General features: G+C 56.1%; 59 protein-coding genes, 1 tRNA gene and 2 pseudogenes (1 of these 62 only partly in view). 27 read left to right on the top strand and 35 right to left on the bottom strand.

Annotation, left to right across the window (positions count from 1 at the left end; translation table 11 throughout):
• The 5 genes from AABO57_02090 to AABO57_02070 all read right to left on the bottom strand — a co-directional run.
• A protein-coding gene (locus AABO57_02090) for a type ISP restriction/modification enzyme (protein ID MEK6284513.1) crosses the window boundary here: on the bottom strand, positions 1-3054 show its 5' portion. The gene continues 351 nt to the left of window position 1, outside the view; only the first 3054 of its 3405 coding nucleotides appear in the window; the start codon lies at positions 3052-3054; its stop codon lies beyond the left edge, outside the window.
• A 35-nt stretch (positions 3055-3089) separates the two neighbouring features.
• Positions 3090-3317 carry a type II toxin-antitoxin system HicA family toxin gene (locus tag AABO57_02085; protein ID MEK6284512.1) on the bottom strand — a complete coding sequence of 76 codons (228 nt, stop codon included), beginning with the start codon at positions 3315-3317 and terminating at the stop codon, positions 3090-3092.
• Positions 3310-3537: a type II toxin-antitoxin system HicB family antitoxin gene (locus tag AABO57_02080; protein ID MEK6284511.1), complete on the bottom strand. Its 228-nt coding sequence runs from the start codon at positions 3535-3537 to the stop codon at positions 3310-3312. The genes AABO57_02085 and AABO57_02080 overlap by 8 nt, the downstream gene beginning before the upstream one ends.
• An 87-nt stretch (positions 3538-3624) precedes the next feature.
• Complete coding sequence (locus AABO57_02075; protein MEK6284510.1) at positions 3625-3822, bottom strand: CopG family transcriptional regulator; 198 nt, start codon at positions 3820-3822, stop codon at positions 3625-3627.
• A gap of 52 nt (positions 3823-3874) precedes the next feature.
• Positions 3875-7051 carry a helicase-related protein gene (locus AABO57_02070; protein ID MEK6284509.1) on the bottom strand — a complete coding sequence of 1059 codons (3177 nt, stop codon included), beginning with the start codon at positions 7049-7051 and terminating at the stop codon, positions 3875-3877.
• Between the two features lie 239 nt (positions 7052-7290).
• On the opposite strand from AABO57_02070, the gene AABO57_02065 reads away from it, so the two are divergent.
• From AABO57_02065 to AABO57_02030, 8 genes are all read left to right on the top strand, one after another.
• The gene (locus AABO57_02065) at positions 7291-7542 is read left to right on the top strand and encodes an ankyrin repeat domain-containing protein (GenBank protein MEK6284508.1); all 252 of its coding nucleotides are present in this window, start codon (positions 7291-7293) and stop codon (positions 7540-7542) included.
• A 213-nt stretch (positions 7543-7755) separates the two neighbouring features.
• The gene (locus AABO57_02060; GenBank protein ID MEK6284507.1) at positions 7756-7887 is read left to right on the top strand and encodes a hypothetical protein; all 132 of its coding nucleotides are present in this window, start codon (positions 7756-7758) and stop codon (positions 7885-7887) included.
• A gap of 13 nt (positions 7888-7900) precedes the next feature.
• On the top strand, positions 7901-8143 hold the full coding sequence (locus tag AABO57_02055; GenBank protein MEK6284506.1) for a hypothetical protein: 243 nt from the start codon (positions 7901-7903) through the stop codon (positions 8141-8143).
• Entirely contained in the window at positions 8136-8477 is a 342-nt protein-coding gene (locus tag AABO57_02050) for an HNH endonuclease signature motif containing protein (protein ID MEK6284505.1), read from the top strand. The genes AABO57_02055 and AABO57_02050 overlap by 8 nt, the downstream gene beginning before the upstream one ends.
• 242 nt (positions 8478-8719) lie before the next feature.
• A complete protein-coding gene (locus tag AABO57_02045) occupies positions 8720-9238 on the top strand; it encodes an ankyrin repeat domain-containing protein (protein MEK6284504.1) in 519 nt (172 codons plus the stop codon).
• Positions 9222-9809: a nucleotidyltransferase domain-containing protein gene (locus AABO57_02040; GenBank protein MEK6284503.1), complete on the top strand. Its 588-nt coding sequence runs from the start codon at positions 9222-9224 to the stop codon at positions 9807-9809. Before AABO57_02045 ends, AABO57_02040 begins: the two co-directional genes overlap by 17 nt.
• On the top strand, positions 9784-10224 hold the full coding sequence (locus AABO57_02035; protein ID MEK6284502.1) for a hypothetical protein: 441 nt from the start codon (positions 9784-9786) through the stop codon (positions 10222-10224). The genes AABO57_02040 and AABO57_02035 overlap by 26 nt, the downstream gene beginning before the upstream one ends.
• Positions 10225-10327: 103 nt before the next feature.
• Positions 10328-10462, top strand: coding sequence for a hypothetical protein (locus AABO57_02030; GenBank protein ID MEK6284501.1), 135 nt, complete (start codon positions 10328-10330; stop codon positions 10460-10462).
• 520 nt (positions 10463-10982) lie between these two features.
• Here AABO57_02030 and AABO57_02025 read toward each other — a convergent pair.
• The 7 genes from AABO57_02025 to AABO57_01995 are packed head-to-tail and all read right to left on the bottom strand — an operon-like array spanning position 10983 to position 16493.
• Complete coding sequence (locus AABO57_02025) at positions 10983-11402, bottom strand: iron-sulfur cluster assembly scaffold protein (GenBank protein ID MEK6284500.1); 420 nt, start codon at positions 11400-11402, stop codon at positions 10983-10985.
• On the bottom strand, positions 11399-12478 hold the full coding sequence (locus AABO57_02020; GenBank protein MEK6284499.1) for an XdhC family protein: 1080 nt from the start codon (positions 12476-12478) through the stop codon (positions 11399-11401). Before AABO57_02020 ends, AABO57_02025 begins: the two co-directional genes overlap by 4 nt.
• A gap of 7 nt (positions 12479-12485) precedes the next feature.
• A complete protein-coding gene (locus AABO57_02015) occupies positions 12486-13640 on the bottom strand; it encodes a VWA domain-containing protein (protein MEK6284498.1) in 1155 nt (384 codons plus the stop codon).
• A complete protein-coding gene (locus AABO57_02010) occupies positions 13637-14524 on the bottom strand; it encodes a MoxR family ATPase (protein ID MEK6284497.1) in 888 nt (295 codons plus the stop codon). Before AABO57_02010 ends, AABO57_02015 begins: the two co-directional genes overlap by 4 nt.
• Positions 14525-14526: 2 nt before the next feature.
• On the bottom strand, positions 14527-15120 hold the full coding sequence (locus tag AABO57_02005; GenBank protein ID MEK6284496.1) for a nucleotidyltransferase family protein: 594 nt from the start codon (positions 15118-15120) through the stop codon (positions 14527-14529).
• Positions 15117-16154, bottom strand: coding sequence for an XdhC family protein (locus AABO57_02000; GenBank protein MEK6284495.1), 1038 nt, complete (start codon positions 16152-16154; stop codon positions 15117-15119). Before AABO57_02000 ends, AABO57_02005 begins: the two co-directional genes overlap by 4 nt.
• A 42-nt stretch (positions 16155-16196) precedes the next feature.
• A complete protein-coding gene (locus tag AABO57_01995) occupies positions 16197-16493 on the bottom strand; it encodes a type II toxin-antitoxin system PemK/MazF family toxin (protein MEK6284494.1) in 297 nt (98 codons plus the stop codon).
• Here AABO57_01995 and AABO57_01990 point away from each other — a divergent pair.
• From AABO57_01990 to AABO57_01980, 3 genes are all read left to right on the top strand, one after another.
• Positions 16449-17399: an IS1595 family transposase gene (locus AABO57_01990; protein MEK6284493.1), complete on the top strand. Its 951-nt coding sequence runs from the start codon at positions 16449-16451 to the stop codon at positions 17397-17399. The two genes, AABO57_01995 and AABO57_01990, sit on opposite strands and share 45 nt — an antisense overlap.
• A gap of 781 nt (positions 17400-18180) precedes the next feature.
• Positions 18181-18687 carry a hypothetical protein gene (locus tag AABO57_01985; protein ID MEK6284492.1) on the top strand — a complete coding sequence of 169 codons (507 nt, stop codon included), beginning with the start codon at positions 18181-18183 and terminating at the stop codon, positions 18685-18687.
• 30 nt (positions 18688-18717) lie between these two features.
• On the top strand, positions 18718-18906 hold the full coding sequence (locus AABO57_01980; GenBank protein ID MEK6284491.1) for a hypothetical protein: 189 nt from the start codon (positions 18718-18720) through the stop codon (positions 18904-18906).
• A gap of 15 nt (positions 18907-18921) precedes the next feature.
• On the opposite strand, the gene AABO57_01975 is transcribed toward AABO57_01980, so the two are convergent.
• The 5 genes and pseudogenes from AABO57_01975 to AABO57_01955 form a co-directional block, all read right to left on the bottom strand.
• Positions 18922-19986, bottom strand: coding sequence for a hypothetical protein (locus AABO57_01975; GenBank protein ID MEK6284490.1), 1065 nt, complete (start codon positions 19984-19986; stop codon positions 18922-18924).
• A 12-nt stretch (positions 19987-19998) separates the two neighbouring features.
• Positions 19999-20187, bottom strand: coding sequence for a type II toxin-antitoxin system PemK/MazF family toxin (locus AABO57_01970; protein ID MEK6284489.1), 189 nt, complete (start codon positions 20185-20187; stop codon positions 19999-20001).
• Positions 20184-20768, bottom strand: a complete 585-nt coding sequence (locus tag AABO57_01965) for a hypothetical protein (GenBank protein MEK6284488.1) — start codon at positions 20766-20768, stop codon at positions 20184-20186. Before AABO57_01965 ends, AABO57_01970 begins: the two co-directional genes overlap by 4 nt.
• A 48-nt stretch (positions 20769-20816) precedes the next feature.
• Positions 20817-23183 carry an aerobic carbon-monoxide dehydrogenase large subunit gene (locus tag AABO57_01960; GenBank protein MEK6284487.1) on the bottom strand — a complete coding sequence of 789 codons (2367 nt, stop codon included), beginning with the start codon at positions 23181-23183 and terminating at the stop codon, positions 20817-20819.
• Positions 23183-23482 (bottom strand): annotated as a pseudogene (locus tag AABO57_01955) (2Fe-2S iron-sulfur cluster-binding protein). The gene AABO57_01960 and the pseudogene AABO57_01955 overlap by 1 nt, the downstream one beginning before the upstream one ends.
• An 11-nt stretch (positions 23483-23493) precedes the next feature.
• Between AABO57_01955 and AABO57_01950 the strand changes: the two are divergent.
• The 3 genes from AABO57_01950 (at position 23494) to AABO57_01940 (ending at position 25721) form a co-directional block, all read left to right on the top strand.
• Entirely contained in the window at positions 23494-24000 is a 507-nt protein-coding gene (locus AABO57_01950) for an SRPBCC family protein (protein MEK6284486.1), read from the top strand.
• Between the two features lie 143 nt (positions 24001-24143).
• Positions 24144-24225: transfer RNA gene (locus AABO57_01945), tRNA-Ser, on the top strand.
• Between the two features lie 191 nt (positions 24226-24416).
• Positions 24417-25721, top strand: a complete 1305-nt coding sequence (locus AABO57_01940; protein MEK6284485.1) for a glycosyltransferase family 87 protein — start codon at positions 24417-24419, stop codon at positions 25719-25721.
• A 190-nt stretch (positions 25722-25911) separates the two neighbouring features.
• On the opposite strand, the pseudogene AABO57_01935 reads toward AABO57_01940, so the two are convergent.
• Positions 25912-26775 (bottom strand): annotated as a pseudogene (locus AABO57_01935) (O-antigen ligase family protein).
• Between the two features lie 737 nt (positions 26776-27512).
• On the opposite strand from AABO57_01935, the gene AABO57_01930 reads away from it, so the two are divergent.
• Genes AABO57_01930 through AABO57_01920 form a run of 3 tightly spaced genes read left to right on the top strand, consistent with a single transcriptional unit; the run spans position 27513 to position 29194 of the window.
• Positions 27513-27791 (top strand): hypothetical protein, encoded by a 279-nt coding sequence (locus AABO57_01930; GenBank protein ID MEK6284484.1) that lies wholly within the window; start codon positions 27513-27515, stop codon positions 27789-27791.
• A gap of 33 nt (positions 27792-27824) precedes the next feature.
• A complete protein-coding gene (locus AABO57_01925) occupies positions 27825-28160 on the top strand; it encodes a hypothetical protein (protein MEK6284483.1) in 336 nt (111 codons plus the stop codon).
• A gap of 29 nt (positions 28161-28189) precedes the next feature.
• On the top strand, positions 28190-29194 hold the full coding sequence (locus AABO57_01920) for a M28 family peptidase (GenBank protein MEK6284482.1): 1005 nt from the start codon (positions 28190-28192) through the stop codon (positions 29192-29194).
• 6 nt (positions 29195-29200) lie between these two features.
• On the opposite strand, the gene AABO57_01915 is transcribed toward AABO57_01920, so the two are convergent.
• Together AABO57_01915 and AABO57_01910 are read right to left on the bottom strand one after the other, a co-directional pair.
• Positions 29201-29890, bottom strand: coding sequence for an LON peptidase substrate-binding domain-containing protein (locus AABO57_01915; GenBank protein MEK6284481.1), 690 nt, complete (start codon positions 29888-29890; stop codon positions 29201-29203).
• 665 nt (positions 29891-30555) lie between these two features.
• On the bottom strand, positions 30556-30990 hold the full coding sequence (locus AABO57_01910) for a hypothetical protein (protein MEK6284480.1): 435 nt from the start codon (positions 30988-30990) through the stop codon (positions 30556-30558).
• 94 nt (positions 30991-31084) lie between these two features.
• On the opposite strand from AABO57_01910, the gene AABO57_01905 reads away from it, so the two are divergent.
• The 9 genes from AABO57_01905 to AABO57_01865 all read left to right on the top strand — a co-directional run bounded on the left by AABO57_01905 (position 31085) and on the right by AABO57_01865 (position 39989).
• Positions 31085-31945, top strand: coding sequence for a hypothetical protein (locus AABO57_01905; protein MEK6284479.1), 861 nt, complete (start codon positions 31085-31087; stop codon positions 31943-31945).
• Between the two features lie 23 nt (positions 31946-31968).
• Positions 31969-32187, top strand: a complete 219-nt coding sequence (thiS, locus tag AABO57_01900) for a sulfur carrier protein ThiS (GenBank protein MEK6284478.1) — start codon at positions 31969-31971, stop codon at positions 32185-32187.
• A gap of 89 nt (positions 32188-32276) precedes the next feature.
• A complete protein-coding gene (locus AABO57_01895; GenBank protein ID MEK6284477.1) occupies positions 32277-33053 on the top strand; it encodes a thiazole synthase in 777 nt (258 codons plus the stop codon).
• Between the two features lie 267 nt (positions 33054-33320).
• On the top strand, positions 33321-33995 hold the full coding sequence (locus tag AABO57_01890) for a ribonuclease HII (protein MEK6284476.1): 675 nt from the start codon (positions 33321-33323) through the stop codon (positions 33993-33995).
• A 61-nt stretch (positions 33996-34056) separates the two neighbouring features.
• Positions 34057-37170 carry a tetratricopeptide repeat protein gene (locus AABO57_01885; GenBank protein MEK6284475.1) on the top strand — a complete coding sequence of 1038 codons (3114 nt, stop codon included), beginning with the start codon at positions 34057-34059 and terminating at the stop codon, positions 37168-37170.
• A gap of 58 nt (positions 37171-37228) precedes the next feature.
• On the top strand, positions 37229-37615 hold the full coding sequence (locus AABO57_01880) for a hypothetical protein (protein MEK6284474.1): 387 nt from the start codon (positions 37229-37231) through the stop codon (positions 37613-37615).
• Entirely contained in the window at positions 37533-38168 is a 636-nt protein-coding gene (locus tag AABO57_01875) for a thiamine phosphate synthase (GenBank protein ID MEK6284473.1), read from the top strand. Before AABO57_01880 ends, AABO57_01875 begins: the two co-directional genes overlap by 83 nt.
• A gap of 88 nt (positions 38169-38256) precedes the next feature.
• Positions 38257-39072: a bifunctional hydroxymethylpyrimidine kinase/phosphomethylpyrimidine kinase gene (gene thiD, locus AABO57_01870; protein ID MEK6284472.1), complete on the top strand. Its 816-nt coding sequence runs from the start codon at positions 38257-38259 to the stop codon at positions 39070-39072.
• Between the two features lie 230 nt (positions 39073-39302).
• Complete coding sequence (locus AABO57_01865; GenBank protein ID MEK6284471.1) at positions 39303-39989, top strand: sigma-70 family RNA polymerase sigma factor; 687 nt, start codon at positions 39303-39305, stop codon at positions 39987-39989.
• 128 nt (positions 39990-40117) lie between these two features.
• Here AABO57_01865 and AABO57_01860 read toward each other — a convergent pair whose 3' ends face one another.
• From AABO57_01860 to AABO57_01800, 13 genes are all read right to left on the bottom strand, one after another.
• On the bottom strand, positions 40118-41617 hold the full coding sequence (locus tag AABO57_01860) for a hypothetical protein (protein MEK6284470.1): 1500 nt from the start codon (positions 41615-41617) through the stop codon (positions 40118-40120).
• A gap of 95 nt (positions 41618-41712) precedes the next feature.
• A complete protein-coding gene (locus AABO57_01855) occupies positions 41713-42594 on the bottom strand; it encodes an anti-sigma factor (GenBank protein MEK6284469.1) in 882 nt (293 codons plus the stop codon).
• A 118-nt stretch (positions 42595-42712) separates the two neighbouring features.
• Entirely contained in the window at positions 42713-43324 is a 612-nt protein-coding gene (locus AABO57_01850; GenBank protein MEK6284468.1) for a cupin domain-containing protein, read from the bottom strand.
• Positions 43321-43920 (bottom strand): sigma-70 family RNA polymerase sigma factor, encoded by a 600-nt coding sequence (locus tag AABO57_01845; GenBank protein MEK6284467.1) that lies wholly within the window; start codon positions 43918-43920, stop codon positions 43321-43323. Before AABO57_01845 ends, AABO57_01850 begins: the two co-directional genes overlap by 4 nt.
• Positions 43921-44130: 210 nt before the next feature.
• Positions 44131-44850, bottom strand: coding sequence for a metallophosphoesterase (locus AABO57_01840; protein ID MEK6284466.1), 720 nt, complete (start codon positions 44848-44850; stop codon positions 44131-44133).
• A gap of 67 nt (positions 44851-44917) precedes the next feature.
• Positions 44918-45124 (bottom strand): hypothetical protein, encoded by a 207-nt coding sequence (locus AABO57_01835; protein MEK6284465.1) that lies wholly within the window; start codon positions 45122-45124, stop codon positions 44918-44920.
• On the bottom strand, positions 45108-45329 hold the full coding sequence (locus AABO57_01830; GenBank protein MEK6284464.1) for a type II toxin-antitoxin system VapC family toxin: 222 nt from the start codon (positions 45327-45329) through the stop codon (positions 45108-45110). The genes AABO57_01835 and AABO57_01830 overlap by 17 nt, the downstream gene beginning before the upstream one ends.
• The gene (locus AABO57_01825; protein MEK6284463.1) at positions 45319-45537 is read right to left on the bottom strand and encodes a hypothetical protein; all 219 of its coding nucleotides are present in this window, start codon (positions 45535-45537) and stop codon (positions 45319-45321) included. Before AABO57_01825 ends, AABO57_01830 begins: the two co-directional genes overlap by 11 nt.
• A 251-nt stretch (positions 45538-45788) precedes the next feature.
• Positions 45789-47336, bottom strand: a complete 1548-nt coding sequence (locus tag AABO57_01820) for an ATP-binding protein (GenBank protein ID MEK6284462.1) — start codon at positions 47334-47336, stop codon at positions 45789-45791.
• Entirely contained in the window at positions 47333-48703 is a 1371-nt protein-coding gene (locus AABO57_01815) for a sigma-54 dependent transcriptional regulator (GenBank protein ID MEK6284461.1), read from the bottom strand. The genes AABO57_01820 and AABO57_01815 overlap by 4 nt, the downstream gene beginning before the upstream one ends.
• 303 nt (positions 48704-49006) lie before the next feature.
• Positions 49007-49747, bottom strand: a complete 741-nt coding sequence (locus AABO57_01810; GenBank protein MEK6284460.1) for an ABC transporter ATP-binding protein — start codon at positions 49745-49747, stop codon at positions 49007-49009.
• A 34-nt stretch (positions 49748-49781) separates the two neighbouring features.
• Positions 49782-51035 (bottom strand): HlyD family efflux transporter periplasmic adaptor subunit, encoded by a 1254-nt coding sequence (locus AABO57_01805; protein MEK6284459.1) that lies wholly within the window; start codon positions 51033-51035, stop codon positions 49782-49784.
• Positions 51036-51300: 265 nt separating this feature from the next.
• A complete protein-coding gene (locus tag AABO57_01800) occupies positions 51301-51966 on the bottom strand; it encodes an ABC transporter ATP-binding protein (GenBank protein MEK6284458.1) in 666 nt (221 codons plus the stop codon).
• A 431-nt stretch (positions 51967-52397) separates the two neighbouring features.
• Between AABO57_01800 and AABO57_01795 the strand changes: the two genes are divergently transcribed.
• The gene (locus AABO57_01795; GenBank protein MEK6284457.1) at positions 52398-53750 is read left to right on the top strand and encodes a phosphomannomutase/phosphoglucomutase; all 1353 of its coding nucleotides are present in this window, start codon (positions 52398-52400) and stop codon (positions 53748-53750) included.
• 89 nt (positions 53751-53839) lie between these two features.
• Here the strand turns inward: AABO57_01795 and AABO57_01790 are convergent, their stop codons facing one another.
• Both AABO57_01790 and AABO57_01785 read right to left on the bottom strand, forming a co-directional pair.
• Positions 53840-54691, bottom strand: a complete 852-nt coding sequence (locus AABO57_01790; GenBank protein MEK6284456.1) for a neutral zinc metallopeptidase — start codon at positions 54689-54691, stop codon at positions 53840-53842.
• 205 nt (positions 54692-54896) lie between these two features.
• Positions 54897-56060 carry a threonine synthase gene (locus AABO57_01785; protein MEK6284455.1) on the bottom strand — a complete coding sequence of 388 codons (1164 nt, stop codon included), beginning with the start codon at positions 56058-56060 and terminating at the stop codon, positions 54897-54899.
• Positions 56061-56359: the final 299 nt, after the last annotated feature.

Here is a 56359-nt window from a genome sequence, read left to right as displayed (position 1 = left end):
GAGTGGTCGGCCAAGCTTCGGGGACTCCAGCAGGTGCAGGGAGACGAGTTCGGCGCCGAGGCAAGCTAAAGCTCGGAACAGATCGACGCTAGTGGTCAGCGGCACGCGCGGGAATTCTATTTTCAGAAATTCAGAGTACCTCCTGCGATACGCCGGACTGTAAAGCAAAGCGTAGAAGTAACAAAAGATGTCGCGGCTTAGTGCACCCTCCTCAGCCTCTTGTTGGATCCCGAGATGCCTCGCAAAGTGTTTGACGAATGTCGGAATTAGATTTGATTCCCGGTTGAGGTGCCCCAGCATTCCATGCCGACCTCCCCCTGAGTAAAGTGGAAACAAATATGTCCGCTCGCCCGAGGCAAGGGAAACTAGGCAATCATTCGTCGGACAGCGTGCGCAGAAAACGTGCCGGAACTCGCCATTCACTTGGCGTGTTGTGCAAAGCCCAAGATTGTCCGGCTCCAGCATCTGTTTCATCACTTCAAGTCGCGGTCTGCCTACGATTGACGAGTCCAGATACAAGACGCGGACATCAAACGGTCTGTAGGCAAATGCCTGGCAACCGCGCTTCGAAAAACCAGCAGATCTAATCGCGCGTCGGGCCTTTGCGATGTTCCATCCGGACTTGTTAGACAGACCATAGCGGTTAGCTAGTTCAATCTCTGGTAAGTCGGAAGTAAAGTCAGCCAGCTTTTCCAGTGACTCCTGCGACGTGAAGCTTATGCAAAGCTGGTCTCTGCCGGTCGTTACTCCCATTGTACTGGCTCTAAAGACGTCTACCAGGCTAGTGCCTCTCGCAAACTCCTCACGAATCGTCTTTTCCTGAGGTACGAACACGTAAAAGGGGGCGCTTGGCTCGACCTTTGAATACTGGTTCAACAGTACCGTGCGGTCCTGAAGCCACTGATATTTCTCCACCCGATCTCCGGTCACCTCAGAATGGCTAACGCGATGTCCAGCCTTGGTAGCTCCCGACGTCACCCATATCCCAATCCCGACGCCCTGCTGGATGTCGAACACGTTCTGATCGACTATAGCGCGTAGTCCTTTCTTTACGTTCCCGTGAAGATCCAGAACGTAGCCAGCCGAGAACGTCGACAAGAGACTCTGCCTCATGCCACGAAACGTGGGATTATCGAAGTAGCCATGATTTGTGATGAAAGCGAGCACTCCTAGCCTTGACTGTTCAATTCGCCGCTGACCATAACGCATGAACTTGACGTAGTCGTCGTTGAGCCACTTAGGATTTCGTTCATCAAGCCGCTTGCCATCGACTTCAAAGTAGTTGCCAGTCTTCTCGCCGCTCAGCGTGTCCTTGCCCCTCAACAAGTCGTTAATCCACTGCCCGGTGTTCGTCGAGTGACCAGCATATGGAGGATTGCCTATGATAACGGTCGTAGAGTTGCGTCGCTTGATCTTGTTTGCAGCATACGCCTCATGCGCTAGCGCGGGCGCCATCTGCTCGAAGTAATCCGAGAAATCCTTCGGCTCTTCGAGCGTGTTGGTTAAGTAGACCCGGGCGCGTTCGCTGGAGAGAAAACTATAGCCCGTCTCTCTCAGCTTCAGACCAATCTTCATGTGGGCGATGGCATAAGGCGCCATCATCAACTCGAAGCCGTACAAACGCGGCAACAGATCTCTCTGAACGTAGTCATCCCACTTTAGGCGTACGTCGTACACGCCGACACCCTGCTTGCGCCACTTCTCGACCATCGTCTTGTGAATGACTTCGATAACCTCCACCAGAAAAGTTCCTGTGCCTGTCGCGGGATCGAGAATCTGGACGAACGGCGCTTCTGGCGAAACACCTTCCGGTATTAGCAATTCAGCGTTACGTTCCGCCATATCGCCCCACGTCGTGACGTCGGCGAGTCCGTCTTCGAGCCCGAACTCAGTGCGCAGTATTTCGTCCACGCTACGAACGATGAAGCTGACAACGGGACGAGGGGTATAGAAGACACCGCGCTTCATTCGCTTCACGGGATCGTACTCTTTCAGGAACAGCTCATAGAAGTGAATGACCGGGTCTTCGTTCGGGTTGCGGTCGCCGAAGTCGCGCAGCACCGCATCCATGTCTGCGTTGCGCAGAAGCTCCACGACCTCGTTGATGCCAAGCTCATCGAAATCAATCTTTCCCTTGCGTCCGCCAACACGGAGGAACGTGCCTAGCAGTTCCTTCAGGAACGGGTTGGTGTTCGGCACTATGTCAACGATGTTCTCAGCCACAAGACCGGCAGGCCGTGACACGTGAGCGGTCAAGAGCCCGTAAGCGATGGTCTGCGCGTACATGTCCGCGAAGTCGTCCTGGCTCAGATCGTGGATCAGCGCTTCCTGAAACGCCTGGTGAAGTTTTCGAAACGGTCCCGAAGCCGATTCGATCGCGAGGACTTTGTTTGCACGCTCGCGAATTACGGTGGCGAGGTCTGCGAGCTTGACCGCGAGTTCCCTGGAGGTTCTGACGACCTCGCGAGGACGCAAGGTGAAAGCGGATGCCCAGGTTGACCGCCACGACTCAACGTCGGCTGCGTTGTCGGGCCAGTGCAGTTTTGCTTTCAGGGTCTGCTCGGCGTCTTCAAGATGCAGTACTGTGTCCTGTGCATCCCACCCGAGCACGCGAAGAGTCGGCAAGTCGCCATATCGTGAGTCCTCAGAAAAGTGCGCCAACGTGATCGCTCGCTCGGATGAGTCGCCGTAAGAAGAGATGAACAACAGGTCGTTGAGCTGCCATGTCTTTTGTTGGGCTCGACTACCTGACACGCGCTTCTTGAAGACGAGAGCACGCAGAATCCGCCGCAATGCGACGATGGGCAACTGCTTCGGCTCGAAGTTGATGAAGAAGATCCCCCACGGCTGATTGCTGGCCAGCGGACGGAGTTGTTTAATCTCTTTGATCTTAACGGCGGTCTTGGCATCGAGTCCGAGTTCTTCCGGTTCGTAGTCAAAGGTCAGGTCTTCAACATCATCGGATTCGATGGGCCAATCGAGTTCATCGCGAAGATACTTTACAAGTGAAGGGAAGGTCTTAACCGCTCTCAGGTCCAATCCGTTGTCGGTCATTCGCGTCCTTGAAAGATGGAATCTCTCTTTTTCTTTTACTGCTCGGTCTCAAATAGAGAGCGTGGCAACTCTGACTGACGGATTATTGATTTCAGTGTCCCTGGTTTGAGCGAAGCGTGTCGAGGAACCGGGACGGTAATGGTTGAGTCCTCAGTCCGCCGTTGCATGACTACGTGGCTGCCTCGCTGACGTACTTCCACGAAGCCGTGACGGGTGAGAATCGCGCATACATCTCTTCCAGAAAGCGCGCGCAGCTTACCCAACGGCGACCTCCAAACGCGTGACGTATACTTCTGGGTGCAATCGCCGCTTAATCTCTGACGAGTCAGCGCTCTCCAGGAAAAGTTCGATGGCTTCAATGACATTCTCGCGTGCTTCTTCGACCGTGTCGCCCTGGCTCGCGATATCAAGTTCTGGGCACAGTGCTACGTAGGCATCATCTTCGCGTTGAATGACTGCGGTGAGTTGAAGGGTTTGTGGCATCTGTCGGCTCCCTATCGTTTGAAACTTCTAAAGCAAGTTATCCTTCGCGTGAGTCCCGTGTCGGGGACAACCACCGGCGGAGCGTCATCACTCATGGCCGCTCAAGCCCCAGGCGACATCCTGTCGGATGAACGATTCAGACAGCTCCGAAGAGTGCGATTCCAGATAACGACGGAGGGCGTCTGTCAGCAGTTCGTCGAAGTCTCCGGCCCACCCCTGATCGACCAAGGAGCGGGCTTGAGAGACTAGCTCATCCGGTAGTTCGGTTTGAATTGTGGTTTTCATAGGATCTCTTTCTTGCTCCTCGTTCCGCAATTCTAGCACGCGCAATAGCGAATCAGGACACCTCCATCCAGGCCTTCAGCACCGGCTTCACGCCAACCGGCGCTTGAACTTTTTTGAGATAGCTGTTCTTAATGTGCTTCTCGATCTTCGTTCGGATCTCAGCGAGCGTCGCGTGTTCGATGGTGCGGCGGCGCGGTGTTTCAGGAGTGCTGCGAATAACGCCAACGATTTCTGTTGGCTCTTCGACGACTGCGCCGCTCGCGAGATCGTAAAGGTACCAGGCAGTGCGCCCGGCCTCTTCGGTCCATTCGCCGACATTGGCGTTCTCGGCTTCAGTAAGGCCCGCGCGCGGAGCCGGCAGCGTGTAGCAGAAGAAGACAGCCTTCGTGCCCGGTGAGGGATGCTCCTTCCCGCTGAACACCCGGCCAGGAAGGTTATCTAACCGCGATGCCAGTTCGGGATAGTCTTGTAAGAGCTTCTGATACTCAAGGTGCATCGTCTCGATTGGCGTCGTCTCGCCTTCGTGCGCATGGATGAAATCACGGAGCGCCTCGAAGTCGTCGTCGGGCTTGAGCAGCTTCTTGCCTTCGATGCCAAAGGTTCGAGAGATTCGCAGCGTCTTGTGGCTGACTTTGCTGTAGAGGCGTAATAGGTCATCCAGTTCATCGGGCGGAAGGAAATTCCAGAAGGCGACTGTTCCGCGAATGCTCTTCTGGTCGGGATGATCCGCGAGGATGCGGCCTTCGGTTTCTTCGTTCATTCGCCGATCAACGCGCCCGATGCGCTGCATTAGTCGCACGGGATTCCAGTGCAGGTCGTAGTTGATCAAGCGTGTGGCGTCTTGAAGGTTCAAGCCTTCCGATAGAACGTCGGTGGAGATCAGGATTCGTATCTCTTCCTGTCCGCTTTCCGCCAACTCGCTGCTCGATGATTCGTTGTAGTATGGCGAGAACCGTTGAATGAGCTGGCCGCGATCTTCTTTTGTTCCGCTGTCAATCTCCTCAACGCCAGCGATGCCGTTGGCTTCGAGTTGTTCTAGCAAGTAGCGCGCGGTGTCTCGGTATTCGGTAAAGATCAGAACCTTGTGCTTCTTCAGGACCGACTCGGACTTTAGAAGTTTGATCAAGGCAAGCAGCTTATCGTCGTTCGACGGCTTGAACTTCTTGAGCTCCTCGAGAAACTCAATAATCTGGTCGAGATCGAGAAAGGTCTCACCGATCATGTCTGCGACTCTGTATTTCTCGCGAGGCAGGTCTTCCAACTCCTCCAGCATCTCTTCGGTAACGAGGTCGTCGAAGCTGTCCTGATCCGGCTGCTCGCCAAGGTCGAGCTGGTCTGTGAAGAGATCGGGCTGACCAGTGCGTATGAAGCCCATTCGATCGGAGTGCTGGGCCTTCCAGCGCTCGAGCCGCGACTTTTCGCTGGGAGTGCCATACTTCATCACGAAGGCAAGCAGCTTACCGAGCAACATCTCGCATGACTGGTTGAATGAGTAAGCGGAACTCTCGAAGCGTTTGAGAAACTGAGTGCGGATCAGCGCAACGACTTGCTTCTGGCGTCCTACCTCCAGCGGATCGAGTTCTTCATCAGACACCTTCAAGAACGCTAGGGGATCGTACATCGCAAGGGAGAACAAAGGCTTTGTTTTGGCAAAGGCCTTGTCCATCATTGAAAGCAGCCGCCCATACGTTTTCTTTACCGAGTATGCCGCAACCTGCGGGTCTTCACGGACGGGGAACATGGTCAGTGGCACGCCTTGCTGGACCTGGCTGGCCTTGACGTAGGCGCGGCTGCGCTGCACTACCAATTCTCTGAAGAGTGTGTCGTTAGATAGGATTTGCTCAGCTTCGACCTGATTCGTCTCAATGGCTTCGTCGCCGTCACGCTGCGCCAACATTCGTTCGAGCTGTTTCTCCATCGTTCGGAAGTGGCCGGGCAAAGAGTGAATGCCCAAGGGAGCGACCTTGAAATAATCAGCCTCGCGCCGCGAAAAGAGTTCCATCATGTGCTGCAGATCGACCAGGCGATTGTTGATCGGCGTAGCGGTAAGTAGATAGAGGTCTTTGCCTTCAAGGATCTCAAAGAGCTTGCGGTAGCGGGAAGGCCGCTTGGCGCCCCGGCCCTCGATGCCGGGGTTTCGGAAATGATGAGCTTCGTCTATTACTACGACATCGGCCATCTCTCTTATTCGATCAAGCCGCTCTGCGGTCTCGCCACCGCGATTGAGGTCCGTGTGATTGAAGATCACGAGGTTCGAGAAGTCGCCGCTCAAGTTTGGAAGGTAGCGGCGAAGCGCTTTTTCCCAAACCGGCTTGCGCGCGGACTTTGGCACGAACAAGGCGACGCGCTTGCGATCCTTTTCGACCAGACGCTCGATCACCATCATGCCGATGAATGTCTTTCCGAGTCCGACGCCATCGCAGAGGAAAGCGCCGCGATACTTTCGCGCGATCTTCATCAGCGACTGATAGCCTTCCTGCTGATACTGGTCGAGCTTCTTGTAGAGGCGCGACCCACCCTTGTTAGGATCGCCAATCTCCCACTCTTCGACGGACATCTCGTGACCGCGAAAGTATTCTTGCAAGGACTTTGCGTAGACTTCGAACGGCGAGTATTCGTGAATCTGCCGTTCGAGAACTCGAAGGATCTCCGCCGTCACATCTTCCGCTGCGTTCCAATGCTCGTCGTACCACTCCTGAAGCACATTCACCTGCGCACCAGTGATCTGAACATTGAGCTCGATGTTCTCAGTGAGACCGGGATACGTGAAATTCGACGAACCGACCAATGCAGATGAGCCAACGACTTCCAGGCGCGCGTGTGTGATGTAAGCCTTCGCGTGAAACTTATCTTTGCGGTAGACCTTGCATATGATCTTGCCTGAACGGATTCCTTCAACGATTGCCGGGACACCAGAGAGAAAGTCGTTCTTCTCCTTCTCGGTCTCAAGGCTCTCATCGAGCCGGGCCGTCACCCGCTGAAGACCTTGTTGAAATGTATGCCGGGTGCGAAGCGAGACTTCGTCGCCCATCAGCACGCGAATCAGATCTACCTTCTGCCATTCGTCCTTCAGTCCCAAGAGCGCGCCAATCTCGAAGTAGCCTGTCGCGATGTCGATGCGCTCGGAGAGCTGACACCAGTCGTGCAGGTAGCGCATTGCCTTCCAGTCGTGGTCGCTGTTATCCACGATGAAAAGTTCGCTGCCTGTGAGGCTGGTGCGTTTGGGCATGGCTGCTCTTAGATTCAGAGAGAACAATCTGGCACGCCGGTCTCGGCAGAAACGCTGTGGTGACGAAGGATGATACCACCCCATCCCAAAACCAACTAGCGCTTGCCTTCGCAAGGCGGAGAGAGTTTAGCCTCCTTACTCGAATGCAAGTTAAGATCGAAGCCTTGCATTCGAGTACGGGATCGGGTTTATTGATCTTCGCTTTCAGGAAAGTTCTCTAGACTTGGTTCTGGAAATTTATGACCCTGAGAAACACACGGCCAAAGCTAGCGGCTTATTACATACTCATACTCTTACTTTCGCTCCTGCCCGGTTCGTCGTGCAGTTCTCCAGCCGGTGATAACTCCGCCCTCTATCAAGCCATTCAGAAAAATGACGTTGCAGCCGTGCGCAAATTACTCGATCAAGGCGCCAACCCTAACTCGACAATCATAAGACCGGGCTCGCAGTGGCATAACGAGGTCATCCGCACTACAACCAGCGAATGGTAGACTTCTTCAAGAGCTTTATCGAGGAGGAGGCGCGCTCGATGGGCAAGACGATTGAGGGGATCAGAGAGTGGAAGCCCTGAGGCGTCAGCGGTGGTCAGTGGTCAGTTGTTTGTGCTCGGTAGTTGGTGGTAAAAAGAGGTAGTTCTTATCGAGGCTGGGCTCGGGCCGGTCCTTAGATCCCAGGGCCCGGATGTGGAGGCAGTGGGTAAATCGATGGCTGGTAGTCTTTCAAGCGAGCAGATACTTTCAGCGATGAAGCAACTAAGCCCCGCGGAGCTGGAGAAGCTTGTGCCTCACGTGATAGCGCTTTGGGGCCGCGCGAAGGGCGCCTCATCTCGAGCCTGAGGAATCGAAACTGTTGGAGCGAATTAACGAGGCTCTTCCCGCGGAATTGATGGCTCGGCTTTGCGAGTTGGAAGCGAAGCGGGATAACAGCTCGCTGTCCGAAGCAGAAGCAGAAGAACTTTTAACTCTGTCTGATCGAGCCGAGCAGTTGCACGCTGAGAGACTTGAGGCGCTGGCCGATCTAGCCAAGCTGCGTGGTACAACCTTGACGGCGCTGATGGATCAATTGGGTATCAGGTTCCCGGAGAATGCCTAGCGAGTACATTCCGGTCAGCGTGACTCGGCTGGTGGCGGATCGAGCCAGAGGGTGCTGCGAGTATTGCCGCAGTCAATCAAGGTTTTCGCCCCAATCGTTTTCGGTCGAACACATCTCGCCACGCTACACTGGTGGGCCGACCGTCGAATCGAATCTGGTATTGGCGTGCCAAGGCTGCAACAGTCACAAGGCAATCAAGACTGTCGCCCGTGATCCGGCGACGGGCTTTCCGGCTTCGTTGTTCAATCCACGAGAAGAGAGTTGGAGTGATCACTTCGCGTGGAGCGGAGACTACACAAGAGTGCAAGGCACGACTGGGAGAGAGCAACCGTAGCGGCGCTCAAGCTGAACCGAGAAGGATTGATCAACATGCGGCGCGTACTGTTCGCGACAGGCGACCATCCTCCAACCGAGCCCGAATCGGTCAGCTCGAACCGATAACGACGGGACTTAGAATCCTCTGGGCGGCAACGCCCGTGCGGGTTCGAGTCCCGCCCTCGGCATACAATGAAATCCAAGGCCCGGAGATCAGATGGTCTTACGTGGACGGCCGGAAATCGCAGTGGGGACTTTTGTTTGACACTGACAAATACACGGCCAAATCTAGCGGAGTATTCCATACTCATACTCCTTTTTTCGCTCCTGCCGGGAATGTTGTGCTGTACGACGGCCGGTGACAATTCCGCTCTCTATCAAGCTATTCACAAGGCTGATGTTGCAACCGTGCGCAGACTGCTGGATCAAGGCGCTAACCCTGACTCGAACCTCATAAGGCCGGGCATCCTGGAGCGACCTACTAGTTACAGCTCGAAAACCCCACCGGCGCCTCTGGTAGTGGCAATCGTCGAGAAACAACCAGAGATAGTAAGAGTCCTCTTAGAAAAAGGAGCGAAGGTCAACTTCAAAGATGATGCCGGGTTTACGCCTTTGGAGCACGCGATGTCGGAAGGCAATCCCGAAATCATCGGAGCCCTGCTTGAAAGCGGGGCTAGCCGCTTGAATCCGGCTACCGGCACTCAGTGGTGTGCCAATATGTTGAGTGGTATAACCACGCAGTTGCGTGGTATGAACACGCATTATGGATACGTTGGTTGAACTGCTCTCCTCGCGGGTCAAGGCCGAGATCTTTCGGTTGCTCTTCGCAACTGAAGGCCGCGAGCTTCACGTGCGCGAGATCGGACGACAGGCGGCGCTCAACGATGCAACCGTGCGGCAGGAACTCAAGAGACTCACTCGCATCGGCGTGGTCCGGGCGAGCCGAGATGGGAATCGTCTTTACTATCGTGCGAACAACGAGCACCCCCTCTATCCGGACATTCACAATCTGGTGCTCAAGACCAGCGGGCTTGTAGACGTTCTGCGCGCAGCCCTGGAAGACCGAGGAATCGTGCTCGCCTTCGTATTTGGCTCGCTTGCCGGCGGAACGGAAAAAGCACAGAGCGACGTGGATCTGATGGTCATAGGTAACGTCAGTCTCCGGCAGTTGGGCAAGCTGCTTTCGGGCGTCGCCACCAAACTCGGGCGCGAAATCAACCCTCACGTGATGACCACGCAGGAGGTTGCCCGCCGGAGAAAGGCCCGCGATCATTTCCTAACCTCGGTGCTGAGCGCACCGCGGTTGTTTGTGATTGGAAACGAAGATGAGCTTGAAGCAATGGGCCGATAACGGTTGGTTGCGGCCCCACAATCCCAGCAGGCAAGAAATCGCTGGCTTGATGGCGATCGTGGAGCGCGACCTTGCCGATGCTGAAGGCGACATTTCGGCGGACTGGCGTTTCGGCATCGCTTACAACGGCGCGCTCAAGCTGTGCATGATCTTGCTTCACGCTTCAGGTTTCCGTGCTGAGAGAACGCTGCAACACTACAGAGCGATCGCCGCCTTACCGTTGATCCTGGGTGACGAACGAAAAGATGATGCTGACTACCTGGAGACTTGCCGCAGAAAGCGGAACACCGCGGAATACGATATGGCTGGCGTGGCGACCGATCAAGATGCGCTTGAATTGATCACATTCGTCAAAGCGTTTCGTGAATACGTCACCGACTGGCTGAAGGAGAATCATCCGCAACTCGCGCCGTAGATTGAAGCTCGAGGCAACAATCCCATCGACCGCTCAACTAAGCGGGTCGCGCGCAAACAAATGCCTCGGATTCTGATTGGATAATCTAGAGCAGGAGTAAGCAATGACCGTCAGCAATCACGAACGCGTCGGCGAGGCGCTTGAACTGCCCGGCGGCGCGCCCGAGCCTGTGGTACGGACCGTTACTGAGAATAGCCGAACGCTGAGGTTCACGAGTCACGGGTTCGAGTCAGAGTAGAGCGCCCAGCCCGTCGGCTACCTCGCTGTCGTCAGGAGCTTCACGTTGGTTCTGGAAATTTATGACACTCACAAACACACGGCCAAATCTAGCGAGGTATTCCATACTCATACTCCTTCTTTCGCTCCTGCCCGGTGTGTCGTGCAGTTCTCCAGCCGGTGACAATTCCGCCCTCTATCAAGCCATTCATAAGGCTGACGTATCTGACGCGTGGGGACAGGTTCAGTCCAGGTATCCATAAGAGCGGAACAAGCAATCCAACATAGAGCGGCGAACTCAAGCGAGCTTCCACCTGGCAGGCTGCTGAAAGACTGTCAAAGCACCAACTTCATAGATCGTGTGAAAATTCCCGGAAAATACCCCCAACTTCAGTTGGGGGATCTTTAGGTTCGGCCTACGCGTTGTGGATGACGATTGTCCCGGTCCTCTCCCGCGGCGCCACTCGCGCCGCGAGTGGCGCCGCGGGAGAGGAGCTAAACATCGGCGGAGAGGAGAAGCGCCGTGCTCCCGTAGGCTGGACTTAACGATCCCCCAACTGAAGTTGGGGGTATTCCCGGCGTTGCCTGTGAATCTTGACCCCTTCCCGAAGCACTTCGAGTGGTAGCAGCGCGCACTTCATTCGGGCAGGCTTGATGTCGCTCTTTAACGATGAAAGCAGCGTGGCGTTTGAGACTACCTCCCCGGTGTCTATGTCCGCATCCACAATCAACTCAGTGAGCAGCGAAGCCGCTGCGAGGCTGATTGCACAGCCGTCCCCCTGGAACCGGACCGTTGTTATTACGCCGTCTCGCAGCTTCAATTCAATCCTGATCCGGTCGCCGCACAGTGGATTGAGACCTTCGTGAGTTATGTCCGGACACGGCAGGCTGCCGTAATTGCGAGGGTTCCGGAAGTGGTCGAGGATCACCTCGCTGTAGAGCGCGGCCATAGTTTCTCTCAATCTCTATTTCTCAAGGGCGTTCCCGGCCTGCCTGACCTAACGGCCACCGCTTCAGCCAGGATGCTCAAAGCTATCTCGCTCGCGGTCGCCGCTCCGATATCCAGACCTGTAGGCACACGCACGCGATCGAGCGCTTGCGCACCCACGCCGCTTTCCCTGAGGAACTTCAAGATAGCCTCGCCCCTTCGCTTGCTGCTCAACATTCCTATGTAGGGAGCCTCGGTGCTCAAGACAATCTTCAGCACCGGAATATCGTACTTGTAATCGTGCGCAGCAAGGACGACAAGAGTTGATGAAGTGTAGCGCAGCGCGCGAGCAATCTCGGATGGGATTCCGACCAGCAACTCATCCGCGTCGGGGAACCGTTCCCTCGTTGCAAAGCGGGGCCGGCCATCCACGACAATCGTTTTCAGCCCGAGGTTCTTTGCCAGGCTTACCAACGGCATCGAAACGTGCCCCGCGCCAAATACGATCAGCGTCGGCGACGGGCCGTGCACCTCGAAGAATACGTCAGTCGAAGCTCGAGTCGAATCGAGCGCGACGGTGCGAGAAGCGCGCCTCTGAATCAGATCGAGCGCGATCTCCCGAGCCTCCCGATCAAGCTCGGGACTCCCGAGAGTGCCGGCTGCTCGTCCGTCGTCATACACGATGAACTTGGACGCCGGCCGGTCCAGCGGCGTAGCCACCACTACGCACCTTCCCTTTTCAACCTCACCACGAACTGCCCGGTAGAGGTTGCGCAGATGGTCTTCGGGGTTCGCAAGATCCACAGGTTCGATCATTATGTCTATGGTTCCCGCGCATGTGAACCCGCCCTCCCATGCGTCCTCTTCGCCGAGGTTCATGGACAGCATCCGCGGTTCGAAGGAAGCGATGGTCTGTTCTGACGCCTCGATCACCCGCGCGTCCACGCACCCGCCCATGGTCACCGAGCCCAACAGGTGGCCCTTTTCACCAACCCACATCTTGGCTCCCTCTTTTTTGGGGCTCGTGCCGCGGGTCGCGACCAGCGTGACCATCGCAACTCGCTTATCGATCTTGGCGAGGTTCTCAATCTGATCGAACACGTCTTCCATATTCGGTTCACAAAACGAGGTGTCGCTCCAGCGCCCGCAAGCTCTGCAGGTTATGTAGCGGCGCAAACAGATCCAGATACGGAAGCGCGGCCTGCATTCCGCGAGTCAGCGGTCTGTAGTCAGGACTAGCCAGCAGCGGGTTCAGCCAGATCAGCCTTCCTGCACGTCTCTTCAAGCTTGCAAGCGACGCGGCAAGGTGTTCCGGTTCCCCAGTGTCCCACCCGTCGCTCAAGATAATTACTATGGTCCGCTTATCAACCAGTCTCGGCCAGCCGGAATCGAAGGCGGCGAGGCTCGGACCGATGAGAGTGCCACCGGACCACCCACGCGTCTTGCTCAGCGACTCAAGCGCTCGCTCGTAGTCCTTGTTCTTCAAGTGTCCGGTTATCCGTTCGAGTGACGTGCTGAACACAAACGTTTCGACCCGCGCAAGACTGTTTTGGAGCGCGTGGACGAATTGAAGAAGCAGCCGGCTGTACAAATCCATCGACCCGGACACATCGCATATCACTACCAGTTTGGTCTTCTTCTGTTTGCGTTGCTTGAACGAGAGCTCCACTAACTCCCCGCCAGTCCTCAGAGACGCCCGAAATGACCCACGCAGATTGACTCTCGATCCCTTTCGGACCGGCTTCCACCGGCGGCTCGGTTTCGAAGCGAGCTTCCTGACGATTCTCCTCGCCAGACGGGCGATCTCTTGAAGCTCGTCCGCGCCAAACAGGCTGAAGTCCTTTTCCGTGCCGGCGTCGAGGTTGCTCGCGGCAGGCATGTTGATATGCTCGGAATCATTCGACGAGGCGCCCCAGTTCTCGAGGAAGAAAGACAACCCCTTCTGCGCATACTCAAGCGAAGAAGGCCGAACTCGGCGGTCAATACTGGAATGAGTTTCGCGCTCGACGATCTTTTGCGGCTGCGCATTGTGACCAAGTCCACTCCAGAACTGTTCAAAGATCTCCGCAAAAACCTCGAACTCCTCGACACGCGATGTAAGCACGCTTCTCAAACTCAAGAAGGTTTCCTGGCGGTCGTCCAGGTCGATCAGGCTCAAGGTTTTGGCTGCGGCCACTGCTGAAGCCGGCGTTACCGCGATGCCCCGCTCCCTCAACGCGCGACAGAATAGGACGGTGTTGGTGAGAACAGACTCGCTCGCTGGTTCATTCATGACCCGGGACTCATCATTTCATCGAGGCGATGGCCGGCCTCAGTTTCAAACTTGCGCAGGTCTGCCTCGTCCTTGAGGAAGCAACCCATCGTCTCGCTGACTACTTCCCGATCGAGGTGCGTCGTGTTTAATGCAACGAGAGAGGCCGCCCAGTCGAGCGTCTCCGCGACGCCGGGAACCTTAGACAGATTGAGCGCTCTAGCGGCCTGGATCACGCGCGTCAGCTCGGAAGAAAGCGCCTCGCTGATTGCGGGCACTTTGCTGCGGACGATCTGCAACTCCTTGTCGAACGACGGGTAGTCAATCCAAAGATAAAGGCATCTGCGTTTCAACGCATCGGAAAGCTCGCGCGAGCGATTCGACGTAAGCACGACGTGCGGCCGATGCGTCGCCGCAATCGAGCCGATCTCGGGAATGGTGACCTGAAACTCCGAGAGTACCTCCAGCAAGAAGGCCTCGAATTCCTCATCGCTGCGATCTACTTCGTCAATCAACAGTACAGGAGAGCGAACCGGATCGGTTATTGCCTGGAGCAACGGACGCTTCAGAAGGAATGGCTCGCTGAAGATCGACGCTTCTTTTTCAGCCGCGGCACCCGGTGTAGACTCCTGCAGCTTGATATGAAGCATCTGCTTGGGGTAGTTCCATTCATAAAGCGCGGTGTTGGCGTCCAAGCCTTCGTAGCACTGAAGCCTTATCAATTGCGTGTCCAGCGCGCTGGCGAGCACCTTCGCGATCTCGGTCTTGCCAACGCCCGCGGGGCCTTCAATCAACAACGGCTTGCCGAGCGCCATCGCAAGGTACAACGATGTGGCGACGGCGGCGTCCGTAACGTAGGCTTGTTGCTCGAGCAACTCCTGGATCTGCCGAACCTCTTCTCTCAAAGCTACCTCGCTTCGGATAAACGCTCGAAGTCCTCGCGCGTGTTGATGTCTTCAGGGAAGGGAAGATCGAACTCCGCTGCGCCGGCCAGGCCGGGGTTCGCGTCAACGAGCTTCCACGCTGCCTTGTCCCCGTGCAACTCAACCAACTTGTCAAACAACGGCTGCGCAAAAAGCATCGGGTGACCTTTTCGTCCGCGATAAGAAGCCAGCACAATCTGATTGACGCGTTGCCTGTAGACTTCAGCCACTCGGTCTATTATTTCGGCACTAACTCCGGGTTGATCGCCGAGAAGGATCATTATGGCGTCTGACTTCGCGTCGATTGCCCCTATGCCGGCGCGGTACGAAGAAGCGCACCCTTCGCCGAACACTGGATTGTCGACGACCTTTGCGCCGCCGAAGTCCACCTGCTTGCGGACTTCCTCAGCCGCTCGGCCAAGGACAACGACAACCTCATCAAGCGCGGGGGCTCGCCGAGCCTGCCCGACAACCCATTCGAGCAAGGTTGTCCCTCGGTATGGCAGAAGCTGCTTAGGCTGCCCGAGGCGGGTTGACGCTCCAGCGCCTAGAACCAGCCCGGAAATGAATTTCCTCATAGCCCACCAACGCTTTGTGTCCGATAGGATTCGGGCGACCGGTCAAACGATTCCTTACATCGAATGCAGCAGAAGTAAACGGTCGCGTCCTCGACGTGTGACTTGTATTTCGCGCTCGCCGGATCGACGGTCATCCCACACACAGGATCGCGCGCTTCAGAGGTTGGCTCTGGCGACGCCTCAGCCGACGTTGTGCTAATCATGACCGGCAGATTCAACCCTGGCTTGCCCGGTTGAGCCGCCGGCTGCGTAACGGCCCTTCGCAACTGAACTATCTCCGCCATAACGCTGAGCGCGATCTCGGGCAGCGTCTCGCTTCCCAGACTGAGCCCGGCCGGGCACCTTACCCGGTCGAGATCTTTGGCGGGCACACCTTTGTCTTGAAGATATTGAAACAGCGCTTTTGCTTTCTTTGCGCTTGCGACGAGACCGAGGTATTTCGGAGTTGTGCCGGCGACTGCTTCAAGACCCTCCTCGTCGCCGGTTCCCATCGTCGCGACCACTACGTAGCTGGCTGAATCTAGGCGGTTCCTTGCCGCACTGAGATCCGTCAGTACGAGGTCAGCCTCCGGGAATCGCTCGTGAGTCGCGTCGGGATCAGCGACAGACACCTTGAAGTCGAGCAGCTTGCCGAGTCCGGAAAGAATCTGCGCAATTGGTGAATTGCCGACGATCAGAAGCGCGGGTTTGGGAAGCACAGGTTCCAGGTAGATCTCGAGCGAGCCGCCACCGTGACAAGTCATCTGATGTGATTCGACTCCTTTCCAGTCATCGTGCGCAGAGTCGGGGCTGATACTTACGAGCTTTGGCTCGCCTGTGTGCAGAGCCTTCAGAGCTTCGCGAATGACGATGGGCTGAACGCACCCGCCGCCGATCCAGCCGTTGATCGAGCCGTCAGGAAGTATGATGGCCTTCGATCCGGGCCTCGCCGACTGAGGGCTCTTGTAAGCTACGACGGTGGCGATGACGAACGGCTCTTCTTCAGCGCGCAACCGGGTAGCCTGATCGAGGATGTCTTTCCACATCGTCTTCATTTGCGCCAGTTTTCTACGTGAAGACCGGCGATCGACAGCCGGTCAAATTCCTAGCTGATAACGCAGCGCCTTCAGAACCTCGTCGCGCCGCGCCGTATCGTTGAGCGTGCCATACATTCGAGCCAGTCGTTGTCTATCGAGCGTCTTGATCTGATAGCACAGAACAACTGAGTCTACTGTTAAGCCACCCGCGCCGCTTGGGATCAACGATTCGTTCGGATGAATACGGCGGGCCGCCTTGCGAGGGTAATAATATACTTGACACAGTAAGCCATCTGTGAGACAATCCTGAGTATGGAAACACAGACACAGAATGCCTTCCCAAAAACGCTTCAGCAAGCAATCGTTTACTTTGCGAATCCAGACAACGCGCTGAACTTCATGATCACTCTGCGATGGCCGAACGGCATCACGTGCCCGCGTTGCGCGTGTGACGCCTACACGTTCATTTCTACCCGCCGGACGTGGCAGTGCAAAGCCTGCAAGAAAATGTTCACGGTCAAGCTCGGAACCTTGATGGAAGATTCGCCCATCGGCCTCGACAAGTGGATGGCCGCTATCTGGATGATCGGCGGCGCAAAGAACGGCATTAGCTCTTATGAAATCCATCGCGGCCTTGGCATAACTCAGAAGTCCGCTTGGTTCTTGATGCACAGAATTAGACTCGCGATGCAAACGGGAACCTTTGAGAAGTTGGGCGGCGAAGGCCAACAGGTTGAAGCTGATGAGACGTTCATCGGCGGCGCGGCCAGATTCATGCACAAGCACAAGCGAGCGGAGAAGATCGGAACCAAGACCGGATTCGTCGGTAAGGTCGCGGTCATGGGATTGCTTGAGAGACACGGCGGCGACGTGCGATGCAAGGTAATTCCAAGCCGCCGCAAGGAAACGATTCAGAAAGCAGTCAGAGACGACGTTGAACAAGGCTCCTTCCTATTCACGGACGCGCTTGGTTCCTACGAAGGAATGGACGAATACATTCATCAGGTCGTTGACCATGCCGAAAAATATGTTGATGGTCAAATTCATACAAACGGTCTTGAGAACTTCTGGTGTCTTTTGAAGCGGTGCATCAAGGGCACGTATATCAGTATCGAGCCGTTCCATTTGTTTCGCTACCTCGATGAGCAATCATTCAGATTCAACAATCGCAAGGTGACGGACCAAATTCGATTCTTAGCCATCTCTCGCTTGATTGTTGGCCGCAGACTGACCTACAAACAGTTGACCGGGAAGTTAGGGTAATAATCTATTTGGCTCTTGCGGTTTTGCCTTCCGTTTCCCAATCCAAACACTATTAGTAGCGGTTTCGCTGTGTCCAAACTTTCGAGGAATTTTCGGTTCGCTCCGAAAACAATATTGTAACCGGGCTAAGTTTGTGATAAAAATGGCCTTGTTGTAGAAAAGGGGAAGGGCCGCTAGATTCATTCTGTGATTGGTGATCGCGGGAAAGAATCTTTGCGGCCCCGGTGTTATGTTTCGATGCAACGGCATCGTAGCATAAGGCCAACCCGAACGTCCACTCCTTTCACGCGGTCCCACCAGGAGAACTCCAATGGCAGTGAAAATGAAGATCATCTACCGCCGTTCAGATAATGGACGGCTCTGCACGAAAGCGTATGCGCTGAAACACAAGAAGACCACCGAAAAGGAACGCGTAAGAATCGGCAGGTGATAACTTCTAGAGGGGCGGTAACCAATCCGCCCCACACGACCAGTCGCATCTGAATTATCTTGCACTTAACTTTCTCCGCAGCGCACCCGTTGCTTTACCATCGCGGAAAGCCTGAAATATAATCGTCGTGCCGCGACCGTCTCTTACTAGGCGAAAGTTAATGCGATGCACAAGGCCACAGTCACAGCAGCCAAGCCGGTAGCCACGGCGTTTAGGCGCAATCCATTCGCCCTCTTGATATGCTGGATACTGCGGCCTGTCCATGTCGCTTCTTTATCCTGTGTGTCCTAATTGGATTTTCGCGCGCCGGTTGTTCTCTTTGCAGACCGTCCTCTGTGGTACAATCAGACCATGAAAACCGAGTGCAAAACGCAACGCAATATGAACCGCTATCTGGTTTCCGCTGTTTGCTGCTGCATGTTTGCCGTTGCTGCAATCGCGCAAGAGAAGCCCCCAGAGCCGACTCTAGCCGAGACAACCGACTGGATTACGAAAACCTGCGACATTCACAATCCAAAGGCTAGAATCAAGTTTGACGGTCTAAATGTTTACGCAGCTTGGAATCTGATTGAGATTTCTGGCAGCGATATTACTATGTCCTCGTTTGGCACGATTCCATTAAAGGACGTTGAAACCGTGACCTTGAATCCCCCAGACAGTAAACATCCTAAGTGGAAAGTTTTATTACATACCAAACGAAAATTTACGCTTCATTTAGGCGTTAGCCGACCAAGCGTAGATGTCTACGAGACAGACGAATTCTATCTTCTATTTGTCGATAAACAGATGGGCGAGCGAATGAAAGCGGCCTTTGCACATGCGGTTGAATTGGCCAAAGCCCAAAAAGAACCCTTCTAACATTGAGTGAGGAAGTAAGGAACCATTCTAATGAAACAAAAGGCCGACGCCAGTTCAGATGGTCAATCCGAAGCCGAACGCTTCGTAGACTTCGCCCGTAAACTTGTGAACGTTCCTAAAGAAGAGATCGATCAGAAACAAGCTGAGTATCATAAGAAGCGAATTGCGGAACGGAAAGCGGCGTTAAGACCGATACGGACCAAGCCATCCAAAGGATAAGATTCTCGACCCGGCTTATTGCTTCGTCTCATCTGTCGGCGTAGCAGCATTCAATATCTCAATAGCTCGCTGCCAATGATCTCGGCTTTTTGTCATAAGACCGTCAATCTTATCTAAGGTCACGATCAGCCTACCAGCCGCTGCGTTGAGTTCTTGCGAGATGCCCTGTATTCCGATTTGTGTATTGCGAAAGGTCTTGAGCGAAGCGAGAGACGCATCCGTCCTGGTGAGCATCTCAGCATATTGATTGCGTTCAAGCGCAATTGAATCTGCGGACCGCCCCGCACCCGTGGACCACTTAACAAACTCCGCATTACTATCAATCCACAGGCTTGTAATACTTTCAAACTCTTGCGCGGTACTTTCTAGTTTATCGGCGTGTTTATGCAAGCGCGTTGCGGCTTCAGACGCGGCCCTATCCATGCCGGGAACATCTTTAGCGCGACCGAAGCTTTTAGCGGCAGCGTCTGCGGTCCTTGCTATTGACCCTATTTCGTTGCCTATCTTACCCGCGAGAATGCTATATCGCTGGCGTGCAATTTCGCGATCTCTGGCATGGTCAAGCCAGCCCTTTGCTTGTGATCCTAGCGCACTAAGTCGCCTGACTACGTTTGCTTCTTGTCGCCGCTTGCGACGTTTCCACAGTCTTACAACGCCGATTGAAAGAAATGCAATCAGGAATCCAATTAGGTATTGATATGATCGGACTGCGACCCATTCTAGATACGGCCAAACTGTCCCGATGTACTTTTCTAGCAGGCTCTCGGATTGGCCTTGCGCACGTAACGCTATCCAAGCAACCGCTAGCACAGCCGCCAGTAGTCCCGAAAGAAAACTGTTGCCCACCAGCTTTAGAGGCTTCTGCTTCCCCTCAAAGAAATCATGTCTGCAAACCGATATTGTGATCATCAGCCAAGCAAGCACCAACAAGACCACGGAGGCTTTTGGCGCAGAACCTAACTCAAAAGCGTAACCCGCTAGAGCCACAGCCACACCTCCGCCCCAAAAGAGGTTGCTGTCTGCAAGCCTTGATAGCTTTTGTGATAGGCTCTGCTGGGACTGGCGAGGTTCGACCGACATTCCCCGAGCCTATCACGGGGCGTAAACTGAGTCAAATATATTATCACCCTTGCGAGAGGTTATCGGAAGAACGTTCACCACACGCAGAAGATCATTATTCATAGTTTCGCTAATTACTAGCACTGGGCGAACTCGACCTTGCTCCGAGCCGATGACCGGATCCAGATTCGCCTTCCAGATACTCCATCGTTCGACACTCACTGCGCGTCCACCTCCGCGTCGGCATACTTGAAATCCTCCTTTACTTCCTCCAGATCAGCGACGAACATTGGGTCGTTCTCCGCCAAGGCGAGCGGAAGACGACAAACTAGAGCATGTTCCGGACTGTGACAGGTGATGACGATCCTATCTCCGGCATTCCATTCCTCACCCATCAGAGCCCTGAGATTTGGAGGAGTTGCACCCTCGTCCATGAAAACCTGCTCGTGCGCCACCACGATCCAATCGAGTCGGTGTCCGGCTAGATCAGCCTTGTCGGCCTCCCTCGCATAAAGTGCTTCTACGAGACGATCAGCCTTGTCAGTCAACTTAATCTCAGTAACAAACTCTCCTTCCTTGATCTCACGCCGAAGAAAGTCGAGTTCACAGAGGGTATCGACGTCTGGTCTTTGGTACTCGTAACGCGAGTCGCCGTTCAACCACAGCGGCTCCGCGGGCCCATTGTCTAGCAACCTCGCCGGTTCTTCTCCGCAGCGCGCAACTCGATCCTTGTCCATCCACTTGAGCAGGTTTATCGCTTTGGAAATGTTTGTCGCGTTGACAAGCGTAACAATATCAACCATACAACTTGCTCCCCTTACGCTAAGCTTCTTTGCCGTCTCTCACTGATCTTACTCCGTCACACCCTTCTCCCTCAAAAGCTTCCACACCTTTGCCGGAGTTATCGGAATATCGATGTGCCTCACACCCAGATGCCACAACGCGTCAACCACCGCATTCACGATCGCTGGGGGAGCCCCGGCGGTTGCTGACTCGCCGACGCCCTTCGCGCCGAGTGGATGATGCGGCGACGGAGTGCAGGTCTTACCCGTTTCCCAATTGGGCGTCTCAACTGCAGTCGGCACCAGATAATTCATAAAGCTGCCGTTCAAATTGTTGCCGCTCTCGTCGTACTGAATCTCTTCGTACATCGCCGGCGCCAGGCCCATCGTTAGTCCGCCGTGAATCTGCCCCTCCACGATCATCGGATTGATGATGTTGCCGCAGTCGTCCACTGCCATGAAACGGCGCACCTTCACTTCGCCGGTTCCCTTATCGATGTCCACCACACAGATGTAGCTCCCGAACGGATAGGTGAGATTCGGTGGGTCGTAGTAATCGACGGCCTCGAGTCCCGCCTCCATTCCCGGGGGATGATTCGTGTAAGCCGCAAGCGAAATCTCCTGAATCGTCTTTGCGCGATCGGGCGAGCCTTTGACAGAGAACTTGCCCGGCTCCCACTCGAGGTCATCCTCATGAGCCTCGAGCAAATACGCTGCGATCTTTTTCGCTTTGTCTCTGATTTTGCGCGCCGCCATTGCGCAAGCTGCGCCGGCAACAGGCGTGCTGCGGCTCGCATAAGTGCCAAGCCCGTAAGGCGCCGTGTCGGTGTCGCCCTCTTCGACCGCGATGTCGGCGACTGGAATGCCAAGCTCCTCAGCGACGATCTGCGCGTAGGTCGTCTCGTGTCCCTGCCCCTGCGACTTGGTGCCGAATCGCGCGATCACCTTGCCCGTAGGATGGATGCGAATCTCGGCGCTGTCGAACATCTTTATCCCGAGAATGTCGAAGTCCTTCGACGGACCTGCCCCGACGATCTCGGTGAAGCTCGAAATGCCAATTCCCATCAACTCGCCGCGCGCGCGTTTCTCGGTTTGTTCTTTTCGGAGATCGTCGTATCCAACTCTCTCCATCGCGAGCTTCAAAGCGCCGGCGTAGTTCCCGCTGTCGTACTCCCAGCCGAGCGCGGACTTGTAAGGGAACTGTTCCGGTTTGATGAAATTCTTCAAGCGGAACTCGGCGGGATCCATCCCGATCTGGTGAGCCATGATGTCGGCCATGCGCTCGATGGTGTGCACGGCTTCGGTGACCCGGAACGAGCACCGGTAAGCGATGCCACCCGGCGGCTTGTTGGTGTACACGCCATCGACTTCAACGTGCGCGGCTTTCAGGTCGTAGGAGCCGGTGCAGATGTGAAACAGCCCCGCCGGAAACTTCGAGGGGTTTGCCGCCGCGTCGGTGTAACCGTGATCGGCGATGGTTTTGATTCGAATCCCGGTCATCGTGCCGTCTTTCTTACCGGCCAGCTCGGCGGTTATATGATAGTCACGCGCGAACGAATCTGCCTGCAGATTCTCCATCCGGTCCTCGATCCATTTGACCGGCTTGCCGGTGAGCACTGACGCGGCGACGGCAATCACGTAGCCGGGGTACACCGGGACCTTGCCGCCGAACCCGCCGCCGATGTCCGGCGAGATGATTTGAATCTTGTGCTCGGCAAGTCCGACGTGCCCGGCGACCAGAGCAAACACGGTGCGAATCGCGTGTGGCGCTTGGGTCGTCATCCAGACGACCAGCTTGCCGGTCACCTTGTTGAAATGCGCGACGCAGCCGCAGGTCTCGATCGACGAGACGTGAATCCGCGGGATGTAGATATCTTCTTTTACCGTCACTTCGGCGTCTTGAAACGTCTTGTCGGTCGCAGCCCTGTCGCCCCACTCCCAATGCCAGATGTGATTATCTTTCTTGCCCTCCTTGTCGGTTCGAAGAACAGGCGCATCAGGCAGGAGCGCTTTCTTTGGATCGACGACGACCGGCAGAGGATCATAGTCAACTTCGACGGCATCAATTCCGTCGGCCGCGATGTACCGGGTCGTCGCGAGCACCGCCGCGACTTCTTGAGCCTGATACATCACCTTGTCCACAGGCAGAACCATCTGCGTATCGGACATCAGTGTTGGCATCCAGTGGAGGTTGTACTGCGCGAGATCCTTGCCCGTAATAACCGCCACCACGCCCGGGATCGCCAGCGCCTTTGACGTGTCGATGCTCTTGATGGTCGCGTGCGCGTATGGACTGCGGACGATGTCCAGGTAAAGCATATCGGGCAGCACAACATCGTCGACATAGGTCCCCTGGCCTCGAATGAATCGCGGGTCCTCCTTCCGTTTGACCGAATGGCCCATCCCGCCGATTTCTGGTGAAGTCCTTGGCTCCATTATGCACCTCCTTCTCGCATCTTCTGCGCCGCGTGTTGATATGCCTTCACGATGTTGACGTACCCGGTACATCGGCAAAGATTTCCGGAGATTGCGTGGCGAATCTCGTCTTCTGTCGGATCGGTACTGCTCTTGAGAAACGCATAGCCGGTCATCAGCATCCCGGGCGTGCAGAAGCCGCACTGCAAACCGTGCTCTTGAAAGAATCCTTCTTGAAGAGGATGGAGTTTGCCGTCCTGCTCGAGCCCCTCGACTGTGAGCAGCTCACGGCCGTCGGCTTGGATTGCGAACACGGTGCATCCCGGCGAGAGTGGCGGTCTGTTTGCCAGGAGCTGAGTTGCTGGAATCGCGCGACGATCAATCATATCTTGGCGCTGTGAAAGTGAAGGTCGGCCCCGTCGCGATGTCATACAAGGGCGTTGTGAAGTTCACCGAGCTGGACGAACAGGCTCGGGTGGTTCGTCTTGTCGGTGAGGGCCGCGAAGCAAGTGGGGGAGGTTCGGCAAAGCTCACGATGCTAAGCAAGATCACATCTCTATCAAATGGAGCTTCGCAGGTGATTGTCGAAGCCGAAGTGGACATCGTCGGAAAGATCGTTCAGTTCGGACGGGGAATGATCGAGGAGGTCTCCAGACAACTGTTCCGTCAATTCGCGGCGTGTGTCAAACAACACCTCGAGGTTACCGAGGAACCCCAAGCTGTCGAAGAACCTCGCACTGAAACCGAAGCTGTAAGCGCGGTCCCGCTCGCACTACGCGCCTTATGGGCGGTGGTCGTGCGCTCATTCATGCGTTTGTTTGGAAAACAAGCAAACTGAACAAGAGGGCGCTGGGCGCGCTTACGCAGGACCTTAACGCGGAAACAGCAGCAAAAACGGAGCCTACCCGCTCAGTATCCGCCACACTACCAGCGGCGATTGCTGAAAAGCATCATGTAACTTGTTCACGACAAAGATACGCCGGGGTGGCGGAATGGCAGGCGCCAGAGGACTTGAAATCCTCTGGCCCAAAAGGCCGTGCGGGTTCGAGTCCCGCTAGTCTCGGTCAGAGGTGATGCGCGAAAACCTGACGCGCGCAATAATACCCGGGCATCATAGGGTACTTAGACGCTGGGAGTCTGAACCTAAGACAGTACCGGGCAGATCGTGTTTCCGCATGCGAAAGCTTTGCGGTTCGGGGGAACCGGCTCAGGCAACTTTACTACTGCTGGCGCAGTAGATATCCTGACTCGGGAATGACAAAGGCCTCACGCATTCTTCTCATGCTGGCGTGCTCAGTTGTGATCGCGCTTCTAGGCTTTCTCTTTGTGCGCAACTTGATAGATTTTCCGGTCTACTACGCTGCGGGCCGCTCACTCCTTAACGGTCGTGCCGATCTTTACTCGCCCGACTTCGCGCTGGGCCGGGTGATGGACTACAGGTATCCCCCGTTTTTCCTCGTCGCGCTGGCGCCTCTGTGGGTCCTTCCATACTCAGTCGCCGCGTACATCTGGTACGTGCTTTCAGTGTTGGAGATCGCCGGGTGCGTCCTGATAATCAGCCGAACGTTTCCGGCGCTTCGCCTGTCAAAGATGTTATGGCTCGTCGTGGCGCTCGCTGTGAGTCAGCACTTTGTGATGGCGCTGCACTATGGGAATGCGCATTTGCTGGCAACGTTTTTCTTGTTCGCGTCGCTGTATTGTTTTCTTCGGAAGAAGGATGTGGCGGCCGCGGCGCTGATGGCATTGGCCATTACCATCAAGCTAACGCCGGTCCTGCTCCTGCCGTACTTCGCCGTGAAGCGGCGCTGGAAGCTGCTCGCCGCTGTTGGCGTGTTCTTAATAGCGATCAATGTAGCGCCATCCCTGTACTTTGGCTTTCGTGGCAATACTGAGTTGCTCAGGTCTTGGTACCACCATGTTGTCGCCAGCCAGGAGTTTCATGAGGACAACGGGCCGATAAACCTTTCGTTGAAGGGGCAACTGCGGCGTTATCTGTCGACAGTGGACTATTCGCAGAGAGTGGATTTCGACGCTCAGTATCCGGCTATCAACTTCGCATCACTGCCTCGAGACAAGGTAGATGTAGCCTGGGCGGTCATCGCCGCCGGATTATTCGCCGGGGTTCTTCTTCTGGTGTGGCGTGAATCGCGTATTTCAACTCCTGGCGTCCATCGTGACGATTCTGAGCCGGCTATGCAAAGCGGACTCTTATCTCAAGAATTAGCGGTGATGATTTGCTTGATGTTATTGGCAGGTCCGCTTACGTCGAAGATCTATTTCATCGGGTTGCTTTGGCCGGTTGCATGTCTGGCGAGCCTGGCCGTTGACCGCAATGCCCGCGAGGGTAGATTCGCAATGCGGACTCTGCTCGTCGTGGCGTTCATCAATTCTGTTTTGCCCTTGCTGCCCGGACGCTCGGTTCAAAGGCTGCTGCTTGTTCTCGGGTTCGACTTCTTTGTGAACTGTCTGCTAGTGACGGCGCTGGTGTATGCACTGGTGTCTCGGCATCGCGCACTTCGAGCGCAATCCGGCGAACCGCAAACGCAAGCCCTGTCATGAGCCAGAATGCCATAACAACTTCCCCGTCTCCAAAATTGAAGTGCGCCAGCGAACTTACACTGAACGCCGCCACGGCGCCTAGTCCTCCCAAGGCGATTCCGCGGAGTTGCCATCGCGAGTCCCGTTTGACCATCTTGATCAACCGCCAAAGCTCCCGAACAAAAATAGTCATGACTGCGCAATAGAGAATGAGTCCAAGCAGACCCCACCACACCGCTATTTGAACCGGTGTCGAGTGAAAGTGACCTGGCGGCAATTTGCCGTCGTCGTAGAGCCCCAGGCTCTCCTTGAGCTTAGCCTCGCTACCCTTGCCTATGCCGACCAGTGGATTGTCCTTGATAATACCAAACGCTTCGCGCCAGACTTCCAGCCTATAAGCGGTGCTTCCTTCTTCCGGATCGAACACGGATATGCCCCGCGCATGCTCGACAGCAACGAGGGCCAATGGAAGTATGATGACAACGCTCGCGATCGCCATAACGACAACACGACGGCTGCTGCTAGCCAGCGCCATAACTGCGACGCCAATCGACAATCCTGCCAGTGTCGCGCGCGTTGAGGTGAGTATCAGAGTGACCGCAAGGAGCGGGATCACAGTGCTCAGAAACAATGCCGTTCCGGATCTCTTGTTCGGAGTTGCGATCAGCAGGCCTATGGCGAGCGCCGCGATGAGCTGGAGCACTTCGGCGTAAGTCTCATAGTGGCTGTAGAATCCCGCGATGCGAAAATTTCTGCCGGGCGACGTGGTTATACCCAGCCGCTCGAAGCCCTCGCCCCTGGATTCCTTTATCGCTTGTCTCGGAATCACGGTTTGGGCTATCGCTTCCTTTCTTTGAAGCTTGATTCGCAAGCGGCCGCGCTGTGAGTCAATGATCCGGGTCAGATCCTCTTGCGAGTTGATCGCCTTGTCATCGGCCTCGAGTATTACGTCTCCGACGTTAATGGTCTCATTGGCAAACGGACTATCAGGTTGGATACTGTCGATTTGAAGCCCGCGCCCGATCCCCAGCTTCACGCCGCTGTACCCGACGTTCACCAGGCACGACACTATCATTGCCAGAGCGAGGAAACTGGCGAAGCGGATGCTCTTGACGTTGCTGCTTACGAAATAGAACGCCAGGAAGAACGCCGGGCTCTTCAAACCCTTGATGCTCACCAGTGGATCATAGGATAAGAAAGACGAGACAACGCAGCAGGCGAAGAATCCAAACAGCGCGATGTCAACGCGCGTTCTCCTATGGCTCAGGTTTCGAGTTGCGAAGAGTTGAACGCCCCACGCTGCCAGTCCGAGAAGATAAGCGCCCTGAGTGACCGCAATCGAGTGAGGAGCGAATATCGCGTACATCACCAACGAAAGCGAGATCACCCATTGAGTGATGACAAAGACCCGCCGGCCGCGCGGCGATGCGTCAGAAACCAGGTTGCTTTTCAACGCGCCGACTAAGCTTCCAAAGAGGCGTTTAGAAGGACCGGGAACTCGCTGGCTGTTTTGAAACTGCGGGCCGTCAGCGGTGTTTTCTAACAAGACTCTTGAACCTCGGCAGTGGCATTCATAGCAAACAGGCAAATCAACAGTAGGAGAAGGCCACATTTTATGACGCGGTAGAGCCACAAATCAATGCCGTCTCATGTTGAGCATCTCTATCTTGCGCGACATCAAACCTGTGATCCAACGCTTCAATCGGGGTGAGGCGTCAAGCTTGACCCGCATATTCCTTTGTTGTAGCCTGAAATCACTGCCCAACCGCATCCTTGCTGTGGCGGTGAAGCTCTTGTCGGAGGTAAACAAGCATGGCCGGATCTAAAAATGAGAGTGGAGAGAGCGTACCGGGCTCCGGAGCCAACGCGCGCAACGCGGCTGATGATATCAGGCAAGCATTCTCCGCGTTGCCTTTTGAGGAGAAGTTTTCGACGCTAATCCGAATCGAACTCGATATGCTTGGGGATGTAGTCGACAGCGTTGTCAGCGCGGCATCGAACGCAGTGGATGAGTTAGCCAGGAGTTGCGCGCGCTCTGAGCCGTCCGCTTCAGCAACGGCGGGCGCAGGTGGGAGCACCACTACGAGTTGACTTGTTCATAAACCAGCTATGTGAGGGTGTCCTATGAGTGAAAGTTTACAACTGCGTGACCCGCTCTTCAGGCTCATTGTTCGATTCACCAATGGTGAGACGCTGCAGCAAGTGATGGCCGATCCTTTAGATTCGCGGGTCATCGCTCCAGAAACAAAGTACGCGGTGATAAGTTCGTTCTCCTGCCAGAATCCCAGCGTGTGCAACGAAATAACTGTGGTGAATTTGCGGGATGTTACGTTCATCAAGTCTGAACGTGTGACCCTTGAGCAACTGGCTGCAGAGCACCGAATAGGAATTAGGTCAGCCGGACTATCAGGTTCGGACGACAGATTGCCGAAGAACCTGGCTCAACTCAAATTCATCTAGCTTCTGCCCGCGCGAATCGGAGCAAACTGATGCTCAACAGCTCACGAGTTAGTGGAATAACCGCTACCGCGATTTCTTTGGCCCTGGTTTTCACTGCTCCAATCGGTTGCCTTTCTCAATCAAGCAAGACTGCCGGGCCCGACGTTGTTCGATCGAGGCCGGATAAGGACGCTGACTTCGACGCAGGTCGCGCGTATGAACATGTCAAGAGGCTGGTGGCGATTGGTCCTCGTCCCTCTGGATCAGAGGCCATCAAGAAGGCTCAGGATTATGTCGAGAAAGAACTGAAGAGCTTCGGCCTGAAAGTTAGCGAAGACAACTTCACTGCCGAAACGCCGCGCGGTACGGTGGCGATGAAGAACATCATCGGCGAGCTGCGCGGGCAAAAACCGGACCTCGTTTTGATCACCGGGCACTACGATACGAAACTACAAAGCGGTTTTGTCGGTGCTAACGATGGTGGCTCCAGCGCCGCAGCGGTCCTCGAAACCGCCCGTGTGTTGTCAAAGACGACCCCTGAATACACGTTGTGGTTCGTCCTGTTCGACGGCGAGGAAGCAGTGGTTGATTGGAGCGCGATGGACGGCAAAGACAACACATACGGCAGCCGCCATCTTGCATCAAAGTTAAAAGCTGATGGCACGCTAAGCCTGGTCAAGGCGCTTGTGCTGTTTGATATGATCGGCGACAAGGATCTCGACATCAAGCGAGAGGGCGAGTCAACTCCGTGGATGGTTGACGCGGTCTGGAAGGCAGCCCACGCACTTGGCTATCAAAAACAATTCCTGAATAGCGAGCAGTACATTTCGGACGATCACCTGCCCTTTAAGGACGCCGGCGTTCCGGTCATTGACCTGATTGATTTCAACTATGGCCCGGGGCATTCTTACTGGCACACCAATCTTGATACGCTCGATAAGATCAGCGGCGATAGCATAAAAGTCGTCGGCGATGCGGTCATCCGAGCACTTCCTGAGATCTTCAGACACCTGAAGAAGCCTCCCATCTCAGCGGCGAAGCCCGTCCCCAACTAGCGACGTTCAATGCTCGCTGCGCATTCGTCCGTGCCCATTTCCTTTCGCCATTTGCTGAACCTCTATTCGATCGCGGTAATCTGCAAATGCAGAGGTTACGTAAGGCCTCAGCCGGCTGAGACGTAGTCTCGTAGAGGTCATTTCAAGGAATGTCTGCTTTGCATCGTTGTCGATTGGCAAAGCTGACGCCACCAACAAAGAGAAGGCTTCGGGCCCTTCGGGTAGCTCCTGATTGCCCGGAGCATTCGGTTCGTCGAGCGCCTGAGCCGCCACCAGGAATTTCCTGCAGATTTCCACGATGTCGTCGAAAATCCGATTCAAGTCTTCACCAGGTTCGAGATCATCGGTGACCGGCTCAATCCTCGCGATGATGAAGGGCGTTGACTGTAGCAATCCCAGGACTCTATAGCGGACCAGGCCTGTGGAGATGATGTTCATCCTGCCTCCCTCAAGCGGGACGACGGCGTTGATCTTCGCAACACATCCCACGCTGCCCGTGTCCGGAGGAGTCTCGCGCCCGATCGCGGAGTCGCTGCGGTAGGACAGCCCAAACACTCCGCCGTTCTCGATTGCGTAGCGGAACATCTTAAGGTAGCGGTCCTCGAAGATGTGCAAGGGCAGAAGCGCTCCGGGAAACAGGACCGTCGCAAGCGGAAAGACGGCTATTGATTCAAGTTCTTCGAGACTCTCCGGCACAATGCTGGAATTGTAACACGTCGACGCAATGACTGTTGACGTGGACTGACCAGCACGGCGGACTGGGTGTGCCGCGCATGGGTACCTGTCACCCGCACCGCCCTTCGTCAAAGCGGGGCACTTCGGACGGTCTGACGCGAAAGGTTGGCGAACTCCTATGCTGAAAAGCCTTTTCCCCTAGCCCAGCGCATTTACGCCTGGGATAATCAGGGCCTGGATCATCAAGCCTTCTGCCTTCAGTCAGGAGGCTTCTCAAGTCGGCTTGAGCGATCAGCAGCTGACCTCAAGGGGAAACTTTTCTTCCTACGCAGTATTTGTTTGTTGACTACATTACCCGGTTGCAATATTATTGGCCCGGTACTAATTGTCCTAATCGTAGCCCGGTCCTGGGTGCCGTGAGCACAATCCTTCCTATAGACGCCGCGAACTCGTGGGCGCACATCCTAGCGCCATTGATGCGCTAATAAAGAGCACGTTGGAAAACAATCTCAGGTCCGGGATTGCTATTTTCGCATTAGCGAAGGCGACGCTTATGGCTACAAAGGCAATCTCGGCAATCTTAGCGCCGCTGCCGATAGCTTGGAAACGGTATTCCTTGTAGATCGTGCTAGGTATGCCCCGATCGTTTACAAAAAACAAACACGGCGCGTCTAGCCAACAGGCCACTAGCGCTGTGCCAACATCGTCATCCGTCGGTGAGCTTCCTGATAATTCAACTCGCGCTCTTTTGCTCTCTGTTTAATTCCGCAAGCTTTGTGGCTAACTTCATCTTGAAACGTGATCAGGTCTTTAGGTGGCCATCTGTAGCCCGGCAACCATTCGCCTAAACGGTCAGCTATCGTTCCGTTCCCCGCAACGCCCCAAGCCAGGGGCGCACTTGGATGAGTAGCAATCTTCTTGTCGAGCTGAAAGCGAAGCTGTAACGCCGAACTGGTCGATTCGCTATCGGCTCCCATCAAAATCGAGTGCTCACCCTCGAACATTGCTGCTATAACGGTCAACGGCGGCTCCTTCAGCCTAATAGACGGTTCATCGCCGCTACAGCCTAACGGTAGACCGTGTAAAGGAGCAACCAAACCAGCAACACTATGATAGGACACCGCCGCTCTCCTTTCGGAATTGGCCCCATCGACGGCAGCAACACACATTGGGACAGTACCGGGCAGGCGGGATTATTGACTGTAAAAATGTGCTATGTTAGTTTCGACGAAGATGATAACGGGCTTCAACACTGACGTTCGGCACGAAGGGCACGTCTATCATGTTCAGACGGAGGATCGCGGTACAGATAATCCAATTCTTGAGTCGCTGATCTACATTGGCGGTACAATCGTCGCAACGAAGCTGACTCCTTACACTCAAAGATTGGACGAAGGCGCCGACCAGGAAGCGATTGCTTCGTTGCTCAAGCGCCAACATCAGTTGATCATCGCGGCCATCAAGGCTGGAAGAATTGAGGACCTGGTTCAGCATACGCGAAAGCAACAAGCGCGTAGCGAGTCCAATGAGAAACAACCGGCCCGGAAGCCGGCGGATGATCAGCCTGATCGCCTGTCAGATCCCTCGAAGCGAATCCGCACAAACGACGCGGCGGTGCCGCTGGCCGCGGCGTCGATTGAGCCATCGCCGCATGATCGAACGCCGGCGCAAATCGCGGGCAGGCTGCAAGCTAACGCTCCTGCGAGTTCAGGCCGCGGCGACACCGCCGGGTTGAACCTCGACCAGGTTCTCGAGGATTACGTGAAGCGCGGCGCCGGTCAGGCGAAACTCGATGTAAAGGTGCTGACGCCAGAGGTTTTCATAGCAGGCAAAAACATCGGTCTTAGAGTTCAGGTTACTCAGGAGGCAAGGCCCAACTTTGATGCTACCGTAACTGTGAAGATCATAGGTACGGCCTTCAAGCCACAAGTGTTCATCGGGCGCGTAGGCGGGGATGGCGTTGCTAGTTTCAGCCTGACTCTCCCCGCCTTCACTGCGGGAACAGCGGCGATAGTGATTGAGGCGCAGGCCGGCGCTAGCCGCGGGGAGCTCAAGAACTTGATTCGAAGAGCGTGAATGCGCGCCGCCGGAAGGTTCAGTTGACCGTCATCGTTAATGGAAATCAAACCGCTATGGCTGAAGGCTCCGGCATCGGTGAGCTAATCAAGTCTCTTGGCCTGAACCCGGAACGAGTAGCCGTTGAATTGAATAAAACGATCGTTCGCCGCGCCGCCTGGGGCTCGACAACGATCCGCGAAGGTGACAGAGTAGAAATCGTGCATTTTGTAGGGGGAGGGCAAGGGACTTGTGAGGCGTGATGCGCGACCGTGGGCTCGTGCTTTCCCGAATAGACGGATCACGCATCACGAATCACGGATCAGATATCACCCTTAAAATCGGACTAAACATGGCAGATTCACTCGTCATCGCAGGTCGCGAGTTTCGGTCGCGCTTGATTCTAGGCTCGGGGAAGTACGCAAGCTTCGATCTCATGGTGAAAGCACTGGAGGTATCGGGCACCGATATGGTGACCGTTGCAGTCAGGCGGGTTAACCTGACTGATCGCGCGAACGAGTCGCTGCTCGATCACATCGATACGAAGAAGTATCATATCCTCCCAAATACTGCCGGGTGTTATTCGGCGGAGGAGGCAGTACGCACGGCGATGCTGGCGCGAGAAGTGCTCGACAACAATTGGATTAAGCTTGAAGTGATTGGTGACGAGAAGACCTTGTTCCCGGATAATCAGGGATTGTTGGAGGCGACGCGTGAACTGGTGAAAGAAGGCTTCGTCGTATTGCCGTACTTCAATGATGATTTGATCGTGGCTCGACGACTGATCGACGCCGGCGCAGCCGCGGTTATGCCGCTTGCTGCGCCAATCGGTTCGGGACTTGGGATTCAGAACCTCACCAACCTCAGGATCTTGCGCGAGCAAATACATGAAGTTCCACTGATCGTCGACGCCGGAGTCGGGACAGCTTCTGACGCCGCGTTAGCGATGGAGCTAGGCGTTGACGGAGTTCTTATGAATACCGGCATCGCGGGCGCTTCCGATCCGGTTGCGATGGCCGAAGCGATGAACCTGGCGGTGCGGGCAGGCAGGCTTGCGTTCCTCGCCGGGCGGATACCGAGAAAACTTTACGCTTCGGCGTCGAGCCCGATTGAAGGATTGTCGAAGTAACAATTGGCGCATTGGGCCGGGTCAGATTGGTTTGGCATCTGCGAAAAGCTGCGAATCGCTTTCTTACGTTCTTCCCAGGTAGTTTTGTAAGCAGCAGCGCAGAATTGTCTGGTTGAACAATCTCTGCTGATAATTCCAAATAGGGCTGTCTCCAAGACGTTTGATCACGTGCTCCGTGCGCGCCGTGCTTGATCTGCAAGCCCAGGCGGAGGAACCGTCTCGTTAGACTAATGGTGACAACGTTCATCCGAGAGAGCGACGCTTATCATGGCGTGTAACCTCAAGTTCGAGCGCAAGCTTGTCAGAAGCGGCTACCAGATTATCGCAGGGTCCGACGAGGTCGGGCGAGGGTCGCTTGCTGGTCCGGTTGTAGCAGCGGCGGTCATCTTAAACCACAAGCGCGTACCCAAAGGAATCAACGACTCGAAGCAGCTAACGAGGCGTCAGCGCGAGGAGTTAGCCGCAGAAATCCAGGAGCGAGCCCTTGCCTTTTCAATCGCCCGAATCGAGCACTACGAGATCGATCAAATCAACATTCTAAAGGCCTCTTTGCGCGCGATGGGGCTCGCAATAAAAGCATTGCGACCGTTTCCTGACTATGTTTTAATAGACGGGCATCAACAGGTTCCCGATCTAGACTGCCCTCAGTCGACAATAATCAAAGGTGATTGCCTCTCAGTTTCGGTTGCCGCCGCGTCAATATTGGCGAAGGTAACGCGCGACCAATGGATGAGAGAGTATGACGAGCAGTATCCCGGGTACGGTTTCGCTTCACACGCCGGATACAACACTCGCATGCATCAAGAAGCCATTGCGCGGCTCGGGCCCTCGGCGATTCACCGCCTGACTTTTCGTGGCGTACTCTTTTCGCAAGCCGCTTTTAGCTTCAGCGGCGGCGAAGACGAGCAGCCGGCCCTGTCATCGCTTCCACACTCGGACTAAAAGCACCCCGCCCCTGAACGAGCAGAAAGGATTTTCGGAGGCGTTCGCCTCGGGAGGGGTTATGTCACTAAACAAGTCTAAGGCTCTGCGTACCGCCGAGAAGTACGTGCTGCAGGGCAAGATACCCGCGGCGATAGACGAGTACCGCAAAGTGGTAAGCGCCGACCCGGGTGACCTCACGACAATCAACACGCTCGGGGACCTCTACGTTCGCGCCGGTCGGATTCAGGACGCCATCTCCAACTTTTCGCGCATCGCCGACAGCTATCGCGAGGGCGGCTTCACTCTAAAAGCCATCGCGATGCTGAAGAAGATATCGAAGCTCGACCCGACGAATGTCGAGACCGCTATGAAGCTTGCGAATCTTTATTCGCAACAAGGCCTACTGGTTGAAGCTCGACAACAGTACTTGCGAGTCGCGGACGCCTACGCTCGCGCCGGACAGACACGCAAGGCGCTCGACGCGTATCAAAAGATAGCCGATCTTGACCCTTCCAACACATCCGTACGAATGAAGCTGGGGGAGATATATTCGCGTGAGGGTCTTACCGAACAGTCGCACGAAGCGTTCATAATTGCCGGGGCCGAGTTCCTGCGCAAAGGCGACAGCGAGCAAGCGCTCAACGCCAATCTCAAAGCGATCGTCATCAATCCCGATAGCCGCCAGGCGCTGACCGCGATTGCTACAATCTACACTCAGCAAGGCCAGACCGATCGCGCCATAAACATCCTTTGCGAAGCCTTCGAAAGGAATCCGGGCGATGTCGAGTTGCTGACCATACTGGGCCGCACCTACTTGTCGGCGGGAATGATGGACGACGCGGAGCAAACGTTTCTCAGCCTCGTCGAGCTGGATAAGAACCGATATCACTACTTGCTGGAGGTCGGACGAAGGTTCTTGCAAATCGGCGATCTGGACCGTGCAGCCGAGCAAATCGACGGCTGCATCGATGTGTTGATCGCCAAGCGTGAAGAAGACAAAGCGATAGACTTTCTCCGGCGGGTTCTGGACAAGGAGATGAATCATATTGGTGCGCTAAAGCGGCTGGCGCAAGTCTTCCTGCGCATCCGCGAAGACCACAACCTTATCGCGACGCTCAATTCCCTTGTCGAAGCGGCGATGCGCAAGGGGGACGATCAGGAGGCTATCGCGGCGCTTAGTGAGCTCGCTCGACTTGAGCCCGACGAGCCTCTTCATCTTCAGCGCCTGTACAACCTCGGTGTGCAGGACATAGTCGAAGCGGGCTCGCCCGACGTAGTTCGCGCAACCGGACCGCTCGACTTTCAGTCGGCTGCCTTTGACGATACATTCGTGATCCGGCAAATCTCAGAGGCCGAGATATTGGCTGGCCACGGACAGGTAGATCACGCGGTCGAGATACTGACGGAGATTCTGGTTCACGCGCCGGAGAATGTTCAGGTTCACATGAAGCTGAAGGACATTTATCTTCGAGCAGGGATCATGGACAAGGCTTCGCAGGAATGCCTTCATCTCGCGCGAATACACGAGGGCAGGGGAGAATCGGCTCGCGCCAGTGACTACACCGTAGAAGCGCACCAACTCAATCCGCTAATCGATTCGGCGCCGCCTGCGTCTTCGACTGACCCGGGCCAATGGTTACACGACCCGGCCGGGTCTCTCAGTGAAGCGGCTCCGGAGGCGATGGGCCAGTCGAGCAACGGCGATAGCGGCTTTGAGATACGTGATTCGTCGGGACTTGACTGGAGTCGATATCAGACCGGCGCGCTGATTGACAGCGGCTTCGTGACCGTGCCTGAGGAGATGTCCGTCTCCGGAAATGGGCTGGGCACCGACAACGGATCAAGCCACGAATCTCACCCTCAAGGAACCAACGGGTTCCGTTATAGCGATACGCTTATCGGCGATCCCGGCGAGCGCGATCGCGCTCCGGTAGCGGAGATGGTTTTCAACTCGGCGAGCTTGTTGCCGTCGGACACGATGCCGCGAGTCCTCCGCGACGAACTGGAAGGAATCGACTTCTATATTGCCCAGGGTTATGTCGAGATCGCGCGCGACACATTGGACAGATTGCGAGCCGAAAACGGCGATCACCCGGAGATACTGGTCCGGTACAAACGCCTGGGTGGGAGCTTGAACGTACCTGTCTTTGAATCTGCAGAGCCGGAATCGATAGGGCCGCTTTTGGTTGAGCCCGCCGAGGAAGCTGATGATGTTGTCTTGATGCCCGAGCCTCAAACCGCGCTCGTAGAGGACGAGACCGGCGAAATGTTGGCTCCAGAGCTTGAGATCACCGTCGGTGACGAAGAGACCGGAGCCTCCGTCTACGAGCAAATCGAAGGGGTAGTGCCGGAGTCGAGCGAAGCTCACGACTATGACAAGCCATTCTTCATACAGAAAGAGTCGGGTCCTTTGTATCCAGACCTGCTTGTTCAGTTAAACACCAGCGAGCTGAAGAACCAACCGTCATTCGATGCAGCGCGACCGGTAGCCGGCCAACCGTCCGCGGAGCAGCGCGTGGGCACGGCAGATCTCCTAGAGTCAATCGTATCAAGCATAGATACCTCTTTCGACGCCATCCACGAGCCTGGCCCGACTTTTACCGAGAGAGATGAGTCTCCCATCGACACTCCGCGGGTGTACGCCTCATCTCCTATCGATGAGGCGCCTACGGAGGCAAGCTCGCTGGATATCGGCGACGCGGTCACAAGCGTCCACGACTCGATCGAGGCCAGGTCCGCGCGCGATGAGTTACAAGAGATCTTCGAAGAGCTCAGGGAACAGACTGGCGACTTGAAGCCACTCATCGACTTTGAAACACACTACAGCCTCGGGCTCGCGTACAAGGACATGGACCTGCTTGACGAAGCGATCTCAGAATTCCAGATGGCGTTCAGAACGGCCGGGATCGAAGACCTCGAGGGCGACTGCATTCATTGCTGCAATATGCTTGGGGTGTGCTTCAAGCGGAAGCAAATGCTCAAGGTCGCGATAATGTGGTTCGAGCGCGGACTCAAGATACGTAATAGACTCGAGGACGAGTATCAGGCTCTGAGGTTTGAGATCGGGATCTGCTACGAGGAGATGGGCGAGACCGATAGGGCCATTGAAGCGTTCACAGAGGTATATGGAATCGATGTGAATTACCGCAAGGTGGGCGAAAAGATAAAGCAGTTGCGGGCCGCAAAGACGTAGCATAGACTTTAGGCCGTGGGTTGTGGCCTTTGATCCGCGACACACCTATGCAACGTATATGTCAGTCAAGCTCACAATCGTCTTCTTCATCTTAATCTGTTTTGAGATAGGTATTCTTCTCGTTATCCTTCCGTGGGTCCCAAGTCCGTCCTGGAACGAGAACTATCTGCTGGTGCTTGCCGCCGACAAGATTCACTGGCCGTGGTTGGCGCTTGCGATGAAGAGCGGGTACGCGCGGGGCGCGGTGACTGGCCTGGGTCTGCTAAACATACTGCTGGGCGTGTGGGAGATCATCAACTTCAAGAAGACTGCTCGCGCCTTCCAAACGGAATGGCAAGGTGAGGAGACTTATTCGAGATCGCTTGACGCCGCTGGTATACCTGATAACCGACCGCCGATTGCTGCCGGACCAGACGAGCGTCCCGGACCTGACCCTACTGATTGAGTTTGCAGATCGAGCCGTAGCCGCCGGGGTAGATATGGTTCAGATTCGCGAACCCGACCTCTCGATTCGCGATCTGTTTTCTGCGACTGAAACCATCGGAGAGTCGGCTCGGAGGGCGGGCGCCGCGGTCCTGATCAACGATCGTGCCGACATTGCTGCCTGCACTGCATCCGGGGTACATCTTACAACTCGATCGTTGACCCCCGAAGTGCTGCGCGGCGCGTTCGGCCCGGATATGCTCATCGGAGCATCAACCCACTCATTCGAGGAAGCAAGTGCGGCTCAACACGGCGGCGCCGACTTCATTGTCTTCGGTCCCGTTTTCGAAACGGCGAGTAAGAAGCAGTATGGCGAGCCGGTTGGACTCGAAGTATTGCGCCGGGTCGCGACGAGTTTGACCATTCCGGTTCTGGCGCTCGGAGGCATTAAGGCTTCCAACTTTCGCGAAGCGCTCGACGCCGGCGCCGCGGGCGTGGCTGGCATATCGATGTTTACCGAAGCGCACGATCTCAGTAGACTGGTGGCTACGATAAAGGCTCACGGCGCAGCGTAGACTTCAGTAGCATGGATCGTCTGCGACCCGCCGGTTGGTAAGCTCGCGAATTACCCGAATACGATAGTCTGACGCGATCTAATTCATCATGGTCAAACCCCTCCGGCCGCCTGTTGTGCTGACCATCGCCGGGCTCGACCCTTCAGCGGGCGCCGGGATTCTTGGCGACATCAAGACGATCAGCGCCTTCGGATGCTACGGAATTGCCGCAGTCACCAGTGTGACCTTCCAGAACACGCTCCAGGTCTTTGGAGCGCTCGATCAAACCGGAGAGACCGTACGGCGACAAATCGCGCCGCTATTCGATGACTTTGAGGTTTCAGCCATCAAGACGGGAATGCTGCCGAGCGCTGAGGTCATCCGAGAGGTGGCCGCGCTGATCGAAGCTAGAGCAGTACCTTTGGTGGTTGTCGATCCGGTCTTGAGAAGCACGAGCGGCTTTGACCTGATCGACGAAGGAGCTGTTGACGCGCTGAGCGGTGTTCTGTTTCCGCTGGCGACGCTGGTAACGCCTAATGTTGCCGAGGCCAAACGCATCACAGGCCTGGACATTAGAGATCAACGTGAAATGGAACGCGCGGCTGAGGCCATTCTAAAGATGGGCGCCCGCGCGGCGCTGATTACTGGCGGCGATGCAAATGGGGATTTATCGGCGGACCTTCTACTTGATGCGCAAGGCGCCGTTGTCTACAGCGCGAAACGAATCAGGTCTAAACACACACACGGCACAGGCTGCACTCTGGCTTCTGCGATAGCCTGTTTGCTGGCGCGCGGACGGTCGTTGCGTGAATCGGTTTCAATCGCCAAGCAATACATCAACGCCGGCATTCTCAGCGCACCCGGCCTGGGTCACGGCAACGGGCCACTCAACCACTTTCCTGCAGGGTTTGAAATCGAGAACTGACCTCAAACAGCCGGGAAATTCAGAATTACCCCACATCAACGTGAGAAGATTAAGCTATGAGCGACAACCTGTGATTTGCTATACTCGCTGGCGCGCCTGGCAGGTGGCGCTTCCTCAGAAATAGAAACGGCCCAAAGAGCATTTCATAGTGGGACAGCCTCGGAAGTGTGAAAGCGGAGCGGACTAGTTCGTTTTGCACGGCAGGGAACCGCATGGGGGATGGGAGCTGGGTGGCTGTTGAACTGACGGTCTACGAGCTACTAAAGCGTTGCCTACAGCGTCCGCCCGATGAGGATGCCTGGCAAGAATTTGTCTATCGGTACCACGCGGCGATCCGTGCCAATGTCGCGAAGACCTTTCGGCTCAGGGTAAGTCAAGAAACGGAACGGCGTGCACAGTTCCCCGATGATTTGATCGAAGACCTGGTGCAGGTGGTGTACGTGCGGTTGGTCGAGGAAGGGAACCGCGCGCTGAACCGCTTTGCGGGCGAGCACGAGAATTCAATATTCCGATACCTGGGTATCATCTCGATGAACGTTGTGCGCGATCACTTCAGAGAGGCAAAGGCGCAGAAGAGACCGAAATTAAGCTTCTCGCTTGACGAACTGCTGGCGAACGTGGGCGAAGGAGGGATTTTAAAAAACGCGATCAGCGGCATCAATGGTAAGCCGATGATAGGCGCGACATTGAATCTCACGATGGATGATGTCGAGGCTGCGCTCAAACGCTCGGTCAGCCGACGACATCGAGACCGGGATGCGCTGATTTTCAAGCTTCGTTACTATGAGGGGTTGACGCTCGAGGAGATCAGAAAGGCGCTCGGGCTTGATATCTCTCCAATCGGGATAGGCTCAATACTGAATCGTATCAACGCCAAATTAAGAACGAGATTGTCCCGGCCGGATAAAAGGCTGTAGCACCAGCTACGCACTCGCAACGAGTCTGCTAACATCGGGGCATCGGTGATAAGGGCTTGCTTAATAAGTCGCCCCCCTTTTTGGCCGGCTTAGTTAGTCGGCTGTACCTTAGGTTAGTCAGGCTCACCTCAGTTGCGCGCTGCCATGCTAGTGGCGGCGCGTTCGGCCTCATCCGGCCCGCGAACCGTCCAGTACTTTTTGCGTGCTTCGCTGGCTCGCACTCGCCCACCTATCGTGAAGGCAAGAACAAGCGAGGCAGCAAGAAAAAGCATCGTCACGTCTTTGAAAACGTTCGTAGCGTGCTCGGAAGCGAATAGGCCAACGAGCAAGCCAAGGAGGTAAGCGATCCCGCCAGCAAGAAACAGGACCATTGCGAGACCGATCAAGAAGGTAATGGGGACAGCAACCAACACCAGCAGGTTCTCACCCAGCGAGAGAACAACATTTCTAACCCTGGTGGGGAGACTGTTCTTAACGGTCACCTTCTTCCCGGCCAGGCCTTCGCTGATGACTGTCAGGAATCCACGGCTTGATTGATAGTTGACATGCGAGCGCAGGGGCCCGCCGAGGCCCAGCAGGCGGTGGTTGGTCACTCCACCCCAATGATCGAACCGCTTCAGCTTGCCCGAGATCTTATCAAAAGGATCATAAAAGTTATCCCACTTCATACGGTATGCGGCGGCCTGGAAGCTGGTGGTCGACAACACCTCGGCGCGTTCGCCAACGAATCTCATGCGCCCGATCAGGTCCGTTGTGATCAGCTTGGGCCAAACAAAACGAATCTTCTCGAGCGGGCTGCCGATTGTATAAAGCCGAGTGAGTTGAGCGAGCGGCTCCAAGGAGGATGTCTCAGGTTGCTGCTCTTCTTGCCGGAATCGCGTCAGATTATGACCGCTCAGCGCAAGATGGGTGACAACCGTGCCCAGGCTGTGCGCGACTATCTGAATCTCTGAGCAGCCGTCATCGGAGGCTTGATTTAAGGCTGCATAGAATCGGCCGTGAACCTGCCCAGCTGTGTGGACGAATTGAGAACCCTCTCGGCAGGCGCCTCCGGCCGAATCCACATAGGTGAATACATCGCCTGCGTATTCATCCAGTATCTCATCCAGAACCGTTCTTCTATCTTTCGCCTCGTCCGCGGTCGCTTTGATCCGGCGCCATGAAAACCGGGATGAGTGTGCTGCCTCGGATGGTGGTCGCGTGCCCGAACTGCCGGAATCGGTTTTAGCAGAGTCTCGAATGGCCTGGCATATGGCAGCCAGGAGCCTTGCGCCCTGATACATCAACTGAAAAATCACTCCGACAGGTACGAGCACTAGAGTCCTGAACAGGACGAGGACGAATGAATAATCGCCGGCCGAATAACTACCCGCCCGATAGTGCAACCACGGGAGCCACGTCACCGAGGTCATTAGGTCCTGGTTAAAGCTACCCTTGTTCTCTTTCTTCAGCAGATCAGCCCAGTACACCTCGTACAGCCGAATCAAGCGTGATTCGACCGACAGTGTTCGAGTGTCTTTATTGAAGTGAGCTTCAGGAAAAGCTCTGAGAATCCCTGCGACAAACTGGGAGGTCGTATCTCCGCTCTCCTGCGCGCCGATGCCATGCACCAGAAGTAGCCCGATCATTTGAGGGTCTGGGGGTTTTGTACCGGCCGAACGAGTTTCCATTTCAAGAGGCTGAAACGATGGGTTGAAATAAAAGACAACGCGGCGCCGCTCAGCTATGAAGTCTTGCCCATGGCATAGATCGGCATAGTTGGTTGCTCGGACCCGCCCTCAGGCTCGAGCGTGATCGCCGCTGCGGCGATTTGGGTGACGTTCGAAGGCAACTGCGCAACGATGAAACCGTGACCGGTGTTATCGGGATTGATCAGACCCGCACTGATCTTTGCTTTAGGCGTGACGAACCACACCTGATAAACCTTTCCCTCGGGCGCGGGCGGCAAGTCCGCCGTTACTACCCAGCGTTTGGCTTGCACGTCCCAGTAAACTCGAGCAGACGAATCCGGCGCCGGCTCCTGTCCCTCGAGCGGTATGATTCGCCACTGAGGCGAGCTGAGCACTGAGTTGATTTGGGCCAACTCCATGGATTTCGCGCTCTCTTTGTTGAGCTGCTCTTTGAGTCTGGCATTCTCTTCGAGCGCAGCCGCGACGTCTTTGTCTGCGAACGCCGCCTGCAAGGGCGGGCGTTCAGTCCGCCAAATCGTGAAGGCATACACGAACGCGATCAGGAGCGCAGCGGCAACGGCCCACGGCAAGAGTGTGAGGCTGAACGACGAACGCGCCGGAGCCGCCCTGCGTTGAGCAGCGCCGGCTTGTTCGGGGAAGGGAATCACGGACGCCGACGCAGGTGGCGCTTCTGCAATCTCTTTCTCGATGCGCACCGCGAGCAGGTCGCGCAGGTAAGGTGGGGGCGCAATCGGTGCGGCGGCCACGCCCAGGACCCCGACCACCTGGTGAAACTGCCTCAATTCCACCTCGCACGCCGGACAGCCCTCGCGCAGATGGACGTCGAATGCGCGGGCTTCACGCTGCGATAGCGCGCCCAGCGCATACAGCGCCGCAGTCTCCTGGCCTTCTCTAGTTACGCGATGGTGGTCCAAACTTATGTATCCTTCGCGTCAATCGGCTTGTGCGAGTCCGCTACCGCGAGCCGGGCAGCTTGCGCTACGGCCCAGCAGGGTCTCTGAGGTATCGAAAGCTGGTAGCTTGCGCCAGACCTTAGCGCGCGTCCAACACCTCATAGCGTTCCGGAGCTACTAGCAGAAACAGAGTGCCATCTACCGTATAGGTCGTCTGGTGGATGCTGCCCGCTTCCGCACGGTGATAGTCGCCCGGCCCAAGCCTCTGGCCGGCAACATTACAGTCACCCTCGATGATGAAGAACTGTTCGACGCCAATGTGTTGATGAATGGGCAACGCCGTGCCCGGCTGCATTCTAACGAGCGAAGTTGCGACTCCAACCGCTTGATCCACGTAAAGCTTTTTCAACAAGACGCCATTCTGCAGTTCGCGCCACTCGCCTTCAGAAGCGAGGACCGATACGAACTGCTTCGCATCGCCCGCTCTCGCTGACTCTTCCGGCTGATCGGAGGTGAACTTGCCCAGCCTCGCTAACAACTCCGCTCGCACTCTGGCTGGTGGCTGTTCATCGCGTGCGCTGAAAGCCAACGCCCTCACAGTCTCCGCGAACGATTCAAGCTCCGCACTGCAAGCGTCACACCCTTCAGCAAGATGCTCTTCAAAGGATCGAGCCTCGTGCTGAGAGAGCGCGCCCAGCGCGTACAGCGCTGCAACATCCGTCATCTCGTGAGCGGCTAAACGATCCGTCATAGCTGACCCCCCAGCATTGGGCGAAGCATATCCCGCAGTTTCATCATGCCGAGCCGCGTTCGCGTCTTCACCGTGCCGAGCGGCTGACCTAGCTGAAGCGCGATCTCGCTGTGGCTCAAGCCCGAATAATAGGCCAGCTCAATCACCTCTCGCTGCTCAGCCGATAACGCCTCGAGGGCCGAACGGACCAGTCGCCTTCGCTCGGATGAGACGGTGTCCGCCTCGGGGCTTGCGGTCGTCGCGGTGACCTCGCCTATCGATTCAAGCGACTCTTTTTTCTGGTGCTCATGCTTGCCCAAGCGAAGCCGATCGATCCCGCGCGTGCGAGCGATCGTCATCAGCCAGGCTAGCGGGGCGCCGCGCTTGGCGTCATACGTCGAGGCCTGGCGCCACACCTGTGTGTAGACGTCGAGCACTACCTCTTCTGCGTTGGACCTGTCGCTCACTACGCGCAGGATCAGCCCGAACACCAGCCGGCTTGTCGAGTCGTACAGGGTCGTCAGGGCAAACTGATCCCCATCGGCAACTCTCTTGATGAGCGCCGCCCAGTCCTGATCTCGCGTGCTGAGCTCTCTAGAGTCTTGGGGTGACCCCAATGTTGTTCCCCTCAAATAAGTCTACGCGAGCCCGAGCGCTAATGGATTCACGGTGAATTCCATTCCTCGCGGCTATCCTCAGACTATGTTCGCAGATTACGATGATACAACAAGGACAGCAGTAGGCTAAAGGTTAAATCAGTGATAAAAGCTGGGTATTGTTCGCCAACATGCTCGCGGGTTTGGAGTCGATGAGGCCGGCAGTACCGGTTATTCGTGTTTAGTGACTCTCTGAATCTCGATCTCCGCAGGGGCGAAGTTCACCGCGTCCGCACTTACCAACTTGTAGTTTGTTTTTACACGCACTCCCGTAAGAGCCGTCCTGATGTCGTCGCCGTGTAGATGCCCGTACACACACACGTCTGCGCAGTATTCGTCAATCACCTCCGTGAAGCCAGAAGGCTGATGAGCTTCGTTGGTCGGAGGATAGTGCAGCAGCACTATCGAGACGTCGAACTCGCTCTCGTGACCGCGGAGCGTCCCGAGCGCCGAGCGCAAGCGTCCCAGTTCGCGCTCGTAAATCCTCTCGTCCTTTTCTTCGAAGTGCGAGTCGTTAGGGCAGGTCCACCCTCGCGTGCCAACTACCGCGATCCGATTGACGATGACCGAGTCAGCCTGAATGATTCTGATCGATGGGTGCAACGCGCGGCTCATCTTCGCCTTGCTCTGCCACCAATAGTCGTGATTGCCTTTGACCATCAGCTTGAGCCCTGGCATCTGGCCGATACGTTCAAGATCAGGCAGCGCTTCCTCGAGTCGCATCGCCCAACTGGTGTCTCCGGCTATCAGCACCAGATCCTCGTCATTGACCATTCGCTTCCACGCATCGAATATTTTCTGATCGTGGTCACGCCAGTGCTCGCCGTAGCGATCCATCGTCTTTCCGGTACCGCCAGCGAGGTGTAGGTCTCCGATTGCGAAAACTTTCATCGGATGAATGATACAGGAGTCAGAGGTCAGAAGTCAGAGGTCAGAGACCAGACTGGAGCGCGGAGGATCAGGTTTGCTCAGTCAAGATCGTGAAGCCTGCCTGTTTGAAATCACTATCGAAGGTCAGTGCCTCCACTACCCCTGCCTCCCACATAACAACGAATGAGATGCAATCCACCAAACCCCAATCCTTGTCGTCATACTTCTGATATGTTTCGAATCCCTTCTCAAACAGAGTTGTGCTTATTTTGACTATTTCAGTGTTCTTGTCCACTTCGGAGCACTCTAATAGTCTCGATAGCTTCTTCTCTAAAGTCCTTCGCGAGGGCATTGCCGATCTCTAGGAGAACAGCGTCAGTCGTAACGAGTGGTGAGTTCTCAAATCGATAGGAGAGGGCCTGAGCCTGACTGTGATATTGATCCTTGTCGTTGATTAGAGCGATCACGAATGAGGTATCAACGAAGATTCTATTTGGCATCCTCGCCCTCTAACTCATACAAGTTCGCTTTGATCGAGAGGTCTGGCGATGCCGAAATCCTAATCTTCCGCAGTCTTGCCATCACGCCTTCAGCAGACTCGGCATCCGTGCCGTTCACCTCAAGAGCCTTGATCATCCTGTAAAGTGTTTCCAGGTACTCGTCAGGTACTTTCTCGATTTCCTCGACGATCTTTGCTCTAGTAACCATCAGCCTTCTCCTTTCCAATCTGAATATACTGAGGTCTCTCAGGTCATACAAGTCGGCTGTACAAAGCAGGTTCCCAGGGTGCAGAGTTCCGGGTTTGTGGTTTCTGGTTTGTAGTTCCGGGTTCAGGGGTCCGAGATCGTGGTTTCGGGTGCAGAGTCTCTTGGAGCCTGCAAGTCGGAACCCTGAACCCTGAACCCGGAACTCTGAGCCAGAAACCACAAACCAGAAACCACAAACCCGGAACCCTGCCCTTAGATCGGAAGCCGGAGTCGCGCTTCACAGCCGTGCCCCTTTCGTGTGTTCTCAAGAGTCAGCGTCCCGCCATGCGCCTCTGCGATTTGGCGGCTCAAGACCAGGCCGATTCCGGAGCCGCCCGGCTTTGTGGTGAAGAACGGAACAAACAGATTGCTGGTATTGGAGAGTCCAGGTCCTTCATCTTCGACCCAAACTTCAATTCGTCCGAGAATCCGCCGCCACCCAACTCTGACGCGGCCTCCCGTTTCGAGTGACGCATCGACCGCGTTGCGCAAAAGGTTTATCAGGAGTTGCTCGAGTTGATCGCCGTCCGCGCGGATTGTGATCTCAGGACCGGCGGTCAGCTCGACGTTCATCCGAGTTTCCAGCCTTACGACTCGGTTGATCAGCGCGCTGATGGCGACCGGTTGCAGTCTTGGCAGGGGAAGCCGAGCCAGTCTCGAGTAAGCTTCCATGAATCGATTGAGCGATGCGGCTCTCGCGGCGATCACTCCCAAACCGCGGCGCATGTCTTCCTTCCAGTCAGCCGGCTGTGTCTCGCGAACGACCAGGCTTTCAAGGCTACCGGCAATGGACTTGATTGGAGCTAGCGAGTTGTTGAGCTCGTGACCGAGCACTCTAACCAACCGCTGCCATGCCTCACGTTCTTCTTCGCGGAGTGCGCGGCTGAGATCGGACAGCACAAGCAACTGGTGCGGCGCGCCTCGCTCGCGGAAGATGCTGCGATGGACCTCCCACCGCCCCGCGCCGCCAGGAAACGACATCTGAAGCGTGCGGGTGCTTTCGCCGCTCAAGCAATCGGCAAGCCCGAGATCACTTGCGCTTTTTGTCACGAGCCGCTCGGCAGGTTGAGCCAGAAGTCGCTCACCGGCGCGGTTGACCAGTTTGAGCTTTTGCTCACCGTCGAATGCGAAGATCGCCACTTCAATCTCGGCCATCACAGTCCTGAGAAGGGCGGTGGCTTCCAACGCGCCGAGCCGCTGCTCACGCAAAATCTGCCCCAGGAAATTGACCTCGAGCATCGCCTCGCCCAGAGCATCGTCTCGAGCAGCACCTCGCGCGCGAATAGAAAAGTCGCCTTCGCGCAGCGCGGCAAGCAAGTTGGAAAGAGTCTGTAGCGGAAACACGACGCGCTCGCGCACCGCGTGCGAGAAGCCAAACCAAAAACCGATGATCACTACAGTAAGCGTCCACTGGACCCTTGCCGGGTATGCACCGTCCCAGAGCAGAATGAGCGCGATGAGCACTGCCGGAAATCCTGCCGCAAGCGCCATAAGCAGTATCCGGCGATCGTGCTTGGCAGTGAAGTAGCGGTGTGAGGGTCGCGGCGCCGATTTCGCGCTCGATGAACCCTTCGCTGTGCGCAGGGCCCTGGAATTCGCCGCAATTTCGTTGGAGGATTTGGGAGATGAATTCTCCGATTGTGCCTCGGCAACGTGCTCGGCAGCCGGGCGATCTTCGTCAGCCGGCCGCTCATCCTTGAGGCCGCCAGGGACGACCGGCGACGAGGCAGTCTGCATGGGCCGTACCTTGAGGCTCTTCATAGCCCGAACCGTTGGAGCCGTCTGTAGAGAGCGCTGCGGCTGAGGCCGAGCTTCTCCGCCGCGCGGCTCACATTGCCGTCACACTGCGCAAGCGTTCTCTGAATCAAGAAGCCCTCGACCTCTTCCAGGCTCATGTCCTCCAGCCGGCGCGAGACCTCGCGCCCAGACTGCAAGCCCAAATCGCGAGCCTCCAAACTGGCGCCCAGGGCCATTAGCACGGCACGCTCGACCGCGTGGTCAAGCTCGCGCACGTTGCCCGGCCACGCGTGTTTCAACAGCGCCTGCATCGCCGCGGGGTGGAAACCTTCGACGTTCTTGCGGTAGTGCCGTTCATGCTGGCGAAGAAAGTGCATAGCCATTAGCGGAATATCTTCCCGGCGGTCGCGAAGCGGCGGCAAATGGATCTCGACTGTGTTGAGCCGGAAGAGCAAATCCTGGCGGAAGCGGCCGGCTGAGACTTCTTCGCCGAGATCGGCGTTGGTTGCTGAGATTATTCTCACGTCAGACCGCCGCGTCTTTGAAGAGCCGACGCGCTCAAACTCGCCGGTCTCGAGGACGCGCAGAAGCTTGTTCTGGTGCTTTATTGGAAGGTTGGCGATCTCGTCCAGAAACAGCGTGCCGCCTTCAGCCATCTCGAATCGCCCAACGCGATCTGCCTTCGCATCGGTGAATGCGCCTTTGACGTGCCCAAACATCTCGCTTTCAAACACGCCCTCGGACAGTCCGCCTACGTTGGCGGTGACCATCGGTTTGGAAGTCCTGCTGGACATGACGTGAAGCGTCTGAGCGACGACTCCCTTGCCTGTGCCGTTCTCGCCGGTGATCAGAACGTTCGCGTCAGAAGCGCCGACGCGTTCGATAATCTGAAGGACCGGTTGCATGGCCGGCGATTCGGCGATTAGTTTCGGTTTTCCTTCGTCGCGAAGTATGCGGTTTTCGGCTTCGAGCCGCTGGCCCCTTCTCAGCGCCTGACCGAGTTCCGCCTGAGTGTGCACAATGGTCAGCAGCCTGGCGTTGTCCCAGGGCTTCTGAATGAAATCGCTCGCCCCGCGTCGCATCGCTTCGACCGCGACGTCGACGCTGCTCCAAGCAGTCATCACAACCACCGGCAAAGTGCTGTCGAGCTTTTGAATCCGAGAAAGCAAGTCCAGGCCTTCCTGCCCGGACGTCGTGTCGCGGGTGTAGTTGAGGTCCATCAACAGAACGTCGAAGTCTCGCTCCTCGATCGATCTGATAATGTCGGCAGGCTTCTTGACTGTTTCAATCTGATATCGTTCGGACTTCAAGAGCAGACGGAGCGCTTCCAGGACGTCCGGCTGATCGTCTGCAATCAACACTCTGGGTGTGAATGAGTCGAGCGCTTTCATATGTGATTCGCAACAGTCGTGCTTAAATACTAACCTCAGTACTGGTCTAAGACTAGCCGCGTTTTACGGCTCCGCAGGTTGGTCGGAAGTAGGGCCGGGGGGCGAGATCAATATGTGTGAAGGCCTGCATTTGCTGGCGCAGACTCTAGCCTGTGCAATGGCAACCGCATTGAAAATTGAAAACTGAAAAACGAAAAATGAAAATTGTGGGATCCGAAAAAGATGCTAAGGTCACGAAATTCGCAATTTTCAATTTTCAATATTTTCCGGCGAGTAAACGTCACGCAAACCGGGCCTGCGCCACTAGACCTTCTCGAAGCCGCTTTCCTGCATCTCGTGCTCAGCCTTGGGTTCGTGCTCTTCGTCCACGACGCGGCCGTCGAAAAGATGTACTTGCCGGTCCGCGTGCCGCGCGTATCGGGGATCGTGGGTGACCATGCAGACAGTCGCGCCTTGCCCGTGCAATTCGCGCAGCAATTCCATCACCGCTTCGCCGTTTGTCGAGTCGAGATTTCCGGTAGGCTCGTCCGCAAGCAGTATCAACGGATCGCCGGCCACGGCTCGGGCGACAGCGACGCGCTGCTGCTGACCGCCGGAGAGCTGACTCGGAAGGTGCTTGGCGCGGTGAGCCATGCCAACGCGTTCGAGCGCTTCCATCACTCGCTTCTTGCGTTCGGCGGCCTTGGTGCCGCGATAGGTCAACGGCAACTCGACGTTTTCGAAAACATTGAGGTCGCCGATCAGATTGAAACTTTGAAAAATGAAACCGATCTCACGGTTTCGAACTCGCGCGCGTTCAGACAGCGGCAGGTCCGAAACCGGCTTGCCCGCCAGCGAGTAGGTTCCGTCGGTTGGCGAATCCAGCAAACCGAGAATGGATAGCAACGTCGATTTGCCGCAGCCCGAGGGCCCGGCAATCGAGATGTATTCGCCCTTCTTGATTTCCATGTGAATGCCTGAAAGGGCGTGGGTCTCAACCTCGTCGGTGAGAAATACCTTAGTTACACCGTCGAGCCGAAGCAGCGGTTGGTCGCTAGCACTCATTTGGTTTCGTTCCTCCCAAGAGTTTAGTCGGTTGTCAGTTCAGACGAATTCGATCTGAGTTGTCCCACTGGGACGTGTCCGAGAGGATCACTACATCACCCTCTTTAAGGCCATCAAGAACTTCAATCGTCGTAACGGAGCCGCGGCCCAGCTTGACCTGAACGCGGGCCGCACCTGCCTTATCCGGGTCGACCTTGAAGATGCCGACCGTCGCGTTCTCCTGTCCGTGTACGGGCCGATTGACGTACAGTATGTTATCGAGCTTCTCTAGTTGGATTGTGCCGTCGACGCTCAAGTCGGGGACGGCGCCCTTTGGCAGCTCGCCTTCAAGCGATGCGTCCACCGTGCGCGTGCCGTTCTGGACTGAAGGGTCGATCCGAATCACCCGGCCGGCGATTATTCCGTTGCGCGTGTCAACCGCCACCGGCTGGCCGAGTTGAATGTCCTTCGCTTGAGTTTCAGCAATCTTCAACTCTGCCTTAAGCTTTTTCGGGTTTGCTACTCTCGCCAGTTCCTGGCCGAGGGTGACCTGCTGGCCGACTTGAACTGCAACTGTCTGTAGTTCGCCGTCGATTCCCGCCCGCACCTTCAGCGCGTCAAGCTGTTTGCGTTTGAGCTGCACCGCGTCCCTGAGTTGGCGAACTTTCTCATCTTCGGCGGCAAGCCTGGCTTTGGCCTCCTCGCGGCTGGCGGCCAGGCGTTTGGTTTCCAGCCCGACGCGATTCTCGGCGTCTTGCGCAGTGATTCTCGACAAATCCACTTCCAGCCTTGACTTCAAATCTTTCTTGCCTAAAGAGTCGTTCACTTCAAACTGCATCTTTGCTTTGTTGAAGTCGGATTTCGCCTGGAGGAGGGTTGCCTCCTGATCGAGGATTTGCTTGTCGAGTTGGACCTTCAAAGTCGTGAGGTTCGCCGCCGCGCCGCGAAGTTGAGACTCCGCGTCAACAAAGGCCTGCTGTATTTCGGGATTGGTCAAATCGAACAAAACGGTATCGGCTTTGACCTGCGCGCCGGGCTGGACGAGTCTCTTCTCAATTCGGCCCGTGCTGATAGCCGGAACATAGCGAATCTCTTCAGGCACCAGCGTGCCCAAACCACGAACCTGGCGAAGCATCGATCCACGCACGACTGTGCCGTTCCACAGAGTATCACGGTCAACGCTGGGAGCGGCGGGCTTCAGTTTCGACACGCCCACGGTTATCAGCGCTACGGCGACCACCGCCGTAAGTGCGTACAGGATTCTTCGAACTCGACGCTTCTTGGCTGCAGATTTACGCGGTATGTCCATGCTTCCTCCAACTACTTCTAAGGAAGTTCCGTGCCATCGGGACGGCCCGGCTTAACTCGTTGCGTGCTTCATCTTAACACAACCGCGACGCTGCGCGTAAGCCATCTGGCTTTTCAATTCTGGGAACTCCGTGTTCAGAAGCGGACAAGGAAACAAGGCAAAAGTAAAAAGGCAAAAGGAAAAAGTTCGCGCTCCACCGAGCCCGGCGCCGCAATATGACATGGCCATCTTACTTTTGCCTTTTGCCTTTGTCCTTTTGCCTTCTTCAGTCATTCACCACCCAACCGTCCCTCAGCTTGATGATCCGGTGTCCGTAGGAGGCATTCACTTCAGAGTGCGTAACCTGAATGATAGTCGTGCCTGACTCGTTGAGCCTCTTGAACAATTCCATGATTTCTTTGCCCTGGTCCGAATGCAGGTTGCCGGTCGGCTCGTCTGCAAGAATCACCTTTGGGTTCGCTATGACCGCGCGAGCGACGCCGACCAACTGTTGCTGGCCGCCTGATAACTGAGTCGGATAAAGATTTCGCTTGCCGACGATCTGAAAACGGTCGAGCACGTCGCAGACGATGCTTTCGCGCTCTGCTTTTTTGACGTCCCGGTAAGACAACGGTACCTCGAGATTCTCGTAGACGGTCATGTGATCAAGCAGATGATAGCTCTGAAACACGAAGCCGATGTTCTTGTTGCGAAGGTCGGCTCGCTCCTTCTTGCCCAGTTTGTGAACCGGTTGTTCGAGAAAGTTGAACTCGCCGGTCCACGAACTATCGTGCATGCCAAGGATGTGAAGCAGTGTAGATTTGCCGGCGCCCGAGGGCCCCATTATCGAAACAAACTCGCCCGCCTTGATGTCTATGTTTACGCGGCGAAGCACGAATGTCTTACCCACGCCTGATTCGAAAAACTTCTCAAGGTTGCGTAACGCGATCATGGCTGAACTCCTATATTTCCAAACATGGTCTCGCCGGATCTTGTGGCGTTCGATTAAGGTGATGATACACGAAACAACGCTGCGGCCAAAGAAATCCAAGCGAATCGAAAGATCATACTAGCCAAGTTACGTGCCACTCGAAAACGCCGAGACTAGCGGCGAAATTGCGCGGCTTAATCGCTACCGAAGCGCGGAAGACGGTTCGCGCTTTCCGCTTGTGGGAATTGGATTGCCCACAATCGAACAACAAAAAGGTTCCGAGTTCAGGGTTCCGCGTTCAGAGTTCCGGGTTCTCCGCTTAGGGAGCAACACGCTTTGAAGCAAGAACTCTGAACCACGAACCCTGAACCCTGAACCCGAAACCCTGAACCGCTTCGTTGCCCTTTGCCCGCCGGTGCGCAAGAATCATTGACGAAAAGGGAGAAGACCAGGTGAACGAGCACATCTTTCGCGAGTATGACATCAGGGGAGTTGTGGATAAGGACCTCACGGATGAGACAGTGTACGACCTGGCTCGTGCATTCGGCACCTTCTTCCGGGCGAACGGCGCTACTCACGTGAGTCTCGGCCGCGACGCGCGCGAAAGCTCTCCGCGTTTTCGCGACATCATGATTCGCGGGCTGTTCGAGACCGGCTGCGACGTGCTTGACGTTGGAATGGTGCCCACGCCGGTGCTCTACTTCACGCTGTTCACCCAGCCAGTGGACGCAGGAGTGATGATAACCGGGAGTCACAATCCCGCCGACAATAACGGCTTCAAGGTGTGCTTGGGGAAGAGCACCATCTTCGGCGAACAGATCGCGGAGATCAAGCGCATCGCCTTGTCGCGAAGCTTCGCTGGCGGCCGCGGCGCCATGCAAGATCGCGACGTCGTCTCCGCCTATCGCGAACACCTCCGGTCGAGCATAAAAGTTGGACCGCGGCCGCTAACAGTCGTCGTCGATGCAGGCAACGGAATGGGCGGGTTTATTGGCGCGCCGCTCTATCGAGACCTGGGTTGCGAGGTCATCGAGTTGTTCTGTGAACCCGACAGCCAATTCCCGAATCATCACCCCGATCCCACCGTCGTAGAGAACATGCGCTTCGCCGTCGACGCTGTGCGCGAGCACAAGGCGGATCTGGCAATCGCGTTCGACGGCGACGCCGATCGAATCGGAGTCGTGGACGAAACGGGAAGAATCGTCTGGGGCGATGAGTTGATGGTTATCTTCTCGCGCGAGATTCTGAAGAAAAGTCCGGGCTCAACGTTCATCGCCGAGGTGAAGTGCTCGCAGACGTTGTTCGACGACATCGCTCGTCACGGCGGCAACCCGATCATGTGGAAGGTTGGCCACTCGCTGATCAAAGCGAAGATGAAGGAGACCAATGCCGCGATGGCAGGCGAGATGAGCGGGCATCTGTTTTTTGCCGACCGGTATTTCGGCTACGACGATGGAATCTACGCGGGAGCAAGATTGATCGAGATACTAACTAACACCGAGCGGCCGCTCTCGGCGCTTCTGGCTGATCTTCCGCGCATGGTGTCCACGCCTGAGATTCGAGTCGATTGCCCGGACGAGAAGAAGTTTGAAGTGGTTCGAGTTCTAACCGCAGAGTTCAAGAAGACTCATCAGGTGATCGACCTCGACGGCGCGCGGATTCTGTTCGAACACGGTTGGGGATTGGTGCGCGCTTCGAACACGCAGCCGGTTATCGTGATGCGATTCGAGGCAGATAGCCAGGAACACCTTGACCAGATTCAAACACTGGTCTCATCGGCGGCTAAGCGGCTGATTCCCGACTGATGGCTATTTGGAGTTGTCCCGTAAAAGGCCGTCGTGACGTTGACTCCGTCGTCAGAGCCTGGATTAATCAGGCTCGCTTCCGCTTTCGCCTAAAGGCTCGTAGCGCCGAAGGTATCTCCCTGGCGAATGTCACCGCTCTCAAATCCCTTTCGAAACCAGCGGACGCGTTGCTCGGACGTGCCGTGGGTGAAAGAGTCAGGCACAACGCGCCCCTGAGATTCGCGCTGGAGCCGGTCGTCGCCGATGGCGCTTGCCGCCCCAAGCGCTTCCTCAATGTCTCCGGGCTCGACGATGCCTCGTATTTTTGCGTAATGCGCCCACACCCCGGCGAGGAAATCAGCTTGAAGCTCGAGTCTGACCGAGAGCTGATTCGCCCCTTCTTTTCTCATGCCGCCCTGGGCGCTATTCACCTTCTCCATCGTACCAAGGAGGTGTTGGATGTGGTGGCCGATTTCGTGTGCGATCACGTACGCCTGCGCAAAGTCTCCCGGAGCGCGAAACCGCGTTTTCAACTCGCGGTAGAATCCGAGGTCAATGTAAACCTTCTGATCGCCCGGACAGTAGAACGGACCGACCGCGGCGCCGGCGACGCCACACCCGGAACGGACCTGGTCGGTGAACAGAACAAGCTTGGGTACCCTGTATTGCTTGCCCGATTGGCGAAAGATGTCAGTCCAAACGTCCTCGGTGTCGGCGAGTACTGCCCCGACAAACCCTCGGAGTTCCGCCTCCTCAGGGTTCGCCGGGCGCGAGGTCGCGGGGCCTGAGCCCGGATCTTCGCCTTGGGCTTGTTCCAACAACTGCCGCGGGTCTGCGCCAAGCAGGAGTGCGATCACCAGGACCACGATACCGCCGAGCCCGCCTCCGATGGCCATCCCTCCGCGTGAAACACCTCGCCGATCCTCAACGTTGTCGCTTTGTCGTCGGTCTCTCCAGAGCATGAGCCATTCCCCCCTTTGTGCGTCCTTTGAGATTATCGCACGGCGCGATGAGCTTCGAAACTCGCTCGCTAAGGTTAGCCGGTGACGCGCTCAGCTCGCCGGCTCTCAGAATCCCGTGGGGTGAAGTGTTAATCTTGCGTAAGCTCCTCAAGAAGAGTCTACGCTTTTTAGGTGGAGTGCCGGGACGGTTCGAAGAATTGCGGGCTCATTGAGGGAACGCCTCGAGGTACTTTACACCTGTGCCGGTGTTGAACAAGACGATCCTCTCACTGCGATCGACAAGACCTCGTTCGAGCAACGTCTTCAATGCAGGGAGGCACGCTGCTCCTTCAGGCGCCGCGAAGACTCCTTCGGCCGATCCGATTTCCTTCACTGCCGCAATCAACTCTTCATCAGTCACCGACACCGCTGTGCCGCCGCTCCTACGTAAGATGTCGAGCATGATGAAATCGCCGACCGCTTTTGGGACTCTCAACCCGGATGCCACGGTATGAGCATCGGGAACATCCACGCCCTCGGTTGCCCCTGCCGCGAAGGCCTTCACGATAGGCGCGCAGCCTTCCGCTTGAACCGTAACCATTCTCGGGCGCCGTGAGTCGATCCAGCCCATCCGTTCCATCTCGTCAAACGCCTTCCACATCCCTATCAAACCTGTGCCGCCGCCGGTCGGGTAAAAAATCACATCGGGAAGCTCCCAGTTGAATTGCTCCCCCAGCTCGTAGCCCATCGTCTTCTTGCCCTCGACTCGATAAGGTTCTTTCAACGTTGAAACGTCGAACCAGCCTTCCGCCGACTTTCTTTCGGCGATGATCTTTCCACAGTCGGTGATCAATCCATCGATTAAGGTTACGTGAGCGCCGGTCTGCTGGCACTCGATAATGTTGGCCTTGGGAGTATCGCGCGGCATGAAGATGAAAGCCGGTATGCCGGCCTTCGCCGCATAAGCCGCAAGCGCTCCCGCCGCGTTGCCGGCCGACGGTACGGCGAGCTGCTTGACTCCGAGTTCTTTCGCCATCGAGATCGCGACCGCCATCCCCCGAGCTTTGAATGAACCGGTCGGGTTTACGCCTTCGTCCTTGATGAAGAGGTTCGACAAGCCGAGCTTCGCGCCCAATCGTTCGGCCTTCAACAGCGGCGTCATCCCTTCGCCCAGCGTGAGCTTGTTCTGATCGTCTTCGAGCGGCAACACCTCGCGGTAGCGCCATAAGTTCGGCTCGCGGCCGGCAAGCGATTCGCGTGTGAGAGTTCGCGCTGCAGCCTCGAGGTCGTAGGCGACCATCAGCGGCTTGCCGCACTCGCACAGGTTGTAAAGCTTTCTCGGTTCATATGTAGTGCCGCACGCTGAACAGTGGAGATGAGTGACGTTCATTGATGCTCCTCGATTTGCTGGATGAAGTGCACGAGTATAAGCGCCGAACCGAGGCTAGGCAATCGTTGCGATACCTTGGGCCGGTCCTTCGGAGCCAGGGTCTCCAAAGCACGCGCTAGCTATAGGAAAGGTCGCGTTCCGCCGATCGCAGGCTTCGGTAGAGTCGGTGATCAGCAAACTGGTCAAGCTCGCGGTCGGGAAGGTGGGCTTGCCCCCGCTGTTTGTTCCAGAGAGAGCACACGGGGGCCAACCCACCCTACACAAACCGCCCAAGGGGGGCAATGCCCAAAAAGGGCGGG

The sequence above is a fragment of the Acidobacteriota bacterium genome (genome assembly GCA_038040445.1).
In the GTDB taxonomy this organism is placed as follows: Bacteria; Acidobacteriota; Blastocatellia; order UBA7656; family UBA7656; genus Onstottus_A; species Onstottus_A frigus.
This window is presented reverse-complemented; position numbering and strand designations above follow the sequence as displayed.

Bases quoted from the DNA above. Each gene is read 5' to 3' on its own strand.
- thiD (MEK6284472.1), top strand. From the start codon at position 38,257: ATGGTCAAACCCCTCCGGCCGCCTGTTGTGCTGACCATCGCCGGGCTC.
- AABO57_01920 (MEK6284482.1), top strand. From the start codon at position 28,190: ATGCTCAACAGCTCACGAGTTAGTGGAATAACCGCTACCGCGATTTCT.
- AABO57_01985 (MEK6284492.1), top strand. From the start codon at position 18,181: ATGAAAACCGAGTGCAAAACGCAACGCAATATGAACCGCTATCTGGTT.
- AABO57_01890 (MEK6284476.1), top strand. From the start codon at position 33,321: ATGGCGTGTAACCTCAAGTTCGAGCGCAAGCTTGTCAGAAGCGGCTAC.
- AABO57_01790 (MEK6284456.1), bottom strand. From the start codon at position 54,691: ATGCTCTGGAGAGACCGACGACAAAGCGACAACGTTGAGGATCGGCGA.
- AABO57_02020 (MEK6284499.1), bottom strand. From the start codon at position 12,478: ATGGAAGACGTGTTCGATCAGATTGAGAACCTCGCCAAGATCGATAAG.
- AABO57_01810 (MEK6284460.1), bottom strand. From the start codon at position 49,747: ATGAGTGCTAGCGACCAACCGCTGCTTCGGCTCGACGGTGTAACTAAG.
- AABO57_01885 (MEK6284475.1), top strand. From the start codon at position 34,057: ATGTCACTAAACAAGTCTAAGGCTCTGCGTACCGCCGAGAAGTACGTG.
- AABO57_02065 (MEK6284508.1), top strand. From the start codon at position 7,291: ATGACCCTGAGAAACACACGGCCAAAGCTAGCGGCTTATTACATACTC.
- AABO57_01880 (MEK6284474.1), top strand. From the start codon at position 37,229: ATGTCAGTCAAGCTCACAATCGTCTTCTTCATCTTAATCTGTTTTGAG.
- AABO57_01930 (MEK6284484.1), top strand. From the start codon at position 27,513: ATGGCCGGATCTAAAAATGAGAGTGGAGAGAGCGTACCGGGCTCCGGA.
- AABO57_01800 (MEK6284458.1), bottom strand. From the start codon at position 51,966: ATGATCGCGTTACGCAACCTTGAGAAGTTTTTCGAATCAGGCGTGGGT.
- AABO57_01925 (MEK6284483.1), top strand. From the start codon at position 27,825: ATGAGTGAAAGTTTACAACTGCGTGACCCGCTCTTCAGGCTCATTGTT.
- AABO57_01815 (MEK6284461.1), bottom strand. From the start codon at position 48,703: ATGAAAGCGCTCGACTCATTCACACCCAGAGTGTTGATTGCAGACGAT.
- AABO57_02030 (MEK6284501.1), top strand. From the start codon at position 10,328: ATGACCGTCAGCAATCACGAACGCGTCGGCGAGGCGCTTGAACTGCCC.
- AABO57_02005 (MEK6284496.1), bottom strand. From the start codon at position 15,120: ATGAGGAAATTCATTTCCGGGCTGGTTCTAGGCGCTGGAGCGTCAACC.
- AABO57_02000 (MEK6284495.1), bottom strand. From the start codon at position 16,154: ATGAAGACGATGTGGAAAGACATCCTCGATCAGGCTACCCGGTTGCGC.
- AABO57_01840 (MEK6284466.1), bottom strand. From the start codon at position 44,850: ATGAAAGTTTTCGCAATCGGAGACCTACACCTCGCTGGCGGTACCGGA.
- AABO57_01850 (MEK6284468.1), bottom strand. From the start codon at position 43,324: ATGACGGATCGTTTAGCCGCTCACGAGATGACGGATGTTGCAGCGCTG.
- AABO57_02035 (MEK6284502.1), top strand. From the start codon at position 9,784: ATGAGCTTGAAGCAATGGGCCGATAACGGTTGGTTGCGGCCCCACAAT.
- AABO57_02050 (MEK6284505.1), top strand. From the start codon at position 8,136: ATGCCTAGCGAGTACATTCCGGTCAGCGTGACTCGGCTGGTGGCGGAT.
- AABO57_02080 (MEK6284511.1), bottom strand. From the start codon at position 3,537: ATGCCACAAACCCTTCAACTCACCGCAGTCATTCAACGCGAAGATGAT.
- AABO57_01980 (MEK6284491.1), top strand. From the start codon at position 18,718: ATGAAACAAAAGGCCGACGCCAGTTCAGATGGTCAATCCGAAGCCGAA.
- AABO57_01990 (MEK6284493.1), top strand. From the start codon at position 16,449: ATGGAAACACAGACACAGAATGCCTTCCCAAAAACGCTTCAGCAAGCA.
- AABO57_01895 (MEK6284477.1), top strand. From the start codon at position 32,277: ATGGCAGATTCACTCGTCATCGCAGGTCGCGAGTTTCGGTCGCGCTTG.
- AABO57_01820 (MEK6284462.1), bottom strand. From the start codon at position 47,336: ATGAAGAGCCTCAAGGTACGGCCCATGCAGACTGCCTCGTCGCCGGTC.
- AABO57_01785 (MEK6284455.1), bottom strand. From the start codon at position 56,060: ATGAACGTCACTCATCTCCACTGTTCAGCGTGCGGCACTACATATGAA.
- AABO57_02060 (MEK6284507.1), top strand. From the start codon at position 7,756: ATGGCTGGTAGTCTTTCAAGCGAGCAGATACTTTCAGCGATGAAGCAA.
- AABO57_02070 (MEK6284509.1), bottom strand. From the start codon at position 7,051: ATGCCCAAACGCACCAGCCTCACAGGCAGCGAACTTTTCATCGTGGAT.
- AABO57_01940 (MEK6284485.1), top strand. From the start codon at position 24,417: ATGACAAAGGCCTCACGCATTCTTCTCATGCTGGCGTGCTCAGTTGTG.
- AABO57_01960 (MEK6284487.1), bottom strand. From the start codon at position 23,183: ATGGAGCCAAGGACTTCACCAGAAATCGGCGGGATGGGCCATTCGGTC.
- AABO57_01825 (MEK6284463.1), bottom strand. From the start codon at position 45,537: ATGGTTACTAGAGCAAAGATCGTCGAGGAAATCGAGAAAGTACCTGAC.
- AABO57_02040 (MEK6284503.1), top strand. From the start codon at position 9,222: ATGGATACGTTGGTTGAACTGCTCTCCTCGCGGGTCAAGGCCGAGATC.
- AABO57_01860 (MEK6284470.1), bottom strand. From the start codon at position 41,617: ATGATCGGGCTACTTCTGGTGCATGGCATCGGCGCGCAGGAGAGCGGA.
- AABO57_02075 (MEK6284510.1), bottom strand. From the start codon at position 3,822: ATGAAAACCACAATTCAAACCGAACTACCGGATGAGCTAGTCTCTCAA.
- AABO57_01975 (MEK6284490.1), bottom strand. From the start codon at position 19,986: ATGTCGGTCGAACCTCGCCAGTCCCAGCAGAGCCTATCACAAAAGCTA.
- AABO57_01830 (MEK6284464.1), bottom strand. From the start codon at position 45,329: ATGCCAAATAGAATCTTCGTTGATACCTCATTCGTGATCGCTCTAATC.
- AABO57_01965 (MEK6284488.1), bottom strand. From the start codon at position 20,768: ATGGTTGATATTGTTACGCTTGTCAACGCGACAAACATTTCCAAAGCG.
- AABO57_02015 (MEK6284498.1), bottom strand. From the start codon at position 13,640: ATGAATGAACCAGCGAGCGAGTCTGTTCTCACCAACACCGTCCTATTC.
- AABO57_01905 (MEK6284479.1), top strand. From the start codon at position 31,085: ATGTTAGTTTCGACGAAGATGATAACGGGCTTCAACACTGACGTTCGG.
- AABO57_01805 (MEK6284459.1), bottom strand. From the start codon at position 51,035: ATGGACATACCGCGTAAATCTGCAGCCAAGAAGCGTCGAGTTCGAAGA.